The sequence below is a fragment of the Blautia sp. DFI.9.10 genome, assembly GCF_024461705.1.
Classification (GTDB): domain Bacteria; phylum Bacillota; class Clostridia; order Lachnospirales; family Lachnospiraceae; genus Blautia_A; species Blautia_A fusiformis.
In genome coordinates, this window is record NZ_JANGAA010000023.1 from 1 (window position 1) to 57,671 (window position 57,671).

52 protein-coding genes and 1 pseudogene are annotated in these 57,671 nt (G+C 42.0%); 47 read left to right on the forward strand and 6 right to left on the reverse strand.

What is annotated here, in order from left to right; translation table 11 throughout:
* Nucleotides 1-24: 24 nt before the first annotated feature.
* The 6 genes from NE671_RS12810 (at nt 25) to NE671_RS12835 (ending at nt 6,335) form a co-directional block, all read left to right on the forward strand.
* Nucleotides 25-1,827, forward strand: a complete 1,803-nt coding sequence (locus tag NE671_RS12810) for a hypothetical protein (RefSeq protein ID WP_256164056.1) — start codon at nt 25-27, stop codon at nt 1,825-1,827.
* Entirely contained in the window at nt 1,827-4,259 is a 2,433-nt protein-coding gene (locus tag NE671_RS12815) for a hypothetical protein (RefSeq protein WP_256164057.1), read from the forward strand. The genes NE671_RS12810 and NE671_RS12815 overlap by 1 nt, the downstream gene beginning before the upstream one ends.
* Nucleotides 4,256-4,468: a hypothetical protein gene (locus NE671_RS12820; RefSeq protein WP_005422985.1), complete on the forward strand. Its 213-nt coding sequence runs from the start codon at nt 4,256-4,258 to the stop codon at nt 4,466-4,468. The genes NE671_RS12815 and NE671_RS12820 overlap by 4 nt, the downstream gene beginning before the upstream one ends.
* 217 nt (nt 4,469-4,685) lie before the next feature.
* Nucleotides 4,686-5,447, forward strand: coding sequence for an Rpn family recombination-promoting nuclease/putative transposase (locus NE671_RS12825; RefSeq protein ID WP_243149041.1), 762 nt, complete (start codon nt 4,686-4,688; stop codon nt 5,445-5,447).
* 159 nt (nt 5,448-5,606) lie between these two features.
* Nucleotides 5,607-6,053, forward strand: coding sequence for a flavodoxin (locus tag NE671_RS12830; RefSeq protein ID WP_119200559.1), 447 nt, complete (start codon nt 5,607-5,609; stop codon nt 6,051-6,053).
* A 30-nt stretch (nt 6,054-6,083) separates the two neighbouring features.
* On the forward strand, nt 6,084-6,335 hold the full coding sequence (locus tag NE671_RS12835; RefSeq protein WP_173746617.1) for a hypothetical protein: 252 nt from the start codon (nt 6,084-6,086) through the stop codon (nt 6,333-6,335).
* Between the two features lie 89 nt (nt 6,336-6,424).
* On the opposite strand, the gene NE671_RS12840 is transcribed toward NE671_RS12835, so the two are convergent.
* Nucleotides 6,425-7,534 carry an adenosylcobinamide amidohydrolase gene (locus tag NE671_RS12840; RefSeq protein ID WP_256164058.1) on the reverse strand — a complete coding sequence of 370 codons (1,110 nt, stop codon included), beginning with the start codon at nt 7,532-7,534 and terminating at the stop codon, nt 6,425-6,427.
* 1,205 nt (nt 7,535-8,739) lie between these two features.
* On the opposite strand from NE671_RS12840, the gene NE671_RS12845 reads away from it, so the two are divergent.
* From NE671_RS12845 to NE671_RS12965, 26 genes are all read left to right on the forward strand, one after another.
* On the forward strand, nt 8,740-9,159 hold the full coding sequence (locus NE671_RS12845) for a DUF4313 domain-containing protein (protein WP_227190709.1): 420 nt from the start codon (nt 8,740-8,742) through the stop codon (nt 9,157-9,159).
* 45 nt (nt 9,160-9,204) lie between these two features.
* Nucleotides 9,205-9,540 carry a hypothetical protein gene (locus NE671_RS12850; protein WP_256164059.1) on the forward strand — a complete coding sequence of 112 codons (336 nt, stop codon included), beginning with the start codon at nt 9,205-9,207 and terminating at the stop codon, nt 9,538-9,540.
* Nucleotides 9,506-9,919 (forward strand): hypothetical protein, encoded by a 414-nt coding sequence (locus NE671_RS12855; RefSeq protein WP_256164060.1) that lies wholly within the window; start codon nt 9,506-9,508, stop codon nt 9,917-9,919. Before NE671_RS12850 ends, NE671_RS12855 begins: the two co-directional genes overlap by 35 nt.
* 67 nt (nt 9,920-9,986) lie before the next feature.
* The gene (locus tag NE671_RS12860) at nt 9,987-10,706 is read left to right on the forward strand and encodes a Cas9 inhibitor AcrIIA9 family protein (RefSeq protein ID WP_256164061.1); all 720 of its coding nucleotides are present in this window, start codon (nt 9,987-9,989) and stop codon (nt 10,704-10,706) included.
* An 11-nt stretch (nt 10,707-10,717) separates the two neighbouring features.
* Nucleotides 10,718-11,260 carry a DUF7666 domain-containing protein gene (locus NE671_RS12865; protein ID WP_256164062.1) on the forward strand — a complete coding sequence of 181 codons (543 nt, stop codon included), beginning with the start codon at nt 10,718-10,720 and terminating at the stop codon, nt 11,258-11,260.
* A complete protein-coding gene (locus tag NE671_RS12870; RefSeq protein ID WP_256164063.1) occupies nt 11,257-12,195 on the forward strand; it encodes a hypothetical protein in 939 nt (312 codons plus the stop codon). Before NE671_RS12865 ends, NE671_RS12870 begins: the two co-directional genes overlap by 4 nt.
* A gap of 54 nt (nt 12,196-12,249) precedes the next feature.
* Entirely contained in the window at nt 12,250-13,449 is a 1,200-nt protein-coding gene (locus NE671_RS12875) for a PcfJ domain-containing protein (protein WP_256164064.1), read from the forward strand.
* 102 nt (nt 13,450-13,551) lie between these two features.
* The gene (locus tag NE671_RS12880) at nt 13,552-15,741 is read left to right on the forward strand and encodes a PcfJ domain-containing protein (protein ID WP_256164065.1); all 2,190 of its coding nucleotides are present in this window, start codon (nt 13,552-13,554) and stop codon (nt 15,739-15,741) included.
* Nucleotides 15,742-16,379: 638 nt separating this feature from the next.
* Nucleotides 16,380-17,927, forward strand: coding sequence for a hypothetical protein (locus NE671_RS12885; protein WP_256164067.1), 1,548 nt, complete (start codon nt 16,380-16,382; stop codon nt 17,925-17,927).
* Nucleotides 17,928-18,027: 100 nt separating this feature from the next.
* Nucleotides 18,028-18,225, forward strand: a complete 198-nt coding sequence (locus NE671_RS16215) for a helix-turn-helix domain-containing protein (RefSeq protein ID WP_412122775.1) — start codon at nt 18,028-18,030, stop codon at nt 18,223-18,225.
* 81 nt (nt 18,226-18,306) lie between these two features.
* On the forward strand, nt 18,307-19,590 hold the full coding sequence (locus NE671_RS12890; RefSeq protein ID WP_256164068.1) for a tyrosine-type recombinase/integrase: 1,284 nt from the start codon (nt 18,307-18,309) through the stop codon (nt 19,588-19,590).
* A gap of 167 nt (nt 19,591-19,757) precedes the next feature.
* Entirely contained in the window at nt 19,758-22,376 is a 2,619-nt protein-coding gene (gene mutS, locus NE671_RS12895) for a DNA mismatch repair protein MutS (RefSeq protein WP_256164078.1), read from the forward strand.
* 5 nt (nt 22,377-22,381) lie between these two features.
* Nucleotides 22,382-24,496, forward strand: a complete 2,115-nt coding sequence (gene mutL, locus NE671_RS12900) for a DNA mismatch repair endonuclease MutL (RefSeq protein ID WP_256164069.1) — start codon at nt 22,382-22,384, stop codon at nt 24,494-24,496.
* 27 nt (nt 24,497-24,523) lie between these two features.
* Complete coding sequence (gene miaA, locus NE671_RS12905) at nt 24,524-25,477, forward strand: tRNA (adenosine(37)-N6)-dimethylallyltransferase MiaA (RefSeq protein WP_173741201.1); 954 nt, start codon at nt 24,524-24,526, stop codon at nt 25,475-25,477.
* 21 nt (nt 25,478-25,498) lie between these two features.
* Nucleotides 25,499-26,773, forward strand: coding sequence for a methionine gamma-lyase family protein (locus NE671_RS12910; protein ID WP_186582311.1), 1,275 nt, complete (start codon nt 25,499-25,501; stop codon nt 26,771-26,773).
* A complete protein-coding gene (locus NE671_RS12915) occupies nt 26,770-27,975 on the forward strand; it encodes an NAD(P)/FAD-dependent oxidoreductase (protein ID WP_256164071.1) in 1,206 nt (401 codons plus the stop codon). The genes NE671_RS12910 and NE671_RS12915 overlap by 4 nt, the downstream gene beginning before the upstream one ends.
* Nucleotides 27,972-29,573 (forward strand): NAD(P)/FAD-dependent oxidoreductase, encoded by a 1,602-nt coding sequence (locus NE671_RS12920; RefSeq protein ID WP_256164072.1) that lies wholly within the window; start codon nt 27,972-27,974, stop codon nt 29,571-29,573. The genes NE671_RS12915 and NE671_RS12920 overlap by 4 nt, the downstream gene beginning before the upstream one ends.
* Before the next feature lie 105 nt (nt 29,574-29,678).
* On the forward strand, nt 29,679-30,386 hold the full coding sequence (gene radC, locus NE671_RS12925; protein WP_256164073.1) for a RadC family protein: 708 nt from the start codon (nt 29,679-29,681) through the stop codon (nt 30,384-30,386).
* A gap of 16 nt (nt 30,387-30,402) precedes the next feature.
* Nucleotides 30,403-31,416 carry a rod shape-determining protein gene (locus NE671_RS12930; RefSeq protein ID WP_256164074.1) on the forward strand — a complete coding sequence of 338 codons (1,014 nt, stop codon included), beginning with the start codon at nt 30,403-30,405 and terminating at the stop codon, nt 31,414-31,416.
* Nucleotides 31,417-31,429: 13 nt separating this feature from the next.
* Nucleotides 31,430-32,326 (forward strand): rod shape-determining protein MreC, encoded by an 897-nt coding sequence (gene mreC, locus NE671_RS12935; RefSeq protein WP_022427290.1) that lies wholly within the window; start codon nt 31,430-31,432, stop codon nt 32,324-32,326.
* Nucleotides 32,316-32,843 (forward strand): rod shape-determining protein MreD, encoded by a 528-nt coding sequence (mreD, locus tag NE671_RS12940; RefSeq protein WP_021652034.1) that lies wholly within the window; start codon nt 32,316-32,318, stop codon nt 32,841-32,843. Before mreC ends, mreD begins: the two co-directional genes overlap by 11 nt.
* Nucleotides 32,828-35,725 (forward strand): penicillin-binding transpeptidase domain-containing protein, encoded by a 2,898-nt coding sequence (locus NE671_RS12945; protein ID WP_256164075.1) that lies wholly within the window; start codon nt 32,828-32,830, stop codon nt 35,723-35,725. Before mreD ends, NE671_RS12945 begins: the two co-directional genes overlap by 16 nt.
* A gap of 57 nt (nt 35,726-35,782) precedes the next feature.
* Complete coding sequence (minD, locus tag NE671_RS12950) at nt 35,783-36,571, forward strand: septum site-determining protein MinD (RefSeq protein WP_015525126.1); 789 nt, start codon at nt 35,783-35,785, stop codon at nt 36,569-36,571.
* A gap of 45 nt (nt 36,572-36,616) precedes the next feature.
* The gene (gene minE / locus NE671_RS12955) at nt 36,617-36,856 is read left to right on the forward strand and encodes a cell division topological specificity factor MinE (protein WP_015525127.1); all 240 of its coding nucleotides are present in this window, start codon (nt 36,617-36,619) and stop codon (nt 36,854-36,856) included.
* A gap of 3 nt (nt 36,857-36,859) precedes the next feature.
* The gene (locus NE671_RS12960) at nt 36,860-38,035 is read left to right on the forward strand and encodes an FtsW/RodA/SpoVE family cell cycle protein (protein ID WP_092070019.1); all 1,176 of its coding nucleotides are present in this window, start codon (nt 36,860-36,862) and stop codon (nt 38,033-38,035) included.
* Entirely contained in the window at nt 38,032-39,198 is a 1,167-nt protein-coding gene (locus NE671_RS12965; protein ID WP_129974498.1) for a D-alanyl-D-alanine carboxypeptidase family protein, read from the forward strand. Before NE671_RS12960 ends, NE671_RS12965 begins: the two co-directional genes overlap by 4 nt.
* An 83-nt stretch (nt 39,199-39,281) precedes the next feature.
* Here the strand turns inward: NE671_RS12965 and NE671_RS12970 are convergent, their stop codons facing one another.
* On the reverse strand, nt 39,282-39,791 hold the full coding sequence (locus NE671_RS12970; protein ID WP_129974499.1) for a hypothetical protein: 510 nt from the start codon (nt 39,789-39,791) through the stop codon (nt 39,282-39,284).
* Nucleotides 39,792-39,985: 194 nt separating this feature from the next.
* Between NE671_RS12970 and NE671_RS12975 the strand changes: the two genes are divergently transcribed.
* The 6 genes from NE671_RS12975 to NE671_RS13000 all read left to right on the forward strand — a co-directional run bounded on the left by NE671_RS12975 (nt 39,986) and on the right by NE671_RS13000 (nt 46,001).
* Nucleotides 39,986-40,534: a hypothetical protein gene (locus NE671_RS12975; protein ID WP_015525131.1), complete on the forward strand. Its 549-nt coding sequence runs from the start codon at nt 39,986-39,988 to the stop codon at nt 40,532-40,534.
* 42 nt (nt 40,535-40,576) lie between these two features.
* Nucleotides 40,577-41,818 (forward strand): DNA polymerase Y family protein, encoded by a 1,242-nt coding sequence (locus tag NE671_RS12980; RefSeq protein ID WP_092070014.1) that lies wholly within the window; start codon nt 40,577-40,579, stop codon nt 41,816-41,818.
* Nucleotides 41,819-41,946: 128 nt separating this feature from the next.
* Nucleotides 41,947-42,366, forward strand: a complete 420-nt coding sequence (locus tag NE671_RS12985; protein WP_021652042.1) for a hypothetical protein — start codon at nt 41,947-41,949, stop codon at nt 42,364-42,366.
* A gap of 167 nt (nt 42,367-42,533) precedes the next feature.
* Nucleotides 42,534-43,766, forward strand: a complete 1,233-nt coding sequence (locus NE671_RS12990; RefSeq protein ID WP_161208789.1) for an MYG1 family protein — start codon at nt 42,534-42,536, stop codon at nt 43,764-43,766.
* Between the two features lie 75 nt (nt 43,767-43,841).
* Nucleotides 43,842-44,072, forward strand: coding sequence for a hypothetical protein (locus tag NE671_RS12995; protein WP_015525138.1), 231 nt, complete (start codon nt 43,842-43,844; stop codon nt 44,070-44,072).
* 174 nt (nt 44,073-44,246) lie between these two features.
* Entirely contained in the window at nt 44,247-46,001 is a 1,755-nt protein-coding gene (locus NE671_RS13000; RefSeq protein ID WP_118607987.1) for an alpha-amylase family glycosyl hydrolase, read from the forward strand.
* A gap of 220 nt (nt 46,002-46,221) precedes the next feature.
* On the opposite strand, the gene NE671_RS13005 is transcribed toward NE671_RS13000, so the two are convergent.
* Nucleotides 46,222-47,604 carry a citrate/2-methylcitrate synthase gene (locus tag NE671_RS13005; protein ID WP_022427281.1) on the reverse strand — a complete coding sequence of 461 codons (1,383 nt, stop codon included), beginning with the start codon at nt 47,602-47,604 and terminating at the stop codon, nt 46,222-46,224.
* 311 nt (nt 47,605-47,915) lie between these two features.
* Between NE671_RS13005 and NE671_RS16095 the strand changes: the two are divergent.
* From NE671_RS16095 to NE671_RS13050, 9 genes and pseudogenes are all read left to right on the forward strand, one after another.
* A pseudogene (locus NE671_RS16095) lies at nt 47,916-48,101 on the forward strand (purine permease); the annotation flags it as partial.
* 10 nt (nt 48,102-48,111) lie between these two features.
* A complete protein-coding gene (locus tag NE671_RS13015) occupies nt 48,112-48,783 on the forward strand; it encodes a response regulator transcription factor (protein ID WP_021652048.1) in 672 nt (223 codons plus the stop codon).
* The gene (locus tag NE671_RS13020; RefSeq protein ID WP_059085857.1) at nt 48,780-49,790 is read left to right on the forward strand and encodes a HAMP domain-containing sensor histidine kinase; all 1,011 of its coding nucleotides are present in this window, start codon (nt 48,780-48,782) and stop codon (nt 49,788-49,790) included. Before NE671_RS13015 ends, NE671_RS13020 begins: the two co-directional genes overlap by 4 nt.
* 199 nt (nt 49,791-49,989) lie before the next feature.
* Entirely contained in the window at nt 49,990-50,631 is a 642-nt protein-coding gene (locus NE671_RS13025; RefSeq protein WP_114001614.1) for a GNAT family N-acetyltransferase, read from the forward strand.
* 23 nt (nt 50,632-50,654) lie between these two features.
* Entirely contained in the window at nt 50,655-51,527 is an 873-nt protein-coding gene (locus NE671_RS13030; protein ID WP_022427277.1) for a DegV family protein, read from the forward strand.
* A 174-nt stretch (nt 51,528-51,701) separates the two neighbouring features.
* Nucleotides 51,702-52,049: a hypothetical protein gene (locus NE671_RS13035; RefSeq protein ID WP_015525145.1), complete on the forward strand. Its 348-nt coding sequence runs from the start codon at nt 51,702-51,704 to the stop codon at nt 52,047-52,049.
* A gap of 4 nt (nt 52,050-52,053) precedes the next feature.
* Nucleotides 52,054-52,626 carry a class IV adenylate cyclase gene (cyaB, locus tag NE671_RS13040; protein WP_022427276.1) on the forward strand — a complete coding sequence of 191 codons (573 nt, stop codon included), beginning with the start codon at nt 52,054-52,056 and terminating at the stop codon, nt 52,624-52,626.
* 390 nt (nt 52,627-53,016) lie between these two features.
* Nucleotides 53,017-53,847 (forward strand): rhamnulose-1-phosphate aldolase, encoded by an 831-nt coding sequence (gene rhaD / locus NE671_RS13045; RefSeq protein WP_022427275.1) that lies wholly within the window; start codon nt 53,017-53,019, stop codon nt 53,845-53,847.
* Between the two features lie 157 nt (nt 53,848-54,004).
* The gene (locus tag NE671_RS13050; protein ID WP_015525151.1) at nt 54,005-54,262 is read left to right on the forward strand and encodes a hypothetical protein; all 258 of its coding nucleotides are present in this window, start codon (nt 54,005-54,007) and stop codon (nt 54,260-54,262) included.
* 221 nt (nt 54,263-54,483) lie between these two features.
* On the opposite strand, the gene NE671_RS13055 is transcribed toward NE671_RS13050, so the two are convergent.
* From NE671_RS13055 to NE671_RS13065, 3 genes are all read right to left on the reverse strand, one after another.
* A complete protein-coding gene (locus tag NE671_RS13055) occupies nt 54,484-55,545 on the reverse strand; it encodes a tyrosine-type recombinase/integrase (RefSeq protein WP_022427274.1) in 1,062 nt (353 codons plus the stop codon).
* Between the two features lie 223 nt (nt 55,546-55,768).
* Nucleotides 55,769-56,218 carry a D-aminoacyl-tRNA deacylase gene (gene dtd / locus NE671_RS13060; protein WP_015525153.1) on the reverse strand — a complete coding sequence of 150 codons (450 nt, stop codon included), beginning with the start codon at nt 56,216-56,218 and terminating at the stop codon, nt 55,769-55,771.
* Nucleotides 56,215-57,642: an AI-2E family transporter gene (locus NE671_RS13065; RefSeq protein WP_256164077.1), complete on the reverse strand. Its 1,428-nt coding sequence runs from the start codon at nt 57,640-57,642 to the stop codon at nt 56,215-56,217. The genes dtd and NE671_RS13065 overlap by 4 nt, the downstream gene beginning before the upstream one ends.
* Between the last annotated feature and the right edge of the window lie 29 nt (nt 57,643-57,671).

A 57,671-nucleotide genomic window follows, 5' to 3' on the forward strand; every position in this document is an offset into this window, starting at 1 on the left:
TAGGTAACAAAAAATGCCGTATTTATGCGGCTTGTGGCGTTTCGCAAACGCCTAAGTATCAATTATATCTGTGAGGAAAAGGAAAAGAATCGGTGGAAACAGGCCATGCATGCGTATCCATTTGAGCGAGCAGAAGAAATGCTGTTTGCCATGTCCATCCTCCCAGATGATGAAACACTGTGGGAAGGTATAAAACAGAAACTTGCTGACAGCTTTTCAAAGAACCGGAAGATATCCGTATTTACTGAATGGAATCTTTTCGTGTGGATGGTAGGCAAAGTAATGAAAAAGCTTAAAGGGTATCGCAAAAAGGATCTGGATATCCTGAAACTGCTGGTAAAGTTAACAGGCATAAATGCTAAAAATGCGGATGCCGTTTTGGAAAAACGTATGTGTATGTTTGGATATTCCGACAAAGAGACCGCTTTTTTAAATTTTGTACTGATGTATTTTGTAGAGAGACCCGATCGGATAAGCCTTTCCGGGTTGACAGCAGAAAAAATTGGTCTGAATGTATTAGAGGCATTTTTGCCCGGAAAAGAGACATATCCAGAAGAAGCTTATGTACTTTGTTCACGGATTTTAAGAACATATGGGAAACTTTCTGTCCGTATCGACGGTAAAGAACGGCTGGAAAAATGTATGAATGAAACGTTCAGGGTGGAAAATGTAAAAACGTTTCTTACGTTGTTTCCATTTAGAAGTAATGAACCGGAAGAGTGGCACTACATTGATCTGACAGAAGAAAAATGGGATCCTCTGGTAAAAGAACTCTCTTCGGAAGAATTTGAAGCGTGTGTTACAGATACTCTGAAAGGCAAAACATACAGTACGAAAAGTTTGCTGAAGTATCTGGAACGTTATGAAAACCTTACAGGAAAAAGATACCAGGATGTTTTTTGGAAAAAGAGTGAGCCGGAACTACATGTGGTTTTCAACCGGCTGATCCTGCATGGGATTTTGGATGGAAAAAAGTATCTGGAAGAGTTTGTAAAGGATTATAAAAATGAAGATCCAGATTTGGAAAAGAAATGGGAATTTATGGCAGGATATTTAAAAAGTGAAATAAAGGGTCTTTGTAATGAGCATTCCTATCCTATGCTGAAATTTCTGATCAATGAGATTGGAATGGATGGATGCGAATTCTTAAGCCCCTGGAGGATTTTAAAGGAAACTTTCTCCTTGGGATACTATGCTATCCGACATAGAGAGTGCGAATTTTTTTCGCCAGTTCTGGGAAAAGAGGAACACCGGGAACTGTTTTCAATGGTAGAAAAGAAGTTTTTTTATGAATATCCGGATATTTATCCAGAATACCTGACGGCCTTACTTTTAAAGGAAAGTACAGCACTTTGGATGGAACAGTCAGAAGCATATGAGCTTTCCAAATTGCTTCTTCCATTTATAAGTGATTCTTATCGAAGAGAAACCCTGTATCAGAGATATATGACAGAAGAGGATCGGAAAAGATATCAGGAACGGAAAGAATGGCTAAAGGAACAGAAAAAACGGATAGATCACTGGAAAACTGAAAAAAACATCAAACAGCAGTTTAATCAGATATTACGGGAAAACAGAAAAACGGATAAGGAGATTCAGTCTATTTATGAGTTTTACAAGAATGGTCGTTATTCATATGGCCATAAAAAGCTCTACTGTAAGATCGTTTCCTCGTATTTAAAAGATAATTTTGCAGGAACAGCGAAAAAGCCTATGGCAAAAAAGGAAGCTCTGTATCTTCTTAAGCTGGCAGAAAATATGTACCAGGACGAATGCATGGAGTTACCGGAGATTACTGAATTAATAGAAAGGGCAGAGGTAGCGTGATGATCGAAAGAATCTTAAAGCACATGAATATTTACAGGGAAATGAAAAATGCAGCAATTCCCCTGAACCTGATAGGAAAGAAAGGGGAAGATTCCTGTATGAATGCGGCCAGACTGGTAAATCAGCAGGAACTTTCCGGTCTGATGGAGGGGTTAAATGAGGAGACGATTTCTTCTTTGATGGACGATCCGGAAATACTCAGCTATTTGGGGAAAATGAACAAAAAGGATTTTCCTATTTTAGAACCAGACCGCATCAGAATGGTCATAGAATGTGCGGGAAATGAAAAGCTGTCCGAATTTCCCTATGAAAAGATTGAGAAAGTACTGGCAGATAAAGAAATCCCGGACCGGATCGTATATGTTTATCTGAAATATTATGCTTTTCTGGAACCGAAAGAAGAGTTAAAGAAACAGCTTGTAGCAAGTCTTGATACCTGCATTGGTGAGTTTGATGTTGCCCGTGCGGGAATAAAGATACGCATGCTTTTGATAAATCCGGTTTTTTCAACAGAGCTTCTTTATGAGCTGCTCAAGGATGAGGAATCATTGGCATTACTTTTGAAGCAGGATCTGATGGAACTCGTAAATTATTTATCCGAGTTTTGTAAAGAAACGGAAAGCTTAAATAAGAAACAGCTGGAAGAACTGAGCCGGCATCCAAAAGAAATTCGGAATGGACTGGAAGTGGTTCTCACTCAGATTCCAAAAGAATGGCAGGCCTCTTTTCTTCACTTGTGGCTTTGGAACGAATCATTATATGCAGATATTCCGAAGCTGATAAGATTTTTGACAGGTCCGGATGCAGATTTTGAAAAGGTTTCAAACGGAAAGGCAGCCTATGTGAACACTCTGTATGGAAATCCGCTTCCAGATATGGATCTTTATGAGCTCACTTTGGAAAAGACAGAGCTTATCCTGTATGCCATTACGAAACGGAAGAAACATTTCCTGGAACTTTTGCGAAAGAATGGAGACTGGCTTATAAACCTTGACAGGAATTCGTTGATTCTGGATGAAGAGGTTTATAAAAGATGCCTGAATCTAAATACTTTAAACGAGCAAAATTTAAGGGATTGTGAATATATGGTAGTTCCCTGGAGAAAGAGTGAAGAATCACTGTTTTCGAAGCCTCGTGTATTTGAAGAATTGAAAGTCCTGTACAATGTGAAAGCAGTCTATATAGACCTGTATGATCGTTTAGCATACTCCAAAAGTGATGATCGTCTTCGGGTGATCCGTGAGTTGATAAAAAGAGACTGCCTGACAGATGCATTAGAGAAAAATCAGGTTGAGCGATTGGCAGAAGCTTTGTCAAAAAAGCCGCTTTCCAGATGGATGCAGGAGGATTTTAAAAACATTCTGGATCTTCGGCATGAAACAGCCATATGGATTCTGATATTTTTAATGAATTTTACTGAACTTTTAAAAGAGCTTACAAGGGATAATCAGGTTTACTTCCTTTTACATAATCAGAATCTTTTAAATGGCTGTTCCGGATTACCTGCATTGATGGACAAACTGTTGGCCCAGGATCCTTCCTGGAAGAATTTAAAGACAGAATTGAATATTTCGGATGCTTTTGTCGTGGAAAATAAATCCAATATCCAGAAGTTCATTTATGAAGGCGGCGCTGAGATCATGACTTCCTTTCTGAACAGGCAGCCGAAAAAGAAGGAAGAAATCCGAAGAATCGTAAATGCTGAGTTATTAGGCAAATTCATGGAGCTTAAATACCATGGAGGAGATCTGGGACGGGAAATTGCTTTTCCAATAAAAAGAGATACAGAAGAAATCTGGAAAGAAAAGCTGCTGCGCGTGGATTGTGGATGGGAAATCTGGGAAGAGGACAGCCTGCTTCCGGTCATGCAGATAGGAGAAGTACCGCTGCGCAGCTGCATTTCCTATCGGAATGGTCCAAATTGTGATTGTCTGTTATCCTGTTTTGATGCAAATAAAAAAATTATATTTATCAAACACAATGGTAAAATTGTATTTCGTGCAATCCTCCGTCTGACAAAGGGATCTTTTGTAGCTGCGGATGAAAGGAAGACGATTGAGTTTGTTGATGTGACTGTCAAAAGCGAACCACATGAAAATAAAGCAGAAGAACTGGTTTTGTTTTTGGAACGTTATTATCAAAGCGGACTTAGCGAACAGGAAATACGAAAAGCAGTAAATTTAACTGCTATGCTGGTAAAAGAAAAAGCAGAAAAACTTGGAGCAAGGCTTGTGCTTAGCAGCAGTTATAAGAATGTTCTGGAAAATAAAAACTATGTTTTGACAAACTTTTATATGTATATTTCCGCATCTAAAAATGGAAGCCAGTATCTGGACAGCCTTGGAGGGGTCGCTGGTGTCAGTGCTTCCGGAAGCTATACCTGTAATACATTTTTGCTGGAAGCAGAAGAGAGGAGAGAAGAGAGCTTATGAATATACGAAGAGCAGGAAGAAAAGTAGTAAAAAACCTACATAAAGAGTATGGCATATATCGGATCGGTTTTGTAAATATTTATGGTGAAGAAGATGAAACAGAATTGGACGCCATGAACATCAATGATCTGGAAAGATTATGGCTGTCTCTTTGTCCGGAATTTGAGTGCAAGGGAAACAGTGTATGCTATGTGGAACGGGTAGGTTAAAAAACACCCGATGCAACTCGGGGAAAAAGTGTCTTGTAAAGGTCATTCATTGATGCTAAGATAAAATAAACAAAAGCTTTTTCGAAAATTTCTTCATAACATAAAAAGAATAAAGTGGGAGGTGACAGCGAACGTGGCAGATGAAAAAATTGTGCCAGAGAACGGATTGGAAGTACGTTACGAAAGATATAAAGGTATTATTAAGAATTTTACACTCATGAGTGACATATTTATGAGAAATGTTTTCAAACAGAGAGAATGCCTGGAATATGTTCTGCAGGTCATTATGGAAAAACAGGATCTGAAAGTAATTGAGCAGATCATCCAGAAGGATTATAAGAATCTGCAGGGACGATCCGCAATCATGGACTGTGTTGCCAGAGATTCCGAAGGCAAACAGTTTGATGTGGAGATCCAGCAGGATAATGAAGGTGCATCACCTAAGAGGGCACGTTACCATAGTGGTTTGATGGACATGAACACTCTAAATCCAGGTCAGGATTTTGATGAATTACCGGAAAGCTATGTGATTTTTATTACCAGGGATGACATCCTTGGGTATGGTTTTCCTATTTACCATATTGACAGGCATATCAAAGAAGCCGATGATAGCTTTCAGGACGAAGCACATATTATATATGTGAATTCCAGAAAACAGGAAGACACAGAACTTGGGAGACTTATGCATGATCTGCATTGTAAGAATGCGGATGAAATGCACAGTCCAGTTCTTGCAAAGAGGGTACATGAATTAAAAGACACGCAGAAAGGGGTTGAGCTTATGTGCCATGAAATGGAAAAAATTTATAGCGAAGGAATGGAAAGCGGCGAAAAGCGCGGTGAATTAAAGGCTAAAAAGGAAACAGCCCTTTCACTTGCAGAAATGGGTCTGCCTGTTGAAAAAATTGCAAAAGCTGTAAATCATAATGTGAATGAAGTCCAAAAATGGATTGATGAAAATCTATGTGCAATAAAATAAGGAACGCATTTATAAATGGGCAGGTCTATTGGGCTTGCCCTGATTTATATAATATCGTGTTTAAGAGTAAATATCCAGTTATAATAGAGCAGTTATTCTGTATCAGAGTTGTAGAGACATCAGCCATAAATATATAGTATTAGAAAAGGAGCCTATCAAATGGAAACATTAGTTATCTATTTTTCGCAGAAAGGAAAGACAAAAGAAGCTGCTGGACGGATCGCACAGCTTTCCGGTGCAGATCTGGCAGAGATTAAGACTCATAAATCTTACCGGATGTCTTATAGAAAAACGGTATTTACCGCATTAAAAGAAATTTTATTAAATGAGCGGCCAGAACTGGATATGGAGATTCCTGATATTTCTGCATACGACAGGATACTGATAGGAAGCCCGATCTGGTGTGGAACATTTCCAAATGCAGTATTCAGTTTTCTGGACAAGGTAAACCTGAATGGAAAAAAAGCAGCAATTTTTACAACCAGCGGAGCTACAGAACCACAGAATGTTGCAGTGAAGATCAAAAAGAAATATTCTGCAAAATGGTGCAGACCATTTAATGCGAACCATGCAACAGATGAAAATATCACAGATTGGTTAAAATAGTATGATCTCACAAACAGGAATGAGGATGAAATGCACAGTCCGGTTCTTGCAAAACGGGTACATGAATTAAAAGACACGCAGAAAGGGGCCACGCTTATGTGCCATGAAATGGAAAAAATTTATAGCGAAGGAATGGAAAGCGGCGAACTAAAAAAAGCAAAAGAGACAGCTCTTTCTATGGCAGAAGAGGGGATGGATGTTAAGAAAATTGCCCGTTTGGTTAAAGTAAGCGAAGACGACATCCAGAAATGGATTGATGAAAACATGTGTGTAGCGAAGTAAATAAAAATGATATTATAGTGGGTAAGTCGGTTTTCGACTTACCCATTTATATTAAAAGCTAGAAATTTTGAGCACTATGTCCAACAATTCTAAATAGCAATATACAATAAAAGCAGATACATAAGCTGTTCTTTTAATGAAAAATGCAGCAATCCGGGCTGCTCCCATGCTTTTGCCGGATATGCTTTTTCAAAAAAGTCTCCATCTTTCCAATAGAGTCCATAAATTAGAAGACGTTTCCCCTCCCGGATAGCTTCCGGCTCCATAATCAACTCCCAACGAACCTGATCCATAAGGTGAAGATAAAGTGATACACATAGAACCAGGTTACTGGTACGATTGTGTGCAAGAAACTTCTGCTCCAATAATGAGGGCATTTCAAAAGAAATCTTAAAATCATTAAAAATTTTTCTGTATTCTATATAAAACTCCCATAAAGTAGCAGGTGTGATCTTATATCTTGCAGTGCGTGCAGATAAAAGAAATTGCCTCGGGCCAGAGGCCGCTGTTTGGTTAAGAAGAGCTTGTTTTACGGCAGATTTCACGGATTTTCCAATCAGTTCACCAAGTTTGGAATGTCCAGAAGCATCCGTAAGAGTTCTGGTACCATCAAGATTAGAAGCGATTACAATTCCGTCAGTTCCAGAACCTGTTGCGATCTCTTCGGAATAGCAGCTTCCCAGTAATAACTGAGAAACAGCAGCAGCTTTCGATTCTCCACAAAGCATCAGTGCTCTGGACATTGCTGTATCAGTCAAATTCTGATTAATGAACAGAAAAATATTGATTGTTCCAGGAAGAAGCATTTCATAATTTCCATCCTCTTCGTAGTAAGAAGCGGGATCGCCGGGATGCATGCCATTGGAGTCAATTCCACCGGTCACAACAGCAGTTACCGTAAGATCCCGGAAGCATACTTCTTCTATAGCACGTAATTCAGTCCAGGCTGCGGTACTTAAGGCAGTAGTGCAGTAGGGGGAAAGACCAAGGGCGTGGACATGTGCAGCTAGATCTTTTTCATAAGTATCTCCAAGCATTTTACATTCATAAGAACCATTCATACAATTGATATTTACAGCATGAGAAAGGTGCCTTGTAAGGCCTCCGTTTAAAGGACTTGTGCTAAGAACTTTTGCTTTTTGTGAAAAAGTGAAGATGGTATTCCCCAATTTTTGCTCGCAGGTAAAAAATGTATTCATTACGTTTCCTTCTTGTGTATGTTTTTTTATTTATTTTATTAATATCTTTTGATTACGTCAATTAAAAGTGTTATCTTCTATATACTTTCGGGCATCAAAGGATATTGACTGGATGAAAAGGGAGGTTGATAGGATATTTAATGAAAATCAGATATAAAAAATGTATGTACAAAAGGTGAGAAATTGTCGCTATAAAACAATACTTTTATTTTCATAATCTAAAGATATCGAAACTGAACAGATTAATGTATATGAAAAAATATGAATTAATCTGTTTTTGTGTTATTATATAAAAATATGAATGCCCAATATCTACAAACAGTATAAGTTTTTAGGTCGTAAATCATTTTTAATTAAAAAGGATTTTAATATGATAGATGAAATAACAATGAATGAATTAAGAAAATGAAAGATGAACTTCGTCGGCCAATGATGTTGCTTGTTAAAGCTCAAAAGAAATAAAAATATTATGAAGTAGGCAGTGCATAATTAAAAGAGAACTATAAATTATCGAGAGTTTTAGAAGCTTTTCTACAGGAAAGTATAATTTTTACAAATTCTTAAAATTTATACCATAGTATCGTCATAAATATACTGTACATTAATAATTGCAGATGCTAATTAAGGTATCTCATTTTTAGATATTTTTCTTTTTCATATGCCGGTACGAAAGTATCGGCCTCCTTCCTTTTTAGGACGTATTATTATAATTTGCACAAATCTTAGCCCATAAGAGAGTGACGCTCTGCATATCCTCGGTAGAGCGTCCTTGTGCGTTTATGGATCTTATTTTTTATAGTATATTTCAATATATGACTCCTTGGAAATTTTCCTGATGGACGTAGAAATGACAGAGAAGTAAAAATGGTAAGCGTACTTGAAAAATGGCAGAATAACAAGATATAGCATTCTATGCGCTGTATTTTATTGACGAATTCAATATATTGTGTTACCATATAAATGGATTATTTTTTATGCATGGTTTGCCACGCAGTAAAGTTTTTTGTTCCGGATATGCTGTTCCGGGAGCAACATTTAGGCGAAGGCCTTTTATCAATAGGAAGACATCAAAAATCAAAAGAAGATTTTTGGTGTCTTTTTTTGTTGTCCAAAAACGAAATGTGAGGTGTACAAAAAACAGGAAAGGAGGAAATATAAAATAATCCATAAAAGATGAACAGGAAAATCAAAAAAGGAGGCAGAATATGGGACAGGATATATGCATTCGAAAAGATGAAAAACCATTGGGATATGACTGGGAATGTGGACATGAGGAATTATATGTCAGAGTGAATATGTACTACAACGGATCCCTGTATGTCGGATTATGGCAAAAGCAAAAGGAATGTGAGAAAAAGCTGGAATTATTTGGAGACCTTACAATTGGAGTTATGGGATTCCTAAGACCGGGGCAGGCAATAATCTCGGATTGCGGAGCAAAAGCAAAGGTTGCGTTTATTGAGAAGTATAAACTCGGAAAAGTTGTAGGTAAGAGGAAAATCAATTATGGCAGCTATTATGTTGCAGAGTTTAATCTTGCACGACTTGCACAGCTCGATCCAGAAGGTACGGAAAGATATCTGCTCGAAAATGGTCTTGATCAAAAAGAACTTAAAGCAGATTAGAGTAAAGATGTACATTTAAAAACCAGGCAATAAAGGTGGTGCGGCATGAAAGACGACGAATATAAGGGATATTACTGTCTACTGATTGCAATTTTGTGTGATTTGAATGCAGCGGAAGCCAGCACAATGTACGAATACGGACCAGATCATCCGCTTTGTCGGAAAATCCTGAAAAAGAAAGTTCGGAAACCGTCCATAAAAAAGCTAAAAGAAACAGAACAGGCAGCGGCTATGAAAGCTCTTCTTGATCAGGGATACAGCCAGGATGCAGTATCGGAAGCATTTCAGTGTTTTCCATCTACGGTCAGGCGCAGAGTAAGAAAATTAACAGAAAGGAAGGAAACGAATGACAGATCAGAAATTGATTGCAGGAATATTTAATGATTTTTTGGGACTTTATACGGGTAAAATTCAGACCGGTATCCGTCCTTTGATTGAAAAATATAAAAACCATCCCATGCTGATGGGGCTCCTCTCCAATTTGGATGAAGCGGCAAAGATTCAGACACCGAAAGCCATGAAAGAAATCTATTCTTTCTATAAGGAATATCGTGGCAGGGATCTGGAAGATGCTGACTGGAAGGAACTGACAGAAAAAGCCCGCCAGATCAGTGCAGGATGGGAGGAAAATGAATGGGTTCGCCGTGTTGTGTTGGAAATGATCAGTCTTTTGGATTCTGATGATGCAGAGAGACGCAGGATTGCATTGGAAGTAGAAAAAGAAATGGAAGCGGCTGAACAGAAAATGAATGCGGCATAAAAAGCAGGCAGGGGCAGGAGATTTTTTCTTCTGCCTCATGTTTTTATCAGGAAAGAAGGGACCGATTATGTTAAATGAGATCATAAAAACTGCAGAAGAATTAAATACAGCAGCATTGCATTACCGCCAGAGTGGGAATATGGATGGTGTGCGGGAACTTGCCAAAGCATATGCAGTTTCCAAAAAACAGACAGAGGAATTTATTCAAGGCAGCCGCTACCGGCTGGTTGATATACCGATTGAGGAAAGAAAGTTTGCGAATGCGTCTGAAAAACTGCGTGCAGAAATGTTTGCCTTAAAGGATGCAGGCTTTGCGGACATCATAGGACAGTATCTTGTAAATCTTGCCAAAACGGATTCTGCTTTAGATGCACAGGTGTTAAAAAAACATAAGATGCTTCAGAGATGTTTGGATTACGTGACGCAAAAAGCCTACAACATTGCACTGGAGGGAGCGAAAAAAAAGGGAGAGAACGGCATTCGGGCCAATACAGGCCTGGCACTCTCCGGCGACCAGGTTTTTCCCTGGGTACTTGAATATTATGCGAAAGATGATGAAAAAGAAATAGCAGAAAAAGAGCAGGAAGAAAAGAAAAAGATTCAAAAGGAATGGGATTCGGTAAATAAGAGAACGAAAACAATACCGAAAAACCAGGGGACAAAGAAAGATTCCGAGGTGCATCCCAAAGAAGCAGCGGAGCAGGAAGAAAAGCATATCAGCAAGAAAAAATCAAAAGATTCCGGGCAGATGTCCTTGTTTGACATGATGCAGCCGAAAGAGAGTTAAAGGAGAAGGATATGATCGCATATAAAGGATTTCAAAAGGATTTGAAATGTCGGGGCTTTCAGTTTCAGGAGTATGGCATAAATGAAACGGAAAAAGCAAACTGTAGACAAAATGGATTTCATTGTGCAGAAAACCCACTGGATTGTCTCTGCTATTATCCGAATTGGAAAAATTCCGTGTATTACATAGTAGATGCAACAGGGGATTTGGATGAAGATGGGGAAGATTCAAAAATCTCCTGCACAAAGATGCGCCTGTTAAAGAAAATTGAATTGAGAAGCCTGTTATTACATGGAGCTGCTTACATGGCGAAATATCCAAACCGGAAATGGAACTCCCATGTTGCAAAAGAAAACGGGACCAGCTGCAACGGATTTTGCATTGTACGTGGAAAAGACCCCAAAGCTAAAGGACAAAAGGGCGATTTACTGTTACTTTTAAAGGAGCAGCCTGGCAACAGCCAGATACTGGAAATTGGGGTCATCTGTATCGATGGTCAGAAATATCCGGAGGAAGCATGGATTGATGTGACTGGAAAGCTGGTGGAATTATGAGAAAAAAGAGGTTGATGGAGTTAAAACCATTAAAAGTGATGAATAGGCATATCGCCGATGCAAAGAAAACGGAAATATCTTTGAGTACACTGGAGAAACAAAGGGGTGAACCCGGAAAATATCGGATGTATTGTCGGGCAGCAGTAGAAAAAGGAATTTTAAAAGTGTATCTGTTTGCCGTAACGGATATTGAGGAGAATATAAACTTTCCAAGGTACCGTCTGTTTATCAGCAGAAAAGAGAGACGGTTTATTACCTATGATGAAAAATTAAAAAAATGGAGAAAGGCACTTCTTGAAAGTATCTTATGGGATGTAAGAACTAATTTGGGCAACATCTATGTAAATGGCTGTGATACAAAGATCATCCAAAAATATTTAAAGACAATACAGCCTGCAATCCGGGCACTGGAAGAGTTTCAGGCGAATATCCGTAAAGAACAAAGGATACGTCATGATAAAAAACTTACAGATTCATGGGACCAGGTGATGAAAACTGTATCTGGACTGCCTAAGAACTGGATCGGATGGGTTTCAAAATATGGAATTACGGAACACTATATCTTCTACAAGTATCAGAAAAATGGTGCTACAGAAGGATACTGTACATATTGCAAAAAACATGTTCCTATCCGCTCACCCAAATATAACCAGAAAGGACAGTGCAATGTGTGTGGACAACCGATTACTTTTCGTTCTGTGGGAAAGTCTGGAAGATTTTGTACAAAGTGGTACAGAGTCTATCTTATCCAAAGGAGACGCAAGACTTCTGGTTTTGTGCTCCGGATCTTTCATGCCAGAACGTGGTATAAAAGGGGCGGCTATACAGATTGCGAAACTACCTGCCATGAAGAGCAGAGAAGAATCTTCTCTGCAAATGGAAAGGAAATTTCCAATTTCGTTTATGATCTGTTCAAACAACGGGAAATGCGTTAGATTTCGTGTAGAAGTTCTTGGTATTATACTTGCTGTGACAGTCAATATAAAGGAATGGTTTATCCATATACCCTGTCGGATCTGTCCAGGCATGAATTAAAAGAAACAGGTCTGCGTGAGTACGCTCTTGGTCAGAAAAAGATAGATCCTGGAAAATATCTTTACCTGTGGAAGACATACCCGGTACTGGAACAGATTGTAAAAGCGGGGCTTTTCCAGTTAGTTGATGATGTACTGGACCACAGGGCAGCAGATGCAATAAAAAGGAAAGGCAGAAAACCAACAGAATTCCTGTCCGTAGATAAGAAAGAGTTTCGAAGACTCCGAGATATGAATGGCGGGGTAAAAGAACTTAAATGGCTGCAACTTGAAAAGAGTACAGGAAAAACAATCGGGGATGAAGAAATATGCTGGATGGTAAAAGAAGGATTTGAACCAAACGACCTGAAGTTTGTTCTGGATCAGATGAGCATCTGCCAGATTCGACATTATCTTGTGAAACAATCAGAAAAATCCGGGGATGATATCAGCCATGTGCTGCAGGTGTGGAACGATTATCTTTCTATGGCAAAAAGACTGGGAATGGATATACATGATTCCATTATTTACCGTACCAAAGATCTTCAACTGCGCCATAAAGAGGCGGTTTTGAAGATAGAAGAAATGAAACGCGGAATCCGACGCAGGGAGCTGGAAGAAAAGTATGTCGGATTTCAGAAACATCTCATTGATTTGAAAGAAAAATATGAGTTCAGTGACGGTGAATATCAGGTTATTGCGCCAAAGAGTATCGATGACATCCTATATGAAGGTGATACGCTTCATCACTGTGTAAATAAGACGGATACTTATTTTGACCGGATCGTTTCAAAGGAAAGCTATATCCTGTTTTTGCGGGAAAAAGAGAATCCGAAAGTACCGTTTTATACACTGGAAGTTGAACCAGATGGAACCATCCGGCAAAAACGTGCGGAATTTAACCGTCAAAATAAGGACATTGATAAGGTGACTTCTTTTTTAACATTGTGGCAGAAGGAAATTCAGAAGCGATTAACCAAAAAAGATCGTAAGAGCACAGAAGAAAGCAGGAAGCTCAGGCAGCAGAACTATCAGGAGATACGTGATAAGCATGTAGTTGTCCATGGCGGAGCATTTGCTGGGGAACTTCTGGCTGATCTTTTAGAGAAAGACTTAATGGACCTACCAGTGGAATCGGCAGAAAACGGAGAAAGCCCTACTGAAATAGCGGCGTAAATAAAAGGATAAAGTGGATGCGGCAGGGAGTTCCCCTGCTGCATTTGAGCAGAAAAGAGAAAATGACATTATATACAGCAGAAAATGAAGGAGAGGACGTAAATGAATAAAAAAGAATTGCGTAACATGAAATTGCTGGAAGCTACGGATGAACTGATAAAACTTGCAAAAGAAGATGTGCCGGTAAGAGATGAAGGATACTATACGGAGCAGCTGATTTATCAGAGGGGGCTATATTTACGTGCAGAAGTAGAAAACAATATTTTAAAAGTAGCATTTTATCTGGCAGAATATCTTTCCACGGACTGTCGGAAACCTGTATATACATTATACGTTGATAAAAAGAACGATGTTTTTAAAGGGTATGATTACCAGACAAAGAAATGGTCAGAAAGTATGCTGGATAAGACCATTTTTTCAAAATGGTTATATCAGGAAAATTCTTATATGAAAGAGGCGGATACAGCGTTGATCCAAAAGTATCTTGAAAGTGAATATGACGATGCTTTTTATGCACTGTATGTATATCAATGTGACCAGAGACACCGGAGGCTGGGAATGAAATATGAAAAAATTCTGACAAACTGGGATCAGTGTATGGATAGACTCCCAGAAGTTCCGAAAGACTGGCTGAGATGGCAGAAAAAAGTTGGAATTACCCAGAATTTTATCTTTTATCATTACAGCCGCAGGAAAGATCAGACAGGATATTGTAGTTGGTGTGAAAGCGAAGTTCCAATCAGCCATCCTCACCATAATGCAGTGGGGAATTGCCCAAAATGCAGACATCAGATTCAATATAAAGCATTAGGCCGGGCCAAAAATATAGAAACCCAAAAAGAGACTGCATACCTGCTTCAGACCTGTGGAAATAATGTGTTTGTTTTGAGAGAATTCCAGCTTCAGATGCTCATAGTAAGCAGCTCATATAAAAAACCAGTATATTCTTTCTTTGAGCGCCGGAGAATCCTGTATGATGAAGAATTAAATACGAAAGAATATTATTTCGGCCGTCATCATTGGACAAAAGAAAACCGATGGATCCAGGGTAAATTACAGGTTCCACTGTATCCAGGTTACGGTGGCTATATGACATATGAAAAATATAATATGGGAAATATTTATGGAAAATCACTGTATGGCATTAAAAACAGGACATTCCGTAGGACAGGATTCTACGAATATGCAAAAGTCAAAAGGTTTTTAGATCCGGTAAGTTTTTTTGAAATGGTTAAAGAAAGACCTTATCTGGAACGGCTCATTAAAGCAGGACTTTATCATCTGGCAGAGGACATTATGGATAATAAAGCACAGATCTATTGTGAAGATTCCGGAGACCTTGGAAAAGCACTGGGAATTGATAGATTCCGCTTAAAAAGGCTGCGTACAAACAATGGGGGAGAGATTTTTCTTCAATGGCTATTACTTGAAAAAGCCCAAAACAAATTGATCCGTGACGATGTGATTTCGTGGATGTGCCGGGAAAAGCTTAAACCAGCGGATCTTATGTTCATTATGGATCGTATGGCCCCTTTACAGATCAAAAATTATCTGGAAAAGCAGGCAGCAGAAAGTGGGGAATCCGTGAAAGACCTGATCAAAACATGGAAGGATTATCTCAATATGGCAATTCGGGTCGGAGTGAATGTGCAGGATTCTGTTATCTACCGTGCACGAAAACTCATGCAGAGACATAATGAAATGATAAAAGAGATAGAAGCAAAAGATTTGATTTTAAGAGCCGGAGAGCTGGAAAAGAAGTATCCGGGTCTGAATCGTATATGCAGGGATTTGAAAAAATATGAATATGCGGACAAAGAGTATCAGATCGTTGTGCCGGAAAAAGTGGATGACATTTTGTATGAAGCAAAACTGATGCATCACTGCGTAAATAATACAGAAACCTATTATGAACGAATGAGCCAGCAGGAATCCTATATCCTGTTTTTGAGAAAGGCAGAACAACCAACGGAGGCGTACTATACGCTTGAAGTGGAACCGGATGGGACCATAAGGCAGACACGTACTTTTTATAACCAGCAGAATGAAGATATTGAGCTTGCAAGGGATTTTCTTGTAAAATGGCAGAAACAATTAAAAAAGAAACTGGCAAAAGAAGATTATAAACTGGCTGTAAAAAGTCAGAGTCTCAGGAAAAAAGAGATTGACGAGCTCCGCAGCAAAGGCGTTCGTGTAAACGGTGTTGGGTATTGCAACAAATTGCTTGCTGAAATTCTGGAGGAAGATTTAATGGAGGCTGGGAATCGAGAACTGGAAGAACAGGCCGCATAATAGCAGATTGATATATCACAAAAGTAACTTTAACAGTAAAATGAAATTCCTGTGAAAATTTGGGGATATTTACAGAAACAGCTCTGAAATTCTCTTTTATTTAAGTATAAGGGATTTTATGGAATTCCTTAAATATACTCGAAACGGAGGATGAGATTTGGAGGAAAAATTAAAGTTGCTTTGGCTGATATTGATCTTTGTTGATTTTGGGCTTATGTTTGTTTCATTTCCAATCTTGATTTATGTGATTTTTTGTATGACATGAATACAAAAAGCCTTCTGTAAGTGCCCTTTTCCGGTGAAAAGACCGGAGGGGCATTTGCATGTATGCAACAGTTTATGCATGTATTCGCAGGAATACGAGTAAAATACTACCCAGCTGCTACTGTTTAAAGCCTGTAGTGAAATTGACATTAAGTATCTGGAATGATACGATAAAATAGAACATTTTGCAAGGCAGATTGCACAAATTTTATTCTGATACGAGGTCAGAATTTTATACTTTATACCGCGTCTGCGGATCAACCGATAAAGACACAAAAAGAGTAAAATGGACTCTTGGAGTGTCTTTTTTTGTTTGGCAAAATGTTTTGACATGTATCAGATCCAATCACGATAAAAGGAGGAAAGAAGTTTTTATGCCACGTAAAATCAGATCAAATTACATGGAGAAATTCAAATTTGTGTACAATGGCAGAACTTTTGAAAGTAAGCATAAATGCTGTAATTTTTATGGAATATGTTACCGTAGTGTAATGGCGTATCAGAATCAATATAAATGTAGAACTGAAGAAGCGATTACACATTTTATTGAATTGAAAAAAAGTAAAGAGATCATATTCCGAAATCGAAAATGGGCCAGCATTAAGACCTGCTGCGAATTTTATGATATAAACGAAGCTTCCGTTAAAACAGATATGTGGAATCGAAAATGCACACCGCAGGAAGCAATTGAACGGGCAATAGAATGGAAAAAGGCACATGAAATCACATATCATGGAGTGAAGTATCCATCACTTCCTCAATGCTGTGAAGAATTGGGAATAAATCCTATATCCGTACGTTTGTATATGGAAAAGAATGGAGTTTCTTCTACACGTGCGATTACACATTACATTAAATCTAAAAAGCAAAGAATCTTTGCATTCCGGGGAAAAGAATACAATAGTTTCACGGAATGTTGTCTCGCGTATGACCTGAACCCCAAAATTGTAAGAAGTGCTGCCTATAGAACCAAAAGCTCCTTGCCAGAGACGTTAGAAAAAAATGTTTCTCATATGGAAGGTTGCGTGCCACAGGAATCCACAGGAAATGATGAGAATTCTGGAAACAAGGTAATATCAAAAAAAAGGCACCGCGCAAAAGAACCATTCTTTTATGAAGGGGAAAAATATGTTTCCCTTGGACAGTGTTGTGAGATATACGGAATTAATGAAACCAGTGTACGGGCCAGAGCATGGCGGATTCATTGCACCTGGGAAGAGGCTGTAAAACATTTTATAGAAAAAAGCAATGCGGATGAACTAAAAAAGATATTTGTATATAAGGGAAAAGAATATCAAAGTGTTGCTGAATGCTGCAGAAAGTATGATGTTCGTGCCGCCAGTGTCCGTAACCGGGCTTCCTCGACTGGATGTAGTATAGAAGAGGCCCTGGATCATTTCATAAAGAAAAAAATAGTGACAAAGAAAAATGAATTTGTATTCCGAAATAAAATCTATGAAACGTTGGAAGAATGCTGTGAGGTTTATGGTGTGAATGCAAACAGCGTATCTTCAAGAAAGTATAGATTAGGGTGCAGCACAGATGAATCGTTGGAACATTTTATTGCAAACAAAGAGATAATCGAAGAAAGGATACAGAAGTTTACATTTAAGGGGACGGAATACCCCAGTCTCCGAGCATGCTGTAAAAAATATGGCATTGAAGATGCGTGTGTAAGGCAGAGAGCCAGAGATAAAAATTGTTCCATAGAAGAATCATTTGAGCATTTTATGACAAGAAAAAGAAAAAAGATGCTGGATAATCCTGAATTTGATTATCATGGAACCCTTTATCCATCGCTTAAGGAATGCTGCGAAAAACTAAAGATAAGTAAAAATAGTGTAGTAAGCAAAAGTCGTCGGAGCGGATGCAGCTTACAGGAAGCGGTAGAATATTATGTAAAAAAGCAGCACAATAAATAAAACAAAATCACAGGGACTCGCAGGAAGTCCGTTTATAGAATCCATAGGAGAGGAGGAACAGCCAATATCATCTGCCTGCAGATATTGGCTGTAATTATATATGATACATAAAAAGAAACAACCGGCAGCAGATAACGATAAGATTCTTATATCAGTTAAGGAAGCCTGTGAACTGACAGGGCTTTCTGAGAAAACAATGCGAACACTTATGAACAATAATACCTTCATGGTACGAATTGGGCGAAGAGCCCTGATTGATAAGAAAAAATTTCAGAAATGGATAGATCGGCAGTCTTGAAAGGTTTTTGGGGTTGTGTTAAAATTAAGTCCAGTGCCATGCATGATCATCTATTGTTATTAGAAAAAGGATGGTAATGTTATGGGAAAAAATCTAAAAGGAAAAGAAATAGGTAAGGGAATCCGACAAAGAAAAGATGGGCGGTATGAAGCCAGAATCACAATTAAGGGTTCTGGCAAACCGCCTTTTTCTATCTATGGAACAAATCTTCAGCAAGTGAGAAAGCAAAGAAGCATGTATTTAGCGGAGGTTCTCCCAGGTGTTCCAGGCTTTGATTCGAGTATGTCCGTTTCAAAATGGTATGAGAAATGGATGGAACTTTATAAGGTTCGGAATCTTAAAGCAACCACGATAAGAAATTATGAAGATGGTTTTAGAAGAACGGAAGAATACATCGGTTACATGAAACTGGTAGATATCAAACCGGAACATATTCTTGACATGATTAAAAAATTGGAGGATGAAGGATACGCTCCTACATCAATCAAGCAATCATTAAGTGTCGTGCATCAAATGTTTGAGAGGGCAGCAGCCAGTAAAATGATTCCATCGGATCCTACAGCAGAAGTTAAGCTTTCCGTTGAGGCACCGGGAGAAGTGTTGACAGAACCTACAGAAGAAGCTTTGGATGTAAAAGAAAATTGTCTTAGTACAGATGAAAGCCATCGCTTTTTGGAAGCCATTAAAGGAGACCGTTATGAGGAACTTTTCTTGATTTTGATGCATACGGGAATGCGTATAGGCGAAGTACTTGCCTTACAATGGCGAGATGTTAATTTTAATGAAAAACATGTCCGTGTATACAAAACGTTAAACAGAGTCAAATTGTATTATGACAAGCAGGGAAAAAAACTTGCTGAGCCGTATTATGTTACACAAATTACATCACCGAAAAAAAAGAAAAGTGTCAGGATAATTCCGCTGCCGGATATTGCAATTGAAGCTTTTTTGAGCTGGAAAGAAAAACAGAATCAGGACAAAAAAGTGTTAGGCAAGAAATGGGGAACTGGAAATGATCTTCTAAAAAAATATCCTGGTCTGATATTTACAACATCGACAGGAATGAGTTATCTTCCTGGTAATGCTGAAGATGAATGTGAACGAATCAAAAATATTGTAAATAAGCAGGAATCATTAGAAGCTGAAAAAGACGGGCGAGAAGCAGAAATGTTAGAGGTAACTCCGCATAGTTTTCGTCATACTTTTGTAACAAGATGTGTACAGTCTGGAATGGAACCGGCTACGGTAGGTAAAATTAGCGGTCATTCTACTCAGAAAATGACAGAGTATTATACGCATCTTGAACAGGGGTATGTAAAAGATGAATACAAACGGTATGATGAAAAGTATGGAAAAGAAAGCTGATTTTGCTGATGAAATGAGATTTTAGGAAGAGGTTTAAATATTTGGAAAAAACAAGAAACACTGAAGAAGAAAAAAAAATGGGTCAAAAGTGGGTCAAAGAGGAACATAAAGCATCTACAAGCCGCGTAAATACAGGGCTTCCAGTCAACACAGGGAAATTATCACCGATGATGAAAGAATACGTAAAGACCAAAGAAGAGTACAGCGACTGTATCCTTTTTTACCGTCTGGGCGATTTTTATGAAATGTTCTTTGAGGATGCACTGACTGCATCCAGGGAACTGGAAATTACACTTACAGGAAAAGACTGCGGACTGGAAGAGAGAGCGCCCATGTGTGGCGTTCCTTTTCATGCTGCGGAAACTTATATCAACCGGCTGATCGAAAAGGGCTATAAGGTTGCCATCTGCGAACAGGTAGAAGATCCGAAAAAAGCCAAGGGTCTTGTTAAACGAGAGGTTGTCCGCATTGTCACGCCGGGAACTACTCTGGATACCATGTCACTGGACGAGTCCAAAAACAATTATCTGATGTCCATCGTCTCCATTGGAGAGCATTTTGGCTGTGCAATTGCAGATATCACAACCGGTGACTGTTTTCTCACAGAACTGGATAAACCTCAGAAGCTTCTGGATGAGATCAATAAATTTACACCTGCAGAGATCATCTGCAATGACGCCTTTCTTTTAAGCGGTGTGGATGTAGCGGATCTGAAGGGGCGTCTTGGAATCTGTGTATTTGCTCTGGATCCCTGGTACTTTGACGACCAGCTGTGCCAGAAAACCCTGAAAGAGCATTTTCACGTCGGAAATCTGGAAGGTCTCGGGATCGGAGATTATGACAGCGGGATCATTGCTTCCGGTGCACTGTTCCTGTATCTGAAGGAAACACAGAAAACAGCACTTTCCCATATGGCAAGCATCCGCCCTTACTCTGCTGAAAAATATATGCTCATCGACAGCTCCAGCCGTCGTAACCTGGAGCTTGTGGAAACCATGCGCGAAAAGCAGAAAAGAGGTTCTCTTCTCTGGGTTCTGGATAAAACCAAAACTGCCATGGGTGCAAGAACCCTTCGTTCTTATGTGGAGCAGCCTCTGATCGATGCAGAGGAAATCGAAAAGAGACTTGGTGCCCTGGAAGAACTGAACGCAAAACCTATGGATCGTGATGAGATCCGGGAATACTTAAATCCGATCTACGATCTGGAACGTCTGATAAGCCGTATCAGCTATAAATCTGCCAACCCAAGAGATCTGGTTTCCTTTGCCTCTTCCCTGGAAATGCTGCCTTATATAAAGCAGATCCTTGCAGAATTTAAATCTCCGCTGCTTATGCAGATCAACGAAGACATGGATCCATTGTCAGACATTACCGATCTGATCCGTAATTCCATTGCTGATGATCCGCCCCTTGCCCAAAAGGACGGCGGTATCATTCGGGAAGGTTATAACGAAGATGTGGATAAATTCCGCCGCTCCCGGACAGATGGAAAGAAGTGGTTATCTGAATTGGAAGCAAGAGAGCGGGAACGTACCGGTATTAAGAGCCTGAAGATCAAATATAACCGTGTATTCGGCTATTCCCTGGAAGTTACCAACACCTTCAAGGATCTCGTGCCGGAGGACTATATCCGCAAACAGACCCTTACCAACGCAGAGCGTTACATCACCCAGGAGCTGAAGGATCTGGAGGATCTGATCCTTGGAGCAGAAGATAAGCTTTATGCATTAGAATTTGAACTGTTTTCAGATATCCGTGATCAGGTTGGAGCTGAGGTTGTCCGTATCCAGCGTACTGCAAAGGCAGTAGCTGCTCTGGATGTTTTTGCTTCCCTTGCACTGGTTGCACAGAGGAATAACTTTGTCCGGCCCAAGATCAATGAGACCGGACTCATTGATATCCGAAATGGCCGCCACCCGGTTGTGGAACAGATGATCGAAAACGATATGTTCATTCCAAATGATACGTATCTTGACAACCACAAAAAACGTATCTCCATTATCACAGGACCGAACATGGCCGGAAAATCCACATACATGCGCCAGACAGCATTGATCGTACTGATGGCACAGATCGGAAGCTTTGTTCCTGCGGACAGTGCGAATATCGGTGTGGTTGACCGGATCTTCACCCGTGTGGGAGCATCCGATGACCTTGCAAGCGGACAGAGTACCTTTATGGTGGAGATGACAGAGGTTGCCAACATTCTTCGTAATGCCACTTCCCGAAGTCTTCTGATCCTGGATGAGATCGGACGTGGAACCAGTACCTTTGACGGCCTTTCCATTGCCTGGGCAGTGATCGAACACATCAGCAACACCAAACTCTGCGGCGCCAAGACCTTATTTGCGACCCATTATCATGAGCTTACCGAACTGGAAGGCAAGCTTTCCGGTGTCAACAACTACTGTATCGCTGTCAAGGAAAAAGGTGACGATATCGTATTCCTGCGTAAGATCGTAAAAGGCGGAGCAGATAAAAGCTATGGTATCCAGGTAGCCAAGCTTGCCGGTGTTCCGGATTCCGTGATCCAGCGTGCCAAGGAGCTGGTAGAGGAGCTCAGTGATGCAGATATCACTGCTGCTGTAAAAGATCTGACTGCTCCAAAGAAAAAGCAGAAGATCACCTATGATCAGTTAGATATGGCACAGATGTCACTGTTTGACACGGTACAGGACAATGATATCATTGAAGAGATCAAAAACCTGGAGATCGGGAATCTGACACCAATGGAAGCTTTAAATATTCTCTATAACCTGCAGAACAAAATTAAGAACCGGTGGTGATACCCTTGAAAAAAATTGCAGTTTTAGACCAGAATACCATTGATAAGATCGCAGCAGGAGAGGTCGTAGAGCGCCCCTCCTCTGTTGTAAAAGAGCTTGTGGAAAATGCCATTGACGCAGGTGCTACCGCTATTACTGTAGAGATCACAGACGGCGGAAAAAAGCTGATCCGTATCACGGACAATGGCTCCGGAATGGATGCAGAGCAGGTTCCGCTTGCTTTTCTCCGCCATGCCACAAGTAAAATTGAAAAAGTAGAAGACCTGACCCACATTGCCTCTCTTGGCTTCCGTGGTGAAGCACTTTCCAGTATTGCCGCCGTCTCCCAGGTGGAGCTGATCACAAAGACTCCTTCCGGGATCAGTGGTACCCGTTATGTGATCGAAGGCGGAAAAGAACAGTCTCTGGAGGAAATGGGGGCACCGGAGGGAACAACATTTCTGATTCGAAACCTCTTTTACAATACACCTGCAAGGAGCAAATTCCTAAAATCCGATATGACAGAAGCCGGTTACATCAATACTCTGATGGAGCAGCTGGCGCTTTCCCATCCGGAAATCTCCTTTAAATATATCCAGAACCGTCAGGTGAAGCTTTCCAGTTCCGGAAACTACAGCGTAAAAGATGTGATCTACAGTGTCTACGGACGGGAGATTGCCAAGGCGCTTCTGGATGTTTCCTACGAAAATGATTTCATGAAGATCGAGGGCTTTGTGGGAAAACCGGAGATTTCCAGAGGAAACCGTACTTTTGAGAATTATTATATCAATGGCCGATATGTAAAAAACAAGATCATTACCAAGGCCATTGAGGACGGATATAAAGGACTTGTCATGCAACATAAATTTCCGTTTGTCTCACTTCGGATTGAAATGGACGGCAATGACCTGGATGTTAATGTGCATCCCGCAAAGAGAGAAGTGCGTTTTGCCAGAGAAACCGAAGTTTACACGGCCATTTATGAAACTGTCCGCAAAGTATTGACCCACAGAGAACTGATCCCGCAGGTATCTGTTGGAAAAGACGAACCGACATCCCGCACAGAACAGATAAAGCCAGGAAATATTCCGGAGCCTTTTGAAGTAAAACGGCGGCAGGAGATGTACGGTCACCCGAATCGGACAGCAAATATAGCTTCCCATGCTGCACCGACAGCTTCTGAAGTACGTAGTACAGCGCCGGTTCCATCGATACCTTATAATAAGCCAACAAATGGTACCGCCTCCTATGGTTCAGCTGAAACAGCTCACAATTCTTCAGCTTCTTCTGCAGATAAATACAAACGTGTGGATTCTCTGCGGGAAAATCCCGTATATGGATCGCAGCCTTTCACAAAAGAAGAAGAGGAAATGTTTTCCGGAACATTAAAAGACGGAAGAAATGAAAATTCCGCTGCAGAAACAGCAGATTATGAAGTGATTTCTGAAAAGCCTGCTGAATCGGCACCTCCTGAGGTAGACAACGATCCGATCAAATCGCTGGAACAGGAACCGCCAAAACAGCTGGAACTGTTCGAAGAACGGCTTCTTGCTCCTGAATCCAGAAGCCGCCACAGACTGATCGGACAGCTGTTTGATACCTACTGGCTGGTACAGTTTGAGGATAATTTTTATATCATTGACCAGCATGCTGCCCATGAAAAAGTATATTATGAGCGATTCGTAAAGCAGTTTCAGTCCCAGAACATCCAGTCCCAGTATGTAAGTCCCCCACTGATCGTTTCACTCAGCCTTGAGGAGGAGAATCTGCTGAAGGCAAACAAAAAGTATTTCCGGGATTTCGGCTTTGAGATCGAACCTTTTGGCGGAAGGGAGTACAGTATCAGTGCGGTTCCCTCCAGCCTTCTGGGAATGACAGAAGAAGAGCTGTTTCTGGAAATGCTGGACCATCTCACTGCAGACGGTTCCAAGGATGCCTTTGAAATTTTTGCCTCAAGGCTTGCGACCATGGCCTGTAAGGCTGCTGTAAAAGGCAATCATTCCATGTCACCTCAGGAAGCTGACAAGCTGATCGATGAATTATTGACACTGGAAAATCCTTATAACTGTCCTCATGGAAGACCAACGATCATTGCCATGAGTAAGACAGAAATCGAAAAAAAATTCAAACGTATCGTGTAAGATACTTAACATAAACGGAGGAAATATATGAAAAAACCTCTTATCGTGCTTACCGGGCCTACTGCCGTGGGAAAAACAAAGCTTTCTATTGCACTTGCAAAAGCAGTAAACGGAGAGATCATTTCCGCGGATTCCATGCAGGTTTACCGCCATATGGATATCGGTTCCGCCAAGATCACGCCGGAAGAAATGGATGGCGTCCCACATCATCTGGTGGATGTACTGGAGCCAACAGAAGATTTTAACATTGTCCTTTTTCAGCAGATGGCAAAAGATGCCATGGACAAAATTTATGACAAAGGCCGGATTCCGATCCTGGTAGGCGGCACAGGATTTTATATTCAGTCTGTGACCAGAGATATTGATTTTACCAGCTCCGACCAGGATGAACATTACCGCAGGGAGCTGGAAGAGCTGGCCGAGCAGAAGGGGCCTGCATTTCTCCATGACATGCTTGCCAAGGTCGATCCCAAGTCAGCCGAAGATATCCATGAGAACAATGTCAAGCGGGTGATACGTGCCCTGGAATTTTATAAACAGAACGGTACCAGAATCTCCGAACATAATGAAGAACAGAAGGAGCATACCAGTCCCTATGCACTGGCTTATTTCGTCCTGAACGCACCACGCCCACTTCTCTATGAACGCATTGACACAAGAGTGGACGAAATGCTGAAAAACGGTCTGACAGAAGAAGTTAAAAAGCTTCGGGAGATGGGCTGCCACAGGGGAATGGTTTCCATGCAGGGGCTTGGCTATAAGGAAATCCTGGACTGGATGGACGGAAACTATTCTTATGAGGAAGCCGTAAGGGTCCTGAAACGTGACACCAGACACTTTGCCAAACGTCAGCTTACCTGGTTCCGCAGAGAAGACGAAGTAACCTGGGTAGATAAAGATAACTTTGATTACGATGACAGCAGGATCCTTTCCTACATGCTTTCTGTATGTAGGGAAAAGGGAATCCTTCCTGCCAAATAAAATAAAAAAGGAAAAATGATCATGAAAGAATTATATGCACAGCTTGGAATCTCTTCTGCAGTTTACGATTTCGGTAAATCTGTGGAAGATTCCCTGAAAGAACGTTTTGAGAAATTTGATAAGACTGCAGAATACAACCAGATGAAGGTTATCCGCGCCATGCAGAAGAACCGTGTCAGTGAGGCCTGTTTCGGAGCTTCCTCCGGTTATGGCTACAACGACCTTGGCCGCGAAACTCTGGAGCAGGTTTATGCCGATACCTTCCACACAGAAGCCTGCCTGGTACGCCCGCAGATCACCTGTGGAACTCATGCACTTGCCATTGCTCTCTTCGGAAACCTGCGCCCCGGTGACGAGCTTCTTTCCCCTGTAGGAAAGCCTTACGATACCCTGGAAGAAGTGATCGGTATCCGCCCGTCCAATGGTTCCCTTGCGGAATATGGCGTAAAATATCGTCAGGTGGATCTTCTCGAGGATGGTACCTTTGATTATGAAAACATCAGAAAAGCAGTCAATGAAAAAACAAAGCTGGTAACCATCCAGCGTTCCAAAGGCTATCAGACTCGTCCTTCCTTCTCTGTAAAACAGATCGGTGAGCTGATCGCTTTTGTAAAGAAGATCAAACCGGATGTGATCTGCATGGTAGATAACTGCTACGGTGAGTTCGTAGATACCATAGAGCCAAGTGATGTAGGTGCAGATATCATGGTGGGTTCCCTGATCAAAAATCCAGGCGGCGGTCTTGCCCCTATCGGCGGATATATCGCCGGAAGAAAAGACTGTGTGGAAAACGCTTCCTACCGTATGACCTGCCCGGGACTGGGCATGGAAGTGGGGGCAACCCTTGGTGTAAACCGTTCTCTGTACCAGGGATTTTTCCTTGCACCGATGGTTACCAAAGGAGCTTTAAAAGGCGCCGTTTTTGCAGCAAACATTTACGAAAAACTTGGTTTCCCGGTGGTACCGAACAGCACAGAACCACGTCAGGATATCATCCAGGCAGTCACCCTTGGAACACCGGAAGGTCTTGTAGCATTCTGCCAGGGTATCCAGGCTGCAGCACCGGTAGACAGTTTTGTGACACCGGAACCGTGGGATATGCCAGGGTATGACAGTCAGGTCATCATGGCTGCAGGTGCTTTCATCCAGGGTTCTTCCATCGAGCTTTCTGCCGATGGTCCTATGAAACCACCTTATGCTGTTTATTTCCAGGGTGGTCTTACCTGGGAGCATGCTAAACTTGGAATCCTGAAATCTCTTCAGTATATGGTTGATAAGGAACTTGTGAAATTATGAAAAAATCCGAAGGACAGGACTTAAAAAAGCAGGTCTTTGTCGTAGGAGCAGGTGCTTCCGGCCTTATGGCGGCTATTCAGGCTGCCATAAACGGAGCAGCGGTTACGGTTCTGGAACAAAATGACCGTCCCGGCAGAAAAATCTGTGCTACGGGAAACGGCCGTTGTAATATGACGAACCTGAATCAGGATGAAAACGCTTACCGGGGATCTCATCCTGAATTTGCCAAAGATGCCCTGGCACAGTTTCCTGTGGAAAAAACTCTGAAATTCTTTCAGGAACTGGGAATCTGTACCACAGACCGCAGCGGATGGATCTATCCCCGAAGCAACCAGGCACAGAGTGTGGTAGATGTTCTTGTCATGAAGGCACGCAGCCTGAAGGTAAAGCTGAAAACCAATCAGACCGTTACCGGCGTGTCTTTTACAGACGGACAGTGGAAGATCCATACGGACGGATGGACCTACAGTGGTGATGCCGTGATCCTTGCAAATGGTTCCCGTGCGTCTTCCGTTGCAGGTTCCTGCGAAAGCGGATATGAAATTGCAAAAAGTCTCGGACATCATCTGATCGAACCCCTTCCAGCACTGACAGCTCTGAAATGTAAGGGAAATTCTTTTTCCGGCTGGAGTGGTGTACGGACAGAAGGGAAGATAACACTTTATATAGACGGCACACCGACAGTCTCCCAGCAGGGAGAACTGCAGCTTACCGATTACGGTGTATCCGGGATCCCGGTATTCCAGATTTCCCGCTATGCTATCCGTGCCGTCCATGAAAACAAAAATGTGGAGCTTTCCATAAATTTTTTTCCGGAACTGAACCGGAAAGAGCTGGAAGAATACCTGGAGCACAGAAAAGCAGCCTGCCCTTACAAAACAGAAAAAGAACTTCTCATCGGACTTTTTCCTGAAAAACTGATCCGTGTTTTATGTGCACAGAAGGATCTTATCCGCGGAATCACCGATTTTCGTCTCCCGGTAAAAAACGGCCTTTCCTTTGAACAGGCACAGGTTTGTTCCGGTGGAGTGGATACGTCTGAAGTTCACAGCAAAACCATGGAGTCCAGACTTCATAAAGGTCTTTATTTTGCCGGAGAGCTCCTTGACATTGACGGTACCTGCGGAGGTTATAACCTGCAGTGGGCATGGTCAAGCGGAGCTGCCGCCGGTATCTGGGCAGCAAAGGAGGAAGAAAAATGATCCGGATCACACAGCTGAAGCTTCCCATCACTCATACAGAAGAGCAGCTTCACCGAAAAATAGCAAAAATGCTTCGTCTTGGAAATCAGCCGCTCACCTATGAGATTCGAAAACAATCTCTGGATGCCCGGCACAAAGAGGACAAAAAATTTGTCTACACTGTAGATATTAAACTGGATAACGAATCCCGTGTTCTCAAAAAGGTTCACGATAAAAATATTATGTTAACTTCTGAGAAGAAATATCATTTTCCCTCATCTGGCTCTGAAACTCTTTCCCATCGTCCTATAGTGATCGGAAGCGGACCTGCAGGATTATTCTGTGCCTGGTACCTGGCCAAAGCCGGGTACTGTCCACTGGTACTGGAACGGGGAGAAGAAGCAGACAAACGCCAGGAAACCGTGGAAAATTTCTGGAAAAACGGCATCCTGGATCCGGATTCCAATGTACAGTTCGGAGAGGGCGGTGCAGGGACTTTTTCCGATGGAAAGCTGAATACTCTGGTAAAAGATACTTTTGGAAGAGGAAAGGAAGTTCTTTCCCGATTTGTGGAGGCAGGAGCTCCCTCTGAGATCCTTTACCAGCAAAAGCCTCATCTTGGCACAGATCAGCTTGTAGGTATCGTTCAGTTTATGCGTCATCAGATTGAAGAAATGGGCGGGGAATTCCGTTTTCGTTCCACAGTAACTGATCTGATGATCCGTGACCGGAAGCTTAATGCAGTCATTGTCAATGCAAAAGAGGAAATACCGGCAGAAATCTGCATTCTTGCTCCCGGCCACAGCGCCAGAGATACGTTTGCCATGCTGGAAAAACACAATATTAACATGGAGCCGAAATCTTTTGCAGTGGGGGTACGTGTGGAACATCCGCAGACCATGATCAACCAGGATCTTTACGGGGAACCGGAAAACGACCGTCTGGGTGCATCCAGCTACAAGGTTACCCATACACTGGAAAACGGACGTGGCGTTTATTCTTTCTGTATGTGTCCCGGCGGATATGTTGTAAATGCATCTTCTGAAGAAGGTATGCTTGCAGTGAATGGTATGAGCTATCAGGCACGTGACAGCCATAATGCCAACAGTGCTATCATCGTTACGGTAAACCCTTCTGATTTTCCTGAAGAGGGAGTTCTCGGCGGAATCGCTCTGCAGCGAAAACTGGAGCGCGCAGCCTGGGAAGCCGGAAACGGAAAAATTCCGGTACAGCTTTTCAAAGATTACTGTACCCATCAGAAAAGTACCAGGCTTGGAGATGTGATCCCCTGTATAAAAGGAGCTTATACACTTACCGATGTCCGCAGTATTTTCCCGAAAGAGATCGGCGATTCCATTGAAGCAGGAATCCATGCTTTTGGAAAAAAGCTTTCCGGTTTTGACCGACCGGATGCATTGCTGGAAGGAGTAGAAAGCCGTACCTCTTCTCCTGTACGGATCGTTCGGGAACCGAAAAAGCTCACTTCCAATATAGAAGGGATCTACCCCTGCGGAGAGGGCGCCGGTTACGCCGGAGGCATTACATCCGCAGCGATGGACGGGATCAAGGTGGCAGAAGCAGTCGCTTCTGTTTATGCCCTGCCTGTAAACAAAATGTGAAAAAAGTGGAAATTTCCGGGATAGAGTGTACATCCCTGCTTTTTTATGCTAAAATAACTTCTGCAATTTTGCATCCCCTTCTTCGAGAGCGAAAAGGGAAATCATATGAAAGATACTATAATGGAAATGCCAGATTATCAGCGTCCGTATGAAAAATGTCTGCGGGAAGGAGAACAGGCCTTAAGCGATCGAGAGCTTCTTGCCGTGATCCTGCGCTGTGGCGTACAGGGATCCAGTTCCCTGACTCTGGCAGATAAAATCCTGAATTTATCGAAACAGACCGGATACAGTGGCCTGCTTGGACTGTTTCATATTTCCATGCAGGAACTGATGAAGATCCATGGGATCGGTAAGGTAAAAGCCATACAGCTGAAATGTATCGGGGAACTTTCCAAGCGTATGGCAACCGCAGCTGCAAAACCGGAATTGTCTTTTCACCATCCGGTAACCATTGCGAAATATTATATGGAGCGGCTCCGGCATGAAGAGCAGGAATTGCTTTACTGCATGATGCTGGACGGACATAACCATTTGTCGGGGGAACAGCTTTTAAGCCGCGGTACAGTCAATGCCACACTGATCACACCAAGAGAAGTCTTTGTAGAAGCTGTAAAGTATCGGGCGGTGAACCTGATCCTGGTCCACAATCATCCAGGAGGCGATCCCTCCCCCAGCCAGGCTGATCTGGATGTTACGGAACGGATCTATCATTGTGGTGAACTCCTCGGCATCCATCTTCTGGATCATATCATCATCGGTGATCACAGGTATGTCAGTTTCCGCGAAAAAGGGATTTTTGATGAATATACTTAAGTGAAGGGACAGATTTATGCTTTTTAGAAATAATTACGGAGTAGACCTTGGAAGCAGCTCTGTAAAAGTCTATTCATTTTTCAGAAACAAAAGTTACATAGAAAAGAACATGGTAGCCTACAGAGGACGCCGGATCCTTGCCATAGGAAACGAAGCTTATGAAATGTTTGAAAAATCACCTGCAGATATTTCCGTAAATTCTCCTATGGCTTTCGGTATGCTGGCAAATCTGGAATTGCAGGAGATCGTCCTTTACAGCATGATAAAAAAAATCGATCATACATCCGGTCTCGGAGCAGACATGTATTTCTCCGTACCACTTGATATGACTGCTATCGAAAAGAGGGCATACTATCATCTGGTCAATGGTCACTGGCTGCGGAAAAACCGTGTTTTTATGGTGGAGTCCCCTATTGCAGATGCCATTGCCATGGGAATCGACCCTGAAAAGAATCAGGGCAGCATGATCGTAAACATCGGTGCACAGAGTACAGAGTTTTCCATCATAACCGACGGCAAGATCATCATCAGCCGTAAGATCCCCATCGGAGGCAGACAGATGAACGAATCTATCTGCAGCGAGATCCGAAAACATTATAATCTTCAGATTGGAACACGAACTTCAAAACGTTTGAAAGTAGTTATGGGAAGACTGAATGATCAGAAAAAAGAAGCCCGAAAAGTAGTCGGGATCGACAGTATTTCCGGACTTCCACGAGAAGAAGTTATTTCTGCCTACGTTGTTAATGAAGGGATCGCCAACTGTGTGAACCAGATCGCAGCAGAGATGAAATCTTTTCTGGAACGTACCCCGCCACAGATCGCTTATCATATCGCAAAAGAGGGCATTTATCTGACCGGCGGCAGTACACGGCTTCCTTATATAGATAACTATCTGGCTAGCTATACAGGATTTGCCTTTAATCTTTCTGATCTGTATGAAACTTCTGCAGCATACGGCCTGGAAAAGATCATCCGCGACAGAAACCTGCGCAAATGGGCCCAGCCGGTAAAGCAGAAAAAACTGTAAAGGGGCATATATAATGAAAAACATCCGAAAAAAAGTGCGTTTTCATTTTAATTTAAAAAGTAAACATCTTCTGGTAATCATGACATTTTTCTGTGGAAGCTGCATCGTAGCTACAGCAGCCTCCGGAACCTCTTCCGCACCACTTCAGGAAGCAGCCGGTTTTCTTATCGTTCCCTTTGAAAAGGGGATCGCCGGTGTCAGCGATATATTTGGAAATGTAAAAAACAATCTTCGTGATAAACAGGACGTGCTTCAGGAAAACGAAGAGCTGAAAAGTCAGATCAACAGTCTTACGGAACAGAATAACATCCTGATCCAGGACCAGACAGAGCTCACACGCCTGAAGGAACTTTACGATCTTGATCAGGAATATACCGACTATCCCAAGGTTGCCGCAAGGATAATCTCCAAAGATCCCGGAAACTGGTATGATACCTTTATGATCAACAAAGGCAGTAATAACGGGATCCGGGTTGATAACAACGTGATAGCCGGAAAGGGTCTTGTGGGTATCGTTACAGAAGTGGGACCTTCCTGGGCTACTGTCCGTTCCATCATCGATGACAGCAGCAATGTCAGTGCCATGGCAGTCAGTACTTCCGACAACTGCGTTGTCACCGGAGATCTGAAACTGATCGATGAAGGCAAATTAAGCTTTGAGCAGCTTTACGATCAGGATAACAAGGTAACAGTCGGAGAACGTATTGTCACCTCGAACATCAGTGAAAAATATGTGGAAGGACTGTTTATTGGTTATGTCAGTGAGATCCAGCAGGATCCCAATAACCTGACAAAAACAGGTACGATCGTTACACCGGTTGATTTCGGTCATCTGAAAGATGTATTTGTGATCACCACCAATAAACAGGACGCGATAGACAAATCGGAGGATGCGTCCAATGAAAAATAGGATTATATTATTTATCACTATCATTGTCTGTTTTCTCCTTCAGTGCACAGTAATGGACCGTATTTCCATTGGATCCATCACTCCAAATCTGCTTTTGATCCTGTGTGTATCCATGGGACTTATGCGTGGAAGAAAAGTCGGTCTGTGGACTGGATTTTTTTCCGGGCTTTTTGTCGATCTCTTTTATGGATCATTGTTTGGATTTTATGCACTGATCTATATGTATATAGGTTTTATCAGCGGCTATGCATTCCGCAGTTTTTATGATGATGATCTGAAAGTTCCGCTTTTTCTTGTAGCAGGAACAGATCTTCTTTATAATCTGGCTGTGTATGGCCTCCAGTTTCTGCTCAGAGGCCGTCTTGGATTCTGGACCTACATATACAGGATCATTATCCCCGAGATTGTATATACGGTTTTTCTCACCATCATCGTATACCGGGTATTTTACTGGATCAACTACCACTTAATGGATACTGTAAGGAAAGAAAGTGAGTCTATTTGGGAATTAAAATAAAAAAAATCATCAAAAAAATCCGTCTGAAACGTACTACAGTTCTTGTGATCGTATTTATTTTTCTGTCATCTGTCTTGGTCCGGCAGCTTTTCAGTCTGCAGATCATACAGGGAGAGGATTACATCAGTAAATTTCAGACACGTACCACCAAAACACGCGTGATCAAAAGCACCCGTGGTAATATTTATGACCGTAACGGCACAGTTGTCGCCTCCAATGTACTTGCATATTCTGTCACATTCGAAGATAGCGGTACATACAACAGCACCAGAGAAAAGAATCTGACTCTGAACGGTATCGCCTACCAGGTATTACAGATCCTTTCCAAAAATGGGGACAGCTTATCTGATAATTTTCATATTACCGTCAATGATCATGGCGACTATGCTTTTGATGTAGATGAAGGATTTACTCTTAACCGTTTCCGTGCGGATATTTACGGAGAAGCACAGATTGATGATCTCAGTGAGGAGCAGAAAAACGCAACCGCAGCCCAGATCATGGATCATCTTACCGGAAGCAGCGGATTTTCTATCGTTCTTTACGGAAAAGATGCCTACACCCCGGAAGAACTTGCCGCACATTCTCTTCCGGAAGAGCTTACCAAACAGGAAATCCTCGAAATTGCGATCATGCGCTATCAGCTGAACACCAACAGTTTCAAGAAATATATGCCGGTGACCATTGCAACAAATGTCAGTGAAAAATCTGTGGCAGCCATAAAAGAAAATCAGGCCGCTCTCCAGGGTATTCACATTGTAGAAGATTCCACCAGAAAATATGTGGACGATGAGAGTATGGCGCCGATCCTCGGTTACACAGGCCAGGCCTCTTCTGAAGAACTGGAAACCCTTCGTAAGGATAATCCTGATTATTCCAATGATGCGGTTGTTGGAAAAGCCGGGATCGAACAGTATATGGAGCTTGAACTTCAGGGAAAAGATGGAGAAGAAACGGTCACAGTTGATAATCTTGGTAAAGTCCTTGATATCGACAATTCCAAAACTGTTGATCCTGTGGCCGGAAACGATGTTTATCTGACCATTGATTCCGACTGGCAGAAGAGTATTTACCAGATCCTGGAACAGCGTGTTGCCGGTATTGTCCTCTCTAAACTGACACCAAATAAAAGCTTTGATTATGAAGCAGAGAAAGATGCAAGTAAGATCACCATCCCAATCTATGATGTATACAATGCACTGATCGCAAACAGCGTGATCGATATCAATAAATTCAGCGATGCAGATGCTTCCGATACAGAAAAAAATTTATACGCCAAATTTCAGCAAAAACAGCAACAGGTTTTTGATACAATAAGTAACAGGCTGACAGGTGACAATCCTCCAGCCTATAAGGATGAAGATACGCAGATGCAGGAATATCTTACCTATATCTGTGATGATCTTCTTACCAATACCCTGAAGGTACTGAAAAGTGATTCCATTGATACCGCAGATGAAACATACAAAGCCTGGAAAAATGACCAGAGTATCAGTCTGAAGGATTATCTGAACTATGCTGCCAGTCAGAACTGGATCGATATTTCCCAGATCTCAACTTCCGGAGAATATCTGGATTCTGAAGAGATCTATCAGGCTCTTACCGCCTATATCATTGATTACCTGAAGACAGATACAGGCTTTTCAAAGCTTCTGTATAAATATATGCTTCAGGAAGACACCATCAGTGGAGAAGAGCTGTGTCTTGTTCTCTATGAACAGGGCGTTCTTTCAAAAGAAGACGAACTGTATCAGACAATGGCCTCCGGTGGTCTTGATGCCTACACCTTCATGTATCGCAAGATCGCAAATCTTGAGATCACACCGGCCCAGCTTGCGTTGGCTCCGTGCTCTGCATCTGCGGTGATCACAGATACTACAACCGGAAATGTTCTCGCATGTGTTTCCTATCCGGGATATGATAATAATCGTCTGACCAACAATATGGACACCGATTATTATGCAAAGCTTTCCACAGATCTTTCCAGCCCGTTCTTCAACAAGGCAACACAGCAGAAGACGGCTCCAGGATCTACCTTAAAGATCTTATCTACTGTTGCCGGCATGTCTGAGGGCGTAATAGATGATGGCACATATATTGAATGTACAGGAAGCTTTGACCTTGTAACACCTCCGATCAACTGCTGGAATAAACAGGGCCACGGTTCTCTTGATATCCGTGAAGCCATTGAGCAGTCCTGTAACGTATTTTTCACTACGATTGGTTTCGAACTTGGTAAAGATTCCGAAGGTAACTTTTCTGAAGCCAGAAGTCTTGGAATGCTTCAGAAATATGCTTCCCTCATGGGATTGGATCAGAAAACCGGCATTGAAATTTCCGAAGCTTCTCCGCAGGTTTCTGACAAAAACGCCGTCCCTTCCTATATTGGACAGGGTACCAATGCGTTTACGACCAGCCAGCTTGCACGTTATGCGTCAACGATCGCCACTTCCGGTACGATCTATAAGCTTTCCCTTCTGGACCGTGTGACGGATTCCAAAGGAAAACTTATAAAGGAATATCCTTCCGAAACAGCTGGACAGCTGGATCTTTCCAGCAATATCTGGGATGACATCCATGACGGTATGTATCGTGTGGTGCAGACTCATGATCAGTTTAACAGACTTGGAGTTGAAGTAGCAGGAAAAACCGGTACTGCCGAGATTGACTATTATCATCCGAACAATGCACTTTTTATCGGATATGCGCCTGTTTCTGATCCCAAGTACGCAATATCTGTACGAATCGCAAACGGATATGCATCCGGTAATGCCTGCCTTGCAGCTAATGATATCTTTAAATACATTTTCGGACTTGCAGATGAAAGCACCATTCTCACTGGCTATGCAGCAAGCGATACCAGTAATGTATCGAATGACTAAACAAACTTTATGAGGATACCAGAAGTGTGGAACATTTTATAGGAGGAATCAGAAAACATGAGTGAAGTCATTGTCATTACATCTGGAAAAGGCGGTGTTGGAAAAACCACCACCGTGGCAAATATCGGGACCGGACTGGCTGCCATGGGAAAAAGGGTTGCAGTTGTAGATACCGATATCGGACTCCGAAATCTGGATGTTGTCATGGGACTGGAGAACCGTATTGTTTATAATCTGGTTGATGTGATCAATGGGAGCTGCCGCCTGAAACAGGCACTGATCCGGGATCGTCGGCATTCAGAACTGTATCTTCTTCCGTCTGCCCAGACCAAGGACAAAACTGCCGTATCTCCGGAACAGATGATCAAGCTTACCGATGATCTCCGGGAAGAATTCGATTATGTCCTTCTGGATTGTCCGGCAGGAATTGAACAGGGATTCAAAAATGCAGTAGCCGGAGCGGACCGTGCACTGGTCGTGACCACACCGGAAGTTTCCGCGATCCGGGATGCAGACCGTATCATCGGGTTGCTGGAGTCCGGAGGGCTCCGTGATATCCGGCTGATCATCAACCGGCTTCGACCGGAAATGATCGCCAGAGGTGATATGATGTCCGTAGAAGATGTGTTGGAAATCCTGGCTGTAGATCTGATCGGTGCGATCCTGGATGATGAACAGATCGTGATCTCCACAAATCAGGGAGAACCTTTATCCGGAAAAAATTCCCAGGCAGAAGAAGAGTATCGCAATATCTGCCGGAGACTTATGGGCGAAGAGGTCCCTTATGTTACTGTGCGTCGAAAAAATGGTGTATTCCACCGTCTTGGCAGCATTTTTCGAAAATAACAGACGCCTTGCTGTCTGACATTTTTCATCACAGGAGGAATGATTATGGGATTTTTCTCCGGGAAAAACCACTCTGCAGGCTATGCACGCGACAGGATGAAGCTTCTTCTTGTATCGGAACGCATAGACTGTTCTCCACAGATGATGAAGCTTTTACGGAACGATCTGATACATGCCGTAAAAAAATACGTTGTAATTGATGAACCAGGGGTGACCATACAGATCACACAGGAACCACCTGTTCTGCATGCAGTCATACCCGTACTTAAGAAAAGAGATGCATAATTTATGATTAAACAGTATAAGCTGCGGTTTTACAATTTTCGACTGGTGATCTTTCTCCTGGCGATCAGCTTTATTGGAATTCAGCTTGTAGGAACAGCTGCCGACTACCTTCGCACACGTCAGCTTCTGGGTGTGATCATCGGTGTGGTCTTTATGCTGATCCTTTCACTGATGGATTATTCCTGGCTGCTGAATTTTCAATGGATCATGTATGGATTTAATATCGTTATGCTTCTGGCTGTCCGGTTCTTCGGATCCAGCGCCAATGGTGCTGCCAGATGGGTGGATTTAGGTTTTATCCGTTTCCAGCCTACCGAGCTTTCAAAGATCATCATTATCCTGTTTTTTGCCAAATTTTTTATGGATCATGAGGAAGATCTGAATACCTTAAAGACTCTGATACAATCAGCTGTCCTTCTGGTCATCCCACTGATGCTGATCTATGTACAGCCGGATATGAAAAACACCATCACCGTAACAGTCCTGTTCTGTATTCTGATCTACATCGCAGGACTTAGTTATAAGATCATCGGAGGTGTAGCCTTGATCGCGATTCCTCTGGCCATCATCTTTCTGTCCATTATCGTGCAGCCGGATCAGAAACTGATACAGGATTACCAGAGAAACCGTATCATGTCATTCCTGTATCCGGAGAACGAAGAATACGCAGATGATATTGAACAGCAGAACAACTCAAAAACAGCCATCGCCTCCGGAGAGCTTGTGGGACGTGCTTTCAGTAATGACACCAGTGTTACATCCGTAAATGATGGAAACTTTGTTTCTGAGAATCAGACCGACTTTATTTTTGCGGTGGCTGGAGAGCAGTACGGATTTATCGGCTGTACTCTGATCGTACTGCTGCTGTTTCTGATCACCTTTGAATGTATCCGTATGAGCCTGCGGGCCAAGGATCTTGCCGGTAAGGTCATATGCTGCGGTGTTGGAAGCATTGTTTCCATACAGAGCTTCATCAACATCTGTGTTGCTACCGGCCTTGCACCAAACACAGGTACTCCGCTTCCTTTTGTAAGCTATGGTCTTACTTCTCTGATCAGTCTGTTTATGGGTATGGGACTTGTTCTCAATGTAGGACTGCAGAGCAGTGCATATAATAAAGAATTACAGAAAAAAGGTCAGAAATCGGATACCTACTTTCGGAAAGAGGAATACTTATGACACGTAAAGAACCTGTAAAAAATCATGTACGTTCTGGCAATCCTTCCAGAGGTCAGGCTTCCCGGGCTGCACATACAGCTTCCAAGGGGACAAAAAGAACTTCCACGCCGTCTGACGGAACTGTTTCTGCCAGACGTAAAGCTCAAAATACCCGGATAAAACGGATGCGTCGCAAAAGGATTCGCAACACCATTTTTCTCCTTCTTCTGCTGATCGTACTATGCACAGCTGGCGGTTTTGGTGTTTACATGCTGAAGGGCGGAGATTTTTCCACTCCTGCAAATTCTTTCAATGCATTCTCCGAGTTTGATAATACTCTGACTTCCAAAGAAGAGCAGCGCGCGGCAGGTTTCGCCCATGATTTCTGTGTTGTTACAAAAGATGTTGCTCTGGATTCTGTCAGTCTGGATGACAGCCAGTCCGGTGTGCTTCTGAATCTCAGTGATAAAAAGGTACTCTATGCAAAAGGTGCCTACAACAAGGTTTATCCTGCCAGCATCACAAAGATCATGACAGCTATGCTTGCACTGAAATATGGAAACATGGACGATACAGTAACGATCTCACAGGAGAATGTTACCCTGGAATCCGGTTCTCAGGTAGCTGGTTTCCAGGCGGGAGATCAGGTTACCATGGATCAGCTTCTTCATTGTCTTCTTGTTTATTCTGCCAATGATGCAGCATCTGCCATTGCGGAACATATAGGTGGATCAACAGATAAATTTGTAGAGATGATGAACAGCTTTGCTGCAGAACTTGGCTGTACAGGAACTCACTTTACCAATCCCCATGGTCTTCAGGACGAAAATCATTATACAACGCCTTATGACATTTATCTGATGCTGAAAGAAGCCTTGAATTATCCGGAGTTTACAGACATCACACAAATGGCATCTTATACAGTTAGCTATAAGCATTCCGATGGCTCCGATGCAAGTGCTACCTTACCCGCTACAGATCATTATCTTACCGGAGAGGCAGCAACTCCTAAGGATGTCACTATCCTTGGAGGAAAAACAGGAACAACCGATAAAGCCGGTAACTGTCTGGCACTTTTAAGCCAGAATGCTTATGGGAAGCCATTTATTTCCATCGTCATGGGTGCGTCCTCAAAGGATGTTCTTTATCAGGAAATGACATCCTTGCTCCAGAACATCAACTGACAGGATTCCATACAAAAAACAAAAAAGCAGATCTGTTTGAAATTTTATTTCGCAGATCTGCTTTTTTATTCTTTTTTTTACATTCAGTTAATTTCTACTGTATCATCGGTGCCATCACTGCCGGTATCTTCGGTCTCACTGCTATCAAGATCCGTATCCGAAGTACCACTGTAATCATTGTCATCGACCACTTCACCTGAGCCACTGTCCGGATCTTCATAATTGCCTGCGTCTTCACCGGTTCCACCTGAAGTATCCGAGGTATCTACTCCATTGGCTTCACTATCCGTATTGCCGTCGTAAGAATTATCACCTGGATCATAAGTCGGCTCTTCCGTATAGGAATCTCCGTCCCCAGTATCGTCAGAACTCTCGGGCTCACTGCTGTAGCTGTCCTCTGTATAGATTGGAAAATCCGCATCAGCAGTTCCCTCTGATGTAGAATCTGTAACAGGCTCCGCCGCATTATTATCCGGAATAGCAGTAAGATGAGAAACCGTTCCATCCTTTGGGACGACGATATAGATTCCCAGCATCACGATACATAATGCCATGGCTAATCCGGCAATCTTCATTTCTTCCATATGTTTCATCGCTGATGATCTCCCTGTCGTTTTTTTGTATTATAGCACAGAATCACTCATATTTGTAAAACAGCCATGTATTTCTTTTGTTTTTCTGTAACAGTTCCCGAAATTTATTTCGCGATCATATAGACACACTTTCTCTGGGTGTTTATAATAAATAATCATATTTATTCATAACTTAAAGAAAGGCGTAACATTTTATGGGCGACTGCATTACCACATATACTGGAAAACATTTTGATCCGACACATCCGGACGAAGAGCTGATCTGCATTGAGGACATTGCACACGCACTTTCTCTTCTATGCCGCGGAAATGGTCATGTAAGGACTTTTTTCTCTGTAGGGCAGCACTGCATCCTTTGTGCCAAAGAAGCCGAAGCACGTGGCTATTCCGGCCGTCTTATACTGGCGTCCCTTCTTCACGATGCCAGCGAATGTTATATGTCCGATGTTCCAAGACCATTTAAGAAAAGTCTTCCTGAGTATCGGAAACAGGAGGAAGCTCTTTTAAACATTATCTATCAGAAATATCTGGGATCCGGACTTTCTGCCATAGAAGAGCAGAAGCTGAAGGAGATCGACAATGACCTGCTCTGGTATGACCTGAAATATCTTCTGAATGAAACACCGGACACTCCAAAACCGGTTGTCCATGTTCCGATCCAATACCGGCAATACCCTTTTTCACAGGTAGAAGAGGAATATCGGAACCTTTTTGATCAGCTGTCTGCAAAAATCTGTAAATAGATATAACAGACACACTTTATACAATTGAAAGAAGAACCCTATATGGAACGATTGATTTTTCATGTTGATGTAAACAGTGCTTTTCTTTCCTGGGAAGCAGCAAAAAGAGTAAAGATGGGACTTCCGGATCTGAGAGACATCCCTTCCTGTATTGGCGGAGACCCCAGTAAACGTACCGGCATCGTTGTCGCCAAGTCCATTCCTGCAAAAAAATACGGAATCCAGACAGGAGAGCCTATGGCTATGGCTTTTCGCAAATGTCCGAATCTTGTGGCCGTTCCATCTGACTTTGAATTATACGATAAATGTTCCAGAGCCTTCAAAAAAATCTGTGGGTCCTATGCACCGGTAATGGAATCCTTTTCCATTGATGAGGTTTTTCTGGATATGACCGGAACCTCCTATATTTACCCGGATCCAGTGGCAACTGCCCATGAGCTGAAGGATAAGATCCGTACAGAACTCGGCTTTACCGTAAATATCGGCATCTCCACCAATAAACTTCTTGCAAAAATGGCCTCTGATTTCGAAAAGCCAGATAAGGTGCATACTTTATTTCCGGAAGAAATCCCTGTAAAAATGTGGCCTCTTCCAGTGAGAGAGCTTCTTTTTCTTGGCAGATCCTCTGAAAAAAAACTGCAGGACGCAGGGATCAGAACCATAGGCGATCTGGCTCATGAAAAAAAAGCAAAGATACAGGCACTTCTCGGTGAAAAAGCAGGACAGCAGTTATATCAGTATGCCCGTGGCCTTGATGACTCCCCTGTGAAAGCAAAACCTGATGAAGCAAAAGGATTCAGTCTGGAAACTACATTTAACGATGATCTGGTCTCACTGGAGCAGGCACTTCCGATCCTGCTGGAACAATGCGATATTCTGGCCGCCCGCATGCGCCGCAAAAAGAAAAAATGCACCTGCATTTCTGTAACCTTCCGTACCCTGGATTTTCGAAACAAATCTCATCAGACTAAACTGCCAAATGCCACCGATATCACAGAAGAGATTTACAGAAATGCCCAAAACCTCTTTCAGGAGTCCTGGATGAGACAGCCACTCCGGCTCCTGGGAGTATCACTGACCGGTCTTACGGATGATTCCTTTGAACAGCTGTCCTTTTTTGAGAATACTCACAAGAAGGAACGCCAGCAGAAACTGGATGCAGCACTGGATTCCATCCGTCTGAAGTACGGAAACGACAAGGTTACCCGGGCCAGTATCATGAACAGCACTGCCCGGATCGGAAGGAAAGCAAAAGCACAAATGGAAAATGAAAGAGAGCAGTAAGGCTTGATTAAAATTACCAGTTTTTTTCAAAAAGCCCTTGCAATTTTATTCACAATGCACTATAATTTGAAGCATATCAATAGCAATTTTATTCAAAATTATTATATGTGTCTAAGGAGGAAAACAGGATGGTTGAACTGATCGTAGGAAAGAAAGGCAAAGGAAAAACAAAAGTACTATTAGACAAAGTAAACGGAGCTGTTAAGGACGCCAACGGCAGTATTGTTTACTTAGACAAGAGCACCAAGCACATGTATGAGCTGAACAACAAGGTCCGCCTTATCGATGTTTCCGGATTTCCGGTTAAAAATGCGGACGAGTTTGTAGGATTTATCTGTGGTATCCTCTCTCAGGATCATGATCTGGAGCAGGTATATCTGGACAGCTTCCTTACAACAGCCAAGCTTGAAGGAAAGGATGCAACCGAAACACTGGATCAGTTAAGTGCCATCGGTGAGACCTTCAAAGTTTCCTTTATTATCAGTATGTCTCTGGATAAAGAAGAAGTTCCGGAAGCATATCAGGATAAAATTATCTGCGCATTATAATAAAATTGAATATGAACGTCCTATTTTGTACATAAAGCATAAAAGAACGTAAATTTTTAAAGGGATCTGTCCTCAGGACGGATCCCTTTTTAACTGTAGGAAACTTTGTTTATTCTTCATTTCTGTGGTATACTGAAGAGCAGAATAAACACACAGGAGCGTTTCATATGAATCATTTACTGGAAAAAATCAAACAAAAAAATGCATCCGCATTCACCCACAGCGGGAAATTTCACGCAGACGATGTTTTTTCTGCCGCTCTGCTTTTATATCTGAATCCCGAGATCACCATCACACGTGGAAACCAGGTTCCTGAAAACTATGAAGGTCTTGTTTTTGATATTGGCAGAGGACAGTATGATCATCATCAGAAAGACAGCCGTATCCGCGATAATGGCGTCCCATATGCGGCCTTCGGCCTTCTCTGGGAAAAGCTTGGACCGGAAATCCTAGGTGAGGAGCTGGCACTAAAATTCGATGAATCCTTTGTCCAGCCTCTGGATATCAATGATAATACCGGTGAAAAAAATGAACTTGCCACACTGATCGGCAATTTTAATCCGGGATGGGATTCCAAAAGCAGTAATGACGAAGCCTTTTTCCAGGCAGTCAGTGTGGCAGGCATGATCCTGGAAAATAAATTCGAGCGTTACCTTGGAAATGAACGTGCAGACAGACGGGTGGAAGAAGTTCTTACAGAACATGCTGCTTCCCTCGCTTCGGGCGATACCCCGGCAGAAAATACCAATATCCTTATACTTCCGGAATTTATTCCCTGCCAAAAACGCCTTTCGGAAACCAACATTGCTTTTGTGATCTTTCCGTCCAACCGGGGCGGTTACTGTATCCAGCCACAGAAAAAAGAATATTCCATGAATTACAAATGCAGTTTTCCTTCTTCCTGGCTTGGCCTGGAAGGCGAAGAGTTATCTTTGGTAACCGGTCTTAAAAGTGCAGCCTTTTGTCATAAAGGAGGATTTCTCATGACCTGCGGAACCCTTGAGGATTCTGTTCTTGCCTGCAGGAGCAGTCTTGCCGTCTTCCATGAAGAAGCTGTGATCGTAAGCCTTGGCGGAAATAAAGAAACAGACATGCTGCTTCAAAAGCTTCCGGATCTTTCTTCTGCCAGGATCGTACATCTGCCGGTTCCCCAATTACCGGAGCTGACTCTGAACGGAATCTACGGAGAACTCTCCATGGAAAAGACAGAATGGAAAAGCTTTATAAAAGACAGGATTAAAGAAATCCTCCGCTACAAACCGGAAGCAGTTTTTGCAGATAATGCCATGTTTTCCCTGTATCCCATCGTTCATGCTCTGCGAAAAAAACATATTCCCGTTCTTACAGCAGTAGAAAAAGACGGACAGAAGCTTCTGGTACGGATCCCATCCGGTTCTTAAAGATCTTAAACATGTAATTAATTGTATTTACAGATATATTCACATTGCGTATTTATACAGAAAGAAGGCATGTTTATGCGAGAAGAAAAATTTAAAATGGAAAGACAGGGGCTGATACAGGTGGGAGATAAAGTAAAGATCTCCGAATTTCTCTCTGCCACAAACTACAGCTATATCATTGAGCCTGCAGTAGCCATGTCTGGCTGCTACAGAAACGCAGACCGCATCAGATCCAAAGAGGGGATCATCAAAAGCATTGAGCATACGCCACGCGGCTTTATAGTTACTGCAGAATTTGACGAATAAACATATGTCCATCAGGTAAGATCCGGCAATTAGCAATATGCCGGATTTTTCGCTGAAAAACTGGCTGATTTATTCTGGATTATATTATAGGAATCTGGTATTATAGAGAAGATATTTGTGTAATTTCTCTAATTATCAGGAAATTGCAAATTTTTAGAACAGAGGTGTAATATTATGAGCTGGTACAACGAAGCAATCTTCTACCATATTTATCCACTTGGACTTACAGGCGCTCCAAAAGAAAATGATTACGGAACTCCTGTACATCGACTGAACACACTGCTGCCGTGGATTGACCACATCAAAGAGATCGGATGTACTGCCTTATATATAGGGCCGCTTTTTGAAAGTGTCGGACATGGCTATGAGACAACCGATTACAAAAAACTGGATTCCCGTCTTGGAACTAATAAAGATCTCACCAATTTTGTAAAAGCCTGCCATGAAAAAGGCATCCGCGTGATCTTTGATGGTGTATTTAACCATACAGGCCGTGATTTCTTCGCTTTTAAGGATATCCAGAAAAACCGTGAGCATTCCCCTTACGTTAACTGGTACTGCAATGTAAATTTCGGCGGAAATACCGAATATAATGACGGTTTTTCCTATGAAAACTGGGGTGGATACAATCTTCTTGTAAAGCTGAACCAGCGCAATCCGGAAGTACAGAACTATATCTGTGATGTGATCCGTTTCTGGGTTTCCGAATTTGATATTGATGGAATCCGCCTGGATGCCGCTGATGTTCTGGATTTTGATTTCATGCGTATTCTACGTCATACCGCAGATGAGGTTAAGAAAGACTTCTGGCTTATGGGAGAGGTCATTCACGGAGATTACAGCCGCTGGGTAAACGGACAGACTCTTCACAGTGTAACCAACTATGCCCTTCACAAGGCACTTTACAGCGGACATAATGACCACAACTATTTTGAAATTGCTCATACAGTAAAATATCTTCAGAATATGGGAGATCTGGACCTCTACAATTTCGTGGACAACCATGACGTAGAGCGAATTCATACCAAATTGCAGAACAAAGCACATTTTGCTCCTGTACATGTACTTCTTTATACTTTACCTGGCGTTCCAAGCATTTATTACGGCTCAGAATTTGGTATTGACGGAAAAAAAGAAAAATTTTCCGATGCCAGCTTACGTCCGGCACTTGATCTTAACGATTATGCGGATGCTGCAACAAAGAACCCATGTACTGCACTGATCGCAGCCCTCGGAAAGGTCCGCCAGGGAACTCCTGCATTAAGCTATGGTTCCTACGCAGAACTGGCTCTTACAAACCGTCAGTTTGCCTTTGCAAGAGATCTGGAAGGCATACGAGTGATCGTTACTGTGAATAATGATGACAGTGATTCAGAGATGAACCTTCCAACAGGAAGTGCTCCGGAATACGTAGGTGCCCTCACAGGTCAGAAGGTTTCCGCACAGGGCGGACGGATCCGTGTCCGTGTTGCAGCAAACAGCGGTGAGATCTGGCTTCCTGCAGGAGATATGCCGGAATATAAGCCGGTTCAGACTAATGTTCTGGAAACTGCCGTAGCAAAAGAGAACGAAAACGCTGCATCTGAGGCAGAAGAGGAGCAGGCGGCTGAAAACAGCACTGTAACAGAAGCTGCCCCGGAAAAAGAAGCTTCAAACGCTGAAAATACAGATAAAGCTTCTGACAATACAGCAAACGCAGCGGATATTCCGTCAACTCCTGAAGCAGAATCCTCCAATACACAGGAAACGGAAACGGTCACTGCGCCAAATCCGCACAAAACACCAGAAGAAATGACAGTAGGCGAACTTCAGGCTGCTATCCTTGCAAAAATGGCAGGAAACGGACCCGTAGATGACCAGATGAAAAAGACCGTATACGACAACATCTGGCATGATTCTCTTGTAAACTGGCTGAAGAGCTTCCGATAGGAAAGGAATAATAAAGTAAGATTCCATAAAAAACAAGGCAATCCGATCATATCTTATGCGGTGAGCCTTGTTTTTTTGTGAAAACAGATATTTATTTTACATAATATATATTATGTATAGTTATGATCCTGTTTTTCTGTAATTTAGGAGAACAAAAAAACAGCAGAGATTTCCAACTTAAATAGATCAGAAATCCCCACTGCTTTTATCATTCTGTTTATTATCTCTCATCAAAAGGTACAAAATCTGCATGATGCCCCACATACTTATAAGCAGGACGGATGATCTTATTGGCACTGATCAGCTCTTCCAGACGATGTGCACTCCAGCCAGGCATACGTGCGATGGCAAAGATCGGAGTAAAAAGTTCTTCCGGAATACCAAGCATTGAGTAAACGAAGCCACTGTAGAAGTCAACATTTGCGCAAACATTTTTGAACAGCTTTCTGTGTTCCATGACCAGTTTTCCGGCAATACCCTCAACCTTATCATAGAGCTTAAATTCATCTATCATTCCTTTTTCCTCTGCAAGAGCCTGTGCAAAACGTTTCAGGATCACTTCTCGCGGATCGGAGAGTGTATAAACTGCATGTCCCATACCATAGATCAGACCTGCATGATCAAATGCTTCTTTATTCAGTATTTTCTGCAGATATGCCGTGATCTCCTCATCACTTTCCCAGTCCTTTACATTGGCCTTCAGATCTGTAAACATGTTCTGGACCTTCAGGTTGGCACCACCATGACGCGGTCCCTTCAGTGAACCGATGGATGCAGAGGTAGAAGAGTAGCTGTCTGTTCCGGAAGATGTTACTACATGTGTGGTAAAAGTAGAGTTATTACCACCGCCGTGCTCTGCATGAAGTACAAGTGCGATATCAAGGACCTTGGCCTCAAGCTCTGTATAATTGCCATCCGGACGAAGCATCAGAAGGATATTCTCGGCAAGTGAAAGCCCCTTCTGCGGATTGCGGATAAAAAGTGTCTCGTCTTTACGGAAATGACGGTATGCGTGATAGGAGTAAACCGCGATTTCAGGAAGCTTAGCGATCAGTTCCAGAGACTGGCGGAGTACATTCTCCACAGAAATATCTTCCGGGTTATCATCATATGTATAGAGAGCAAGTACGCAGCGCTCCATAGCATTCATAATATTGGCATTGGTTCCCTTCATGACAACGTCACGGACAAAACGTCCTCCCAGATCCTCCATGTCAGAAAGAAGCTCAAGAAATCTGGAAAGCTCTTCCTTGCTGGGAAGCTTACCGAAAATCAGAAGATAGATCGTCTCCTCAAAACCAAAACGTCTGTCCTTCAGTCCGTTTACGATATCCTGCACATCGATTCCCCGGTAATACAATGCACCGTCTGCAGGAATACGTCTGCCATTGACCAGCTTATAGCCGGTAACATCGGAAATCTCAGTAAGACCTGTGAGAACACCTTTACCTGCGGAATCACGAAGTCCTCTTTTTACATCGTATTCCACATAAAGGTTGGGATCGATGTGATGATTCTCTACCAGTTCCTTTTCAAAGAATTTCATTCTGCCTTTCAGCTGTTCGGAGTCCTCCAGACTCATCATTTCATGCTTTTTTTCCATAATCTTTTTCCTCGTTTCCCCATTGTATATTAAAAAACACTGATACAGTTAAGATTGGTTACATCTTTGTAATCAGTGTTCGGGTATGGCATACATTTGTGTTTACCTGGTTAATAATTCTACAGTAAAAGTTTCGAAAATGCAAGAGGGTATTTCTTTTTTTCGTGTATAAATATTCATAATATGACCTAATTCATCTATTATTACATTTATTCATCAAAATCCGTCTGGTTTCCACAACGAATCTATGTTATGATTATTCCGTAATTTTTCTTATAATAGTAGTTTGTTTCACATCGGACTGCTGCCGCCTATCTCTTTCTCTTGCTGTCGGAATCGGATTCACCACAGCAAGTGAGAGCGGGATCTGGGATATTTTCCCGTCGATCATACAGTCCGTTTTTGCGTAAAATGTAGTTGCTGTTGTATTTATCATATCCATTGTTTTAAGCTGTATCCTGCCTGAAAACATGGACATTGAAAAGATCAAGGAATAGGGATGTAAAAATGTTTAAAATTCTCATTGCGGAAGATGACCTGGAACTCCGCCAGCTTTTCCGGCATGTCCTCTTAAAAAACGGTTATACAGTAAAAGGGGTCTCTGACGGGCAGGAAGCGCTGGATGTCCTGGAAAAAGATTATTACGATCTGATCATTTCGGACATAATGATGCCCAACATGGATGGCTATGAACTGGTCCGCTCACTCAGAGATGCCGGAGATTCCATTCCTGTACTTATGGTCACTGCCAAAGATGCTTTTGATGATATGCGTATGGGATTTCTGTCCGGTACCGATGATTATATGGTGAAACCGGTCAATATCAATGAACTGGTTTTGCGGGTAGGTGCACTTCTCCGCAGAGCACAGATGATCAATGAGCGGAAACAGCGAATCGGAGATACCATTTTGGAGTGCGATTCCCTGACGGTCTCCACCTCCTCGGAAAGTATGGTACTTCCTCAGAAAGAATTCATGCTCTTATATAAGATGGTTTCTTTTCCGGGAAAAATCTTTACCCGGCAACAGCTTATGGATGATATCTGGGGATATGATTCCGCAAGCGATGCCCACACAGTAGATGTCCACATTGGAAGGCTTCGGGAACGCTTTCGCGATAATCCGGATTTTAAGATCGTGACGATCCGTGGAGTTGGATATAAGGTGGTAAAGGCATGAAAAAGAAACTCTTCATAAATTTAAGCATTCGTTTACGTTTTATCTTTATGATCATGTTGGAGCTTGTCTGTGTATCTCTGATATCCTGGCTTGTTATGGATGTACTGCATATTTCAGCTGTTCCGAACATCGTATGGATCATCCTGGCCAGCGTGACCGCAGGGGGTGTCCTTAACAACTTTCTCAGTATCCGGTATTTCGGTCCTGTACTAAAGCTGAAAAAAGCCATGCAACAGGTTGCTGAAGGCGATTTTTCCGTCCGACTGGAAACGGAAAAGCAAATGAAGGAAATCCGGGATATTTATTCTAATTTCAACCTGATGGTCCAGGAACTGGAAGCAACGGAGATTCTGCAGACAGACTTTGTTTCCAATGTTTCCCACGAATTCAAAACTCCCATCAGTGCTATTGAGGGTTATGCAACTCTGCTGCAGGATGATGACATGCCTATATCAGAAGAGCAGGAGCAGTACATCAGCAAAATCCTTTTTAACACCAGAAGGCTTTCCCACCTGGCAGGAAATATCCTGTTGCTGTCCAAGATCGAACACCAGTCGATCCAGACCCGTCAGAACTGGTACCGTCTGGATGAGCAGATCCGACAATCCATTGTTATGATGGAACCGAAATGGTCAGAAAAAGAAATTGAATTTGATGTGGACATGATGGATGTGGAGTATCTTGGAAACGAAAATCTCATCTGTCATGTATGGGACAATCTGCTTTCCAATGCTATCAAATTCAGTCCCTGTGGTGGTACGATCTATATCCGGATGATGCCGGAAGGAGAAAAGATTCGTTTTTCCATAGAAAACGAAGGCCCCCAGATCAGTGAATACTCCATGAAACATATCTTTGACAAATTTTACCAGGGCGACAGTTCCCATAAACAGGAGGGAAACGGTCTTGGACTTGCCCTTGTAAAACAGATCCTGAACCTGTGTAAGGGAACCGTTTCCGTGGAAAATATTCCCGGAAGCGGCTGTCGTTTTACTGTTATACTGTAAAACAAATATTTTACACATATCCATAAAACCAAAAAACAGCGGACACCTTATTTTTCATGAGGTTCTTCCGTTGTTTTTTATTTTATATAAACTTTTTCATAAACTTCAACAATTGTTGAGAAACAGTTGATGTTAAGTTGCAGATCATCTTTTAAAGTATAGGATAGTTATTTATGAAAAAATACAGGAGATATGGACTATGTTATTAAAAAAAGCACCTGCCTACCGGAAAGCAGAAAAGGAAGATTTTTCAATAATCCGGGAATTTATCCGAAGAAATTATAAAGACCGCTGGGAGTTTGAGGAAACACATACCGAAAAACATCTGACCAGACTTTTCTTTTACACCTATATGATATACAGAGATAGCGTTACCGTGGCAACCTACCGTGATCAGGTAGTTGGGGTGCTCATTACCGGTAAAGAATCTCATGGCCATTTTGCCCCGGTTTTCCGTTTGAAAAAAGGCTATCATTTCCTGCGCCTGAAGTTTACTAAGGAAGGCCGGAAGAATCTGGAGCATTTTAACAAACTTCAGGATATGAAAAAACAATTGACTGTTTCCCCGGAGAAACCGACTCCCGGAAATATCCTCTTTCTTTATGTAAGCAAAGATTACCGTAGAAACGGAATCGGTACCGGGCTTCTCAAACAGATTTCAATAGAGAAGGATACGGATTATTCCATATATATGGACCAGCTGGATCAAAGAACCTTTATGGAAAGTCATGGTTTCGTAAAGAAAAACGAGGTTTCCCAGATGCGGGAGCTGAACAAAAAACGCTTCCGTGAAAGTGTAGCTCTTTATAAAAAAGAACCGCGTTGCGAAACACATTCATAAATTACGCAGGAGATAAATGGAAAATGAAAAAAATTGGAATCATGGCTGACAGCCACAGTGGCATTTTAAAACAAGAAGCAGAGGAACTGGATATTCATGTCCTTCCCATGCCTTTTTATCTGAATGGAGAACTGTTTCATGAAGACCTGGATTTTTCCAGAACAGGATTTTATGAGAAGCTGCGTGAAGGAGCAGATGTTTCAACTTCACAGCCTTCCCCACAGGAAGTTATGGAAATGTGGGACGAAATGCTTTTATCTTATGATCAGATCCTCTACATTCCGTTGAGCAGTAGTTTAAGCGGTTCCTGCATGACTGCTGCCGCCTTGTCTCAGGAACCCAAATACGAAAACAAAGTGTATGTGGTAGATAACGGGCGTGTTTCCACACCCCTTCACCGTTCCATTCTGGATGCGATAGACCTGGTGGAAGATGGATATACAGCACCGCAGATCAAGGATATTCTGGAAGCTTCCCGTGAAAAAACCGTGATCTATGTCGGATTAAGCACACTGGAATATCTGAAAAAGGGAGGCCGTATCAATACCACCACAGCACTGGCCGCAAATCTTCTCAATATCAAACCGGTTATGAAATTTGGAACCGGTAAACTGGATGTTTTCCAGAAATGCAGAGGCATGAAAAAATCAAGAAAAGCCATGATCGATGCTATGCACAGAGAATTGGAAACAACTTTCAAAAAAGAATATGATGCCGGAAAAGTATATCTTATGGCTGCCTCCAGCAGCACTGCGGAAGTTACCGCAGACTGGATCTCACAGATCCGGGAAAGCTTTCCGGGAATGGATGTGATGTGTGATGATCTTTCCCTTGGACTTTCCTGCCATATTGGCCCGGACGGACTGGGAATCGGATGTTCCTGTATGCCTTTATAAAAAACGTCTCAATATTTTCTGCAAATAATCCAGGGTTGTGGTATGATATTGTTATCAATACATAACAGGCAGATTTTATCTGTTATTATAGCACTTCCAACCATTCATGTTCTGCACAGCTGAACTTGATGCAGTAATTTCTGGGAGTGCTATGATCAGAAGGGAGAAATTATCATGGCAAAAACAATTAAAGAATTAACACAGGATCTTCTTCAGGCACCATCTGCATGCAAAGAAGTAAAAGAAGCGGCACAGAATTATCTGGATGCGGCAGGAACTGAGAAAGAAGCAGATGCAGCAACTGCTTACGTAAAAGAGCTGGAAGCAGATATCATGCCCATCGACGGACTGATCTCTTTTGCAGGTTCTGACATGGGCGCACAGGTATTTGGCGCAGATGACGCAAAAAAGATCCTGGCTCATGCTGAGGAGATCAAAGCTTCCGGTGCAAAATACTGTGACTGCCCAGCATGTGCAGCCTGCGAAGCACTTCTGAACAAAAAAGCAGAAATTCTGAAGTAATCACATGGCCCAGTTTGAAATTGAGATCAAGCTTCCATTAAAGAATCTTAAGGAAACCCTGAAATTTCTGACAGATCAGGGATTTCAGGAGACAGCACAGATCCAGGAAGAAGATACCTATTTTAACAGTGTCTATCATGATGTAAAAAAACGTGATGAAGCACTGCGTATCCGAACAAGCACAGACTGCAGATCCGGTATTTCTAAGACTCAGATTAATTTTAAGGGGCCCAAACTGGATAAAATCTCCATGTCCCGAATGGAACTGGAAACAGAAGTATCCGATGCAGAAGTGCTTAAAAATATTCTCATCCATCTGGATTTTTCTCCGGTAGCGTCTGTCATGAAAATGCGAAAGTATATGAAATGTGGCAGATTTACCGCCTGTCTGGATCAGGTAGAGGGGCTTGGAGACTTTCTGGAGCTTGAGGTGATCGCAGAGCAGGAAAGTGAGCGGAAAGAAATTTTATCCAAAATGGAAGATCTGCTTGCCATATTGGGATATCACATGTCGGACACTGTACAGACTTCTTATCTCAGTATGCTTCCGAAAAAATTAAATAAAAATCTTTTTTAAACCAGCAGGAATATTTTCGTGTGAGTATCTAAGGTACAGAATACGGAAATGTTCCTGTTTTTTCTTTTCTTACAATTCTTCGGCGTTCCAAGTTTATCTAACATACTATAAATCCCACATCGCAAAGCAACATCAAACCACATTCAATGTACATGTCATTACTATTGACCACTCGTGCTTTTTGTTGCTTTATGTTTATTTTTATGTGGTTTATTGAATGTTTACAAGATTTTTTGTATTTTACATGTGGATTTATTGATATTTTTTCAAAAAAGCCCTTTACAAATCCACATAATCGGGCATATAATAAAGTCACAAACAACAAGAAAGCATATTGAAGCAATCGCAAACCCAACAATAAACCACATTTAAACACGGAGGAAATATATTATGAAAATTCTTGAATCTAAATTCGTACAGGGCTTTATCAAAATGGCAGACGATGGATATCAGCAGGGATGGCACGAGAGAAACGGTGGAAACTTAAGTTATCGTCTGAAAGCAGAAGAAGTAGAGATGATCCGTCCACGACTGAACGCGCCAGGAGAATGGACCCCTATCGGTGTTGAGGTTCCGGGACTTGCCAGAGAGTTTTTCCTGGTAACAGGAAGCGGAAAATACTTCCGTAATATCATCGTTGACCCGGAAGTATGTCTTGCGATCATTGAGCTTGACGAGACAGGAACAAATTACCGTATCCGCTGGGGTCTTGTAGAGGGAGGAAGACCGACCAGCGAGCTCCCAACTCATCTGATGAACCATGAAGTAAAGAAAAAGCTTACCAACGGTAAACATCGTGTTATTTACCATGCACATACCACCAATACCATTGCACTTACCTTTGTTCTTCCTCTGGATGACAAAGTATTCACCCGTGAACTCTGGGAATCTGCAACAGAGTGTCCGGTAGTATTTCCGGATGGTGTGGGAGTTATCGGATGGATGGTTCCAGGTGGAAGAGAAATCGCGATCAAAACCGCTGAACTGATGAAAAAATATGATGTGGTTATCTGGGCGCATCATGGTATGTTCTGCTCAGGCGAGGATTTTGACCTGACCTTCGGACTTCTTCATACCGTTGAAAAATCCGCAGAGATCCTGGTTAAGATCTTATCCATGGCTCCGCAGAAACTGCAGACCATCACACCGAATGACTTCCGTGCTCTTGCAAAAGATTTCAAAGTAACTTTGCCGGAAGAATTCCTTTACGAAAAGAAATAAAATCCTTCATATGCAGCAAATCCTATAATCGGTATCTCTATCTGAAACTTTATCAGAAACAACCAAATATTTGCTGATTTTTGCCGATAAATCTGGTATGATAAAAACATATCTGGTTTATCAGCAAATTAATATCAGAAAGGATATGGGATAAAGTATGGAAGAATTATATAAAGCGATCGAAGAGAAGATCAAAGCAAGCGGATACCCGCGAAAGATTTCCGGAGAGGACGTTTACGACGACATCTGCGATCAGATCGATGGGAAAGAGAATGGAAGCTATGTGCTGCTTTCCAAATTTGATGATGATGTGATCTTTGAATATCATATCTCAATTATGGACAGTGAATTTAATCTGGGTGTTCTTACCATGCGTACTCCGGAGGGTGTATTCGAGACAGATTTTGATAAATAAGTTAAGTACGGATTTTGATTTTGGGTCATGGATATAATACAGATGTCCATAATCACTGCTTAAGGTTTTTTGAACCCTACAGGGAATTTGAGATTTTCTTGATCTGATTAAATATATAGAGGCAGTTGATTTACATAATTTATATTATGTGAACTAACTGTCTCTATATTTATATGCAATGCATGTCAAACGAATCAGTTGCTCCGCAGTCCCATTATTCATCAGTCCTCGCGAAGACGTACCGCCTTGGCCGCCTGACGCCGTCTAGCATCATCCAGAGCCGCATAATGCTTCTTAGTAGTATTGACATCCTTATGACCCAAAACATCCGCTACAAGGTAAATATCACCGGTTTCCTGGTACAGGGCAGTACCATAGGTGCTGCGAAGCTTATGCGGGGTGATCTTTTTTGTAGTTGTGATCTCCCTGGCATATTTTTTAACCAGATTCTCGATAGCCTGAACACCGATCCGGCGGCGTTGGGTAGAATAGAAGAGAGCGTGCTCATGGCCTGCCAGAGGCGTAATATTCTCCCTGACTTCCAGATATTTCTTCAACGCTTTTTCTACTTCAGGACCAAAGTATACAACCATTTCATTTCCGCCTTTTCGGGTAACTTTGATTCCATTGTTTTTGAAGTCTACATCCTCAACATCCAGTCCGACACATTCCGATACTCGAATCCCGGTACCAAGAAGGAGAGTAACAATAGCAAGATCTCTGTCCTTCGTTTTTTCATGGTACATCCGTTTCTGCCCGGTCAGCGTATCTCCGCAATGCTCAATATAATCCAGCAGCATGGCAACCTCATCTGTATCCAGACGAATAATATTCTTATCATGGATCTTGGGCACATCGATCAGAACAGACGGATTGGTGGTAATCATTTCATGTTTATAATAATAAGCATAAAAACTTCTTAAAGCAGAAATTTTACGTTTGACGCCACGTTCACCATTTGTTTCCGTTTTGGAAGAGTCCGCGGATTTATAAACTTTGAGAAATTCTTCATATTCCTCAAGATCAACAGCTTTGACCTGATCCAGAACATCAACTGTGAAATCCGACATGGTTTTGTCTTTGAACATTGGATTTTGCTCCAGTAAAAACTGGAAAAATATACGAATGTCATATGCATAGGAAATTCTGGTCTTGGTTGTAGTCGTTGCATCAATAGCCCGGAAATAATCCCTGCAAAATGGCGGAAGCGTTTTTAAAACCTCACGGAGTTTTAAAGTATTGTCAATGTCATTTTGTTCGTGGTAAGTAATTTTGTTATCCATAAAAACTCCTTAATATATAAATTTTACATAATTTGCAGGAAATACCTGAAACACCTGTTAAAAGAAGTGGTTTTATACCCATCTATATCTATACGACAAACCCGAGTTTTTCAAATAGATAGGTAGTATAAACAGCTACTTCCTGCAAAATTGCCTGTTTTTGATAAATTTTCAAGTAAATAAAGTGCCTCCTTATGGAAGCACTTTTTATTATTATTTGTCGTTACCCTCTGAGGTTTTCATCAAAAATAACGGTAAACGGTCCGTCATTTTCCAAAGATACTTTCATATCTGCACCAAAAATTCCGTGTTCCACAACCGGAACCTGTTTACTGGCTTCCGAAATAATATATTCATATAATTTATTTGCTTCATCCGGTGCACCGGCTTCTATAAAGCTTGGACGATTTCCCTTACGGCAGTTTGCATATAAGGTAAACTGTGAAACCAAAAGCAATTCCCCGTTTACATCTGCCAGAGACAAATTGGTCTTTCCATTTTCATCCTCAAAAATACGAAGTCCCAAAAGTTTTTTCAGATACCAGTCTGCATCCTCTTTGGTGTCCTCACGGCCAACGCCGATCAGAACAAGAAACCCTTTTCCGATTTTTCCGACAATTTCTCCGTCTACTTTGACTTCTGCATGATTTACACGCTGAATTACAAATTTCATAACCTGTTCTTCCTCCGTCTCCGTCTGTTTTTCTGCTTCAATCGAAAGCCTATATATTTCGCCTGAATAAATTTAACTAAAAATGTAAACATTCGTTTAATTTCATCCCAAGCCCCGGACCAGATTCTGTTTTTTTCCGCTTTTACTGTAACTTCCTGTGCTTTTGATACGGATTTTTTCACCGGCATTGGCAGGACCTTTCCGGAAACGGGGTCTACACAATCAATATCTCTATAAAACTCAGCATCTGCAGACATATCTTTTTCATCAAGACTACGTCCGATCAGCTTCCATACGGCAGCATTCAGCACAGCAAATACCGGAACTCCAACGATCATTCCCGGAACTCCAAATAAACCACCACCGACCATGATTGCAACAATAACCATAAAGCTGGACAGTCCGGTCGACTCACCCAGGATCTTTGGTCCAAGGATATTTCCGTCAAACTGCTGAAGAATCAGAATAAAGAGCAGGAAATACAAACTCTGAATGGGATCTACCAGCAAAATAAGAAGAAAACACGGAACTGCTCCCAGATATGGCCCGAAAAACGGAATAACATTTGTAACACCGACGATCACACTGACCAGAATCGCATATGGGGTTCCGATGATCGATGTTCCAACATAACACAATACACCGATAATTGCGGAATCCAGGATCTTTCCGCTGATAAATCCACCAAAGGTTTTATGCGTAAAACGCATGGAATGAACAAGAAAGGTTGCCCATTTGGTTGGAAGAACTGCATAAACAGCCATTTTTGCCTTGGCAACAAATCCCTCTTTATCCGCCAGTATATAAAGAGATACGATCGCTCCAATAAGGAAATTCTTCAAAAAAACAAGAAGATCCAGAAAGCTTGCGGATATATTTTTCATCATAAACTGCATCTGGGGAAGGATCGTATTTGTCAGATACTCCTGTAATCTGCTGGAATACTGGTTGATCTGGCTGATCATATCCGGATTCAGTTTCCATCCCTTTTCCACGACGGAGTTTAACCAGTTTTCCACTACACTTACGTAATGAGGAAAACTGTAAATAATATTCATGATGCTTCGAATCAATTGAGGAAGGATCATCATGACAAGGGCATAAATGACCAGAAACATAAGAAATACAGAAAGGATCACACAGATCCAGCGTACTACTTTCCTCCCCTTTTTCTGAAGTGTTTTATTCCTTTTTTCAAAAATCGGAAAAATGATCTTCCGCTCCAGAAAATTAACAATGGGGGTTAGCAGATATGCTATGGCAGCTCCGTAAATGATCGGCGCCATAATACCGAAAAATGTTTTAATTCCGGTGATCAGAGATTTCATATGGAAAATCCCGTAATAAAATAAAATACTGGCAGCAATAACCAGAAATGCAGTCACACCTAACTGCACATAGCGATGGTTCCAACGAATTTTCATAGTAATTTCCTCCACCAGGTGATTATAAC

Bases quoted from the DNA above. Each gene is read 5' to 3' on its own strand.
- NE671_RS12810 (WP_256164056.1), top strand. From the start codon at position 25: ATGCGGCTTGTGGCGTTTCGCAAACGCCTAAGTATCAATTATATCTGT.
- NE671_RS12815 (WP_256164057.1), top strand. From the start codon at position 1,827: ATGATCGAAAGAATCTTAAAGCACATGAATATTTACAGGGAAATGAAA.
- NE671_RS12820 (WP_005422985.1), top strand. From the start codon at position 4,256: ATGAATATACGAAGAGCAGGAAGAAAAGTAGTAAAAAACCTACATAAA.
- NE671_RS12825 (WP_243149041.1), top strand. From the start codon at position 4,686: ATGAGTGACATATTTATGAGAAATGTTTTCAAACAGAGAGAATGCCTG.
- NE671_RS12830 (WP_119200559.1), top strand. From the start codon at position 5,607: ATGGAAACATTAGTTATCTATTTTTCGCAGAAAGGAAAGACAAAAGAA.
- NE671_RS12835 (WP_173746617.1), top strand. From the start codon at position 6,084: ATGCACAGTCCGGTTCTTGCAAAACGGGTACATGAATTAAAAGACACG.
- NE671_RS12840 (WP_256164058.1), bottom strand. From the start codon at position 7,534: ATGAATACATTTTTTACCTGCGAGCAAAAATTGGGGAATACCATCTTC.
- NE671_RS12845 (WP_227190709.1), top strand. From the start codon at position 8,740: ATGGGACAGGATATATGCATTCGAAAAGATGAAAAACCATTGGGATAT.
- NE671_RS12850 (WP_256164059.1), top strand. From the start codon at position 9,205: ATGAAAGACGACGAATATAAGGGATATTACTGTCTACTGATTGCAATT.
- NE671_RS12855 (WP_256164060.1), top strand. From the start codon at position 9,506: ATGACAGATCAGAAATTGATTGCAGGAATATTTAATGATTTTTTGGGA.
- NE671_RS12860 (WP_256164061.1), top strand. From the start codon at position 9,987: ATGTTAAATGAGATCATAAAAACTGCAGAAGAATTAAATACAGCAGCA.
- NE671_RS12865 (WP_256164062.1), top strand. From the start codon at position 10,718: ATGATCGCATATAAAGGATTTCAAAAGGATTTGAAATGTCGGGGCTTT.
- NE671_RS12870 (WP_256164063.1), top strand. From the start codon at position 11,257: ATGAGAAAAAAGAGGTTGATGGAGTTAAAACCATTAAAAGTGATGAAT.
- NE671_RS12875 (WP_256164064.1), top strand. From the start codon at position 12,250: ATGGTTTATCCATATACCCTGTCGGATCTGTCCAGGCATGAATTAAAA.
- NE671_RS12880 (WP_256164065.1), top strand. From the start codon at position 13,552: ATGAATAAAAAAGAATTGCGTAACATGAAATTGCTGGAAGCTACGGAT.
- NE671_RS12885 (WP_256164067.1), top strand. From the start codon at position 16,380: ATGCCACGTAAAATCAGATCAAATTACATGGAGAAATTCAAATTTGTG.
- NE671_RS16215 (WP_412122775.1), top strand. From the start codon at position 18,028: ATGATACATAAAAAGAAACAACCGGCAGCAGATAACGATAAGATTCTT.
- NE671_RS12890 (WP_256164068.1), top strand. From the start codon at position 18,307: ATGGGAAAAAATCTAAAAGGAAAAGAAATAGGTAAGGGAATCCGACAA.
- mutS (WP_256164078.1), top strand. From the start codon at position 19,758: ATGATGAAAGAATACGTAAAGACCAAAGAAGAGTACAGCGACTGTATC.
- miaA (WP_173741201.1), top strand. From the start codon at position 24,524: ATGAAAAAACCTCTTATCGTGCTTACCGGGCCTACTGCCGTGGGAAAA.
- NE671_RS12910 (WP_186582311.1), top strand. From the start codon at position 25,499: ATGAAAGAATTATATGCACAGCTTGGAATCTCTTCTGCAGTTTACGAT.
- NE671_RS12915 (WP_256164071.1), top strand. From the start codon at position 26,770: ATGAAAAAATCCGAAGGACAGGACTTAAAAAAGCAGGTCTTTGTCGTA.
- NE671_RS12920 (WP_256164072.1), top strand. From the start codon at position 27,972: ATGATCCGGATCACACAGCTGAAGCTTCCCATCACTCATACAGAAGAG.
- radC (WP_256164073.1), top strand. From the start codon at position 29,679: ATGAAAGATACTATAATGGAAATGCCAGATTATCAGCGTCCGTATGAA.
- NE671_RS12930 (WP_256164074.1), top strand. From the start codon at position 30,403: ATGCTTTTTAGAAATAATTACGGAGTAGACCTTGGAAGCAGCTCTGTA.
- mreC (WP_022427290.1), top strand. From the start codon at position 31,430: ATGAAAAACATCCGAAAAAAAGTGCGTTTTCATTTTAATTTAAAAAGT.
- mreD (WP_021652034.1), top strand. From the start codon at position 32,316: ATGAAAAATAGGATTATATTATTTATCACTATCATTGTCTGTTTTCTC.
- minD (WP_015525126.1), top strand. From the start codon at position 35,783: ATGAGTGAAGTCATTGTCATTACATCTGGAAAAGGCGGTGTTGGAAAA.
- minE (WP_015525127.1), top strand. From the start codon at position 36,617: ATGGGATTTTTCTCCGGGAAAAACCACTCTGCAGGCTATGCACGCGAC.
- NE671_RS12960 (WP_092070019.1), top strand. From the start codon at position 36,860: ATGATTAAACAGTATAAGCTGCGGTTTTACAATTTTCGACTGGTGATC.
- NE671_RS12965 (WP_129974498.1), top strand. From the start codon at position 38,032: ATGACACGTAAAGAACCTGTAAAAAATCATGTACGTTCTGGCAATCCT.
- NE671_RS12970 (WP_129974499.1), bottom strand. From the start codon at position 39,791: ATGAAACATATGGAAGAAATGAAGATTGCCGGATTAGCCATGGCATTA.
- NE671_RS12975 (WP_015525131.1), top strand. From the start codon at position 39,986: ATGGGCGACTGCATTACCACATATACTGGAAAACATTTTGATCCGACA.
- NE671_RS12980 (WP_092070014.1), top strand. From the start codon at position 40,577: ATGGAACGATTGATTTTTCATGTTGATGTAAACAGTGCTTTTCTTTCC.
- NE671_RS12985 (WP_021652042.1), top strand. From the start codon at position 41,947: ATGGTTGAACTGATCGTAGGAAAGAAAGGCAAAGGAAAAACAAAAGTA.
- NE671_RS12990 (WP_161208789.1), top strand. From the start codon at position 42,534: ATGAATCATTTACTGGAAAAAATCAAACAAAAAAATGCATCCGCATTC.
- NE671_RS12995 (WP_015525138.1), top strand. From the start codon at position 43,842: ATGCGAGAAGAAAAATTTAAAATGGAAAGACAGGGGCTGATACAGGTG.
- NE671_RS13000 (WP_118607987.1), top strand. From the start codon at position 44,247: ATGAGCTGGTACAACGAAGCAATCTTCTACCATATTTATCCACTTGGA.
- NE671_RS13005 (WP_022427281.1), bottom strand. From the start codon at position 47,604: ATGGAAAAAAAGCATGAAATGATGAGTCTGGAGGACTCCGAACAGCTG.
- NE671_RS13015 (WP_021652048.1), top strand. From the start codon at position 48,112: ATGTTTAAAATTCTCATTGCGGAAGATGACCTGGAACTCCGCCAGCTT.
- NE671_RS13020 (WP_059085857.1), top strand. From the start codon at position 48,780: ATGAAAAAGAAACTCTTCATAAATTTAAGCATTCGTTTACGTTTTATC.
- NE671_RS13025 (WP_114001614.1), top strand. From the start codon at position 49,990: ATGTTATTAAAAAAAGCACCTGCCTACCGGAAAGCAGAAAAGGAAGAT.
- NE671_RS13030 (WP_022427277.1), top strand. From the start codon at position 50,655: ATGAAAAAAATTGGAATCATGGCTGACAGCCACAGTGGCATTTTAAAA.
- NE671_RS13035 (WP_015525145.1), top strand. From the start codon at position 51,702: ATGGCAAAAACAATTAAAGAATTAACACAGGATCTTCTTCAGGCACCA.
- cyaB (WP_022427276.1), top strand. From the start codon at position 52,054: ATGGCCCAGTTTGAAATTGAGATCAAGCTTCCATTAAAGAATCTTAAG.
- rhaD (WP_022427275.1), top strand. From the start codon at position 53,017: ATGAAAATTCTTGAATCTAAATTCGTACAGGGCTTTATCAAAATGGCA.
- NE671_RS13050 (WP_015525151.1), top strand. From the start codon at position 54,005: ATGGAAGAATTATATAAAGCGATCGAAGAGAAGATCAAAGCAAGCGGA.
- NE671_RS13055 (WP_022427274.1), bottom strand. From the start codon at position 55,545: ATGGATAACAAAATTACTTACCACGAACAAAATGACATTGACAATACT.
- dtd (WP_015525153.1), bottom strand. From the start codon at position 56,218: ATGAAATTTGTAATTCAGCGTGTAAATCATGCAGAAGTCAAAGTAGAC.
- NE671_RS13065 (WP_256164077.1), bottom strand. From the start codon at position 57,642: ATGAAAATTCGTTGGAACCATCGCTATGTGCAGTTAGGTGTGACTGCA.